Source organism: Ensifer sp. ENS08, assembly GCF_014852195.1.
GTDB lineage: Bacteria > Pseudomonadota > Alphaproteobacteria > Rhizobiales > Rhizobiaceae > Ensifer > Ensifer adhaerens.
Window position 1 is genome coordinate 1 of sequence record NZ_JACVBF010000009.1, and the last position, 57,671, is coordinate 57,671.

The 57,671-nt window shown below is 58.5% G+C and carries 48 protein-coding genes and 1 pseudogene (1 of these 49 running past the window's edge); 25 read left to right on the forward strand and 24 right to left on the reverse strand.

Annotated elements, in window-relative coordinates:
* The 3 genes from IB272_RS19640 to IB272_RS19650 all read left to right on the forward strand — a co-directional run.
* Nucleotides 1–98 (forward strand): integrase core domain-containing protein (locus IB272_RS19640; RefSeq protein ID WP_192444694.1); only part of this gene is annotated, 98 nt, incomplete at its 5' end.
* A gap of 373 nt (nt 99–471) precedes the next feature.
* Entirely contained in the window at nt 472–1,095 is a 624-nt protein-coding gene (locus IB272_RS19645) for a response regulator transcription factor (protein ID WP_210339477.1), read from the forward strand.
* 575 nt (nt 1,096–1,670) lie between these two features.
* Nucleotides 1,671–2,036 (forward strand): response regulator, encoded by a 366-nt coding sequence (locus IB272_RS19650; RefSeq protein ID WP_192444698.1) that lies wholly within the window; start codon nt 1,671–1,673, stop codon nt 2,034–2,036.
* Between the two features lie 17 nt (nt 2,037–2,053).
* Here IB272_RS19650 and IB272_RS19655 read toward each other — a convergent pair whose 3' ends face one another.
* Nucleotides 2,054–2,683, reverse strand: a complete 630-nt coding sequence (locus IB272_RS19655) for a response regulator (protein WP_192444700.1) — start codon at nt 2,681–2,683, stop codon at nt 2,054–2,056.
* A 714-nt stretch (nt 2,684–3,397) separates the two neighbouring features.
* Complete coding sequence (locus IB272_RS19660; RefSeq protein WP_192444702.1) at nt 3,398–3,655, reverse strand: hypothetical protein; 258 nt, start codon at nt 3,653–3,655, stop codon at nt 3,398–3,400.
* 273 nt (nt 3,656–3,928) lie between these two features.
* Here IB272_RS19660 and IB272_RS19665 point away from each other — a divergent pair, with 273 nt between their 5' ends.
* Nucleotides 3,929–4,717, forward strand: coding sequence for a hypothetical protein (locus tag IB272_RS19665; RefSeq protein WP_192444704.1), 789 nt, complete (start codon nt 3,929–3,931; stop codon nt 4,715–4,717).
* Nucleotides 4,718–5,011: 294 nt separating this feature from the next.
* Here the strand turns inward: IB272_RS19665 and IB272_RS19670 are convergent, their stop codons facing one another.
* From IB272_RS19670 to IB272_RS19685, 4 genes are all read right to left on the reverse strand, one after another.
* Nucleotides 5,012–5,278 carry a hypothetical protein gene (locus IB272_RS19670; protein ID WP_192444706.1) on the reverse strand — a complete coding sequence of 89 codons (267 nt, stop codon included), beginning with the start codon at nt 5,276–5,278 and terminating at the stop codon, nt 5,012–5,014.
* A gap of 528 nt (nt 5,279–5,806) precedes the next feature.
* Complete coding sequence (locus IB272_RS19675; RefSeq protein ID WP_192444708.1) at nt 5,807–6,541, reverse strand: response regulator; 735 nt, start codon at nt 6,539–6,541, stop codon at nt 5,807–5,809.
* Between the two features lie 185 nt (nt 6,542–6,726).
* Complete coding sequence (locus tag IB272_RS19680) at nt 6,727–8,043, reverse strand: epoxide hydrolase family protein (protein WP_192444710.1); 1,317 nt, start codon at nt 8,041–8,043, stop codon at nt 6,727–6,729.
* Nucleotides 8,044–8,066: 23 nt separating this feature from the next.
* Nucleotides 8,067–8,465, reverse strand: a complete 399-nt coding sequence (locus tag IB272_RS19685; protein ID WP_192444712.1) for a cupin domain-containing protein — start codon at nt 8,463–8,465, stop codon at nt 8,067–8,069.
* 558 nt (nt 8,466–9,023) lie between these two features.
* Between IB272_RS19685 and IB272_RS19690 the strand changes: the two genes are divergently transcribed.
* Nucleotides 9,024–9,929 (forward strand): alpha/beta hydrolase, encoded by a 906-nt coding sequence (locus tag IB272_RS19690; protein ID WP_246810391.1) that lies wholly within the window; start codon nt 9,024–9,026, stop codon nt 9,927–9,929.
* Between the two features lie 95 nt (nt 9,930–10,024).
* Here the strand turns inward: IB272_RS19690 and IB272_RS19695 are convergent, their stop codons facing one another.
* The 5 genes from IB272_RS19695 to IB272_RS19710 all read right to left on the reverse strand — a co-directional run bounded on the left by IB272_RS19695 (nt 10,025) and on the right by IB272_RS19710 (nt 18,524).
* On the reverse strand, nt 10,025–10,420 hold the full coding sequence (locus IB272_RS19695; RefSeq protein ID WP_192444714.1) for a helix-turn-helix transcriptional regulator: 396 nt from the start codon (nt 10,418–10,420) through the stop codon (nt 10,025–10,027).
* Nucleotides 10,421–10,673: 253 nt separating this feature from the next.
* A complete protein-coding gene (locus IB272_RS34965) occupies nt 10,674–11,528 on the reverse strand; it encodes a DNA cytosine methyltransferase (RefSeq protein ID WP_246810384.1) in 855 nt (284 codons plus the stop codon).
* A gap of 57 nt (nt 11,529–11,585) precedes the next feature.
* Nucleotides 11,586–11,717: a hypothetical protein gene (locus IB272_RS35390; RefSeq protein WP_281436401.1), complete on the reverse strand. Its 132-nt coding sequence runs from the start codon at nt 11,715–11,717 to the stop codon at nt 11,586–11,588.
* 465 nt (nt 11,718–12,182) lie between these two features.
* Nucleotides 12,183–17,468, reverse strand: coding sequence for an AAA family ATPase (locus IB272_RS19705; protein WP_192444716.1), 5,286 nt, complete (start codon nt 17,466–17,468; stop codon nt 12,183–12,185).
* Between the two features lie 588 nt (nt 17,469–18,056).
* Nucleotides 18,057–18,524 carry a MarR family winged helix-turn-helix transcriptional regulator gene (locus IB272_RS19710; RefSeq protein ID WP_348646795.1) on the reverse strand — a complete coding sequence of 156 codons (468 nt, stop codon included), beginning with the start codon at nt 18,522–18,524 and terminating at the stop codon, nt 18,057–18,059.
* Nucleotides 18,525–19,034: 510 nt separating this feature from the next.
* On the opposite strand from IB272_RS19710, the gene IB272_RS19715 reads away from it, so the two are divergent.
* Genes IB272_RS19715 through IB272_RS19730 form a run of 4 tightly spaced genes read left to right on the forward strand, consistent with a single transcriptional unit; the run spans nt 19,035 to nt 22,413 of the window.
* On the forward strand, nt 19,035–19,907 hold the full coding sequence (locus tag IB272_RS19715; RefSeq protein ID WP_192444718.1) for a branched-chain amino acid ABC transporter permease: 873 nt from the start codon (nt 19,035–19,037) through the stop codon (nt 19,905–19,907).
* On the forward strand, nt 19,900–20,964 hold the full coding sequence (locus IB272_RS19720) for a branched-chain amino acid ABC transporter permease (RefSeq protein ID WP_246810385.1): 1,065 nt from the start codon (nt 19,900–19,902) through the stop codon (nt 20,962–20,964). Before IB272_RS19715 ends, IB272_RS19720 begins: the two co-directional genes overlap by 8 nt.
* Nucleotides 20,961–21,719, forward strand: coding sequence for an ABC transporter ATP-binding protein (locus IB272_RS19725; protein ID WP_192444720.1), 759 nt, complete (start codon nt 20,961–20,963; stop codon nt 21,717–21,719). Before IB272_RS19720 ends, IB272_RS19725 begins: the two co-directional genes overlap by 4 nt.
* The gene (locus tag IB272_RS19730; protein WP_192444722.1) at nt 21,712–22,413 is read left to right on the forward strand and encodes an ABC transporter ATP-binding protein; all 702 of its coding nucleotides are present in this window, start codon (nt 21,712–21,714) and stop codon (nt 22,411–22,413) included. The genes IB272_RS19725 and IB272_RS19730 overlap by 8 nt, the downstream gene beginning before the upstream one ends.
* 1,549 nt (nt 22,414–23,962) lie before the next feature.
* Here the strand turns inward: IB272_RS19730 and IB272_RS19735 are convergent.
* Nucleotides 23,963–25,165, reverse strand: coding sequence for an FAD-dependent oxidoreductase (locus IB272_RS19735; protein ID WP_192444724.1), 1,203 nt, complete (start codon nt 25,163–25,165; stop codon nt 23,963–23,965).
* A 413-nt stretch (nt 25,166–25,578) separates the two neighbouring features.
* On the opposite strand from IB272_RS19735, the gene IB272_RS19740 reads away from it, so the two are divergent.
* From IB272_RS19740 to IB272_RS19765, 6 genes are all read left to right on the forward strand, one after another.
* A complete protein-coding gene (locus IB272_RS19740; RefSeq protein WP_192444726.1) occupies nt 25,579–26,745 on the forward strand; it encodes an ABC transporter substrate-binding protein in 1,167 nt (388 codons plus the stop codon).
* 559 nt (nt 26,746–27,304) lie between these two features.
* The gene (locus IB272_RS19745) at nt 27,305–28,570 is read left to right on the forward strand and encodes a 3-hydroxybenzoate 6-monooxygenase (protein WP_246810386.1); all 1,266 of its coding nucleotides are present in this window, start codon (nt 27,305–27,307) and stop codon (nt 28,568–28,570) included.
* A 91-nt stretch (nt 28,571–28,661) separates the two neighbouring features.
* Complete coding sequence (locus tag IB272_RS19750) at nt 28,662–29,348, forward strand: fumarylacetoacetate hydrolase family protein (RefSeq protein WP_192444728.1); 687 nt, start codon at nt 28,662–28,664, stop codon at nt 29,346–29,348.
* A 10-nt stretch (nt 29,349–29,358) separates the two neighbouring features.
* Nucleotides 29,359–30,003 (forward strand): maleylacetoacetate isomerase, encoded by a 645-nt coding sequence (gene maiA, locus IB272_RS19755; protein WP_192444730.1) that lies wholly within the window; start codon nt 29,359–29,361, stop codon nt 30,001–30,003.
* Between the two features lie 21 nt (nt 30,004–30,024).
* Nucleotides 30,025–31,128, forward strand: a complete 1,104-nt coding sequence (locus IB272_RS19760; RefSeq protein ID WP_192444732.1) for a cupin domain-containing protein — start codon at nt 30,025–30,027, stop codon at nt 31,126–31,128.
* Nucleotides 31,125–31,685, forward strand: coding sequence for a maleylpyruvate isomerase N-terminal domain-containing protein (locus IB272_RS19765; RefSeq protein WP_192444734.1), 561 nt, complete (start codon nt 31,125–31,127; stop codon nt 31,683–31,685). The genes IB272_RS19760 and IB272_RS19765 overlap by 4 nt, the downstream gene beginning before the upstream one ends.
* A gap of 384 nt (nt 31,686–32,069) precedes the next feature.
* On the opposite strand, the gene IB272_RS19770 is transcribed toward IB272_RS19765, so the two are convergent.
* The gene (locus IB272_RS19770; RefSeq protein WP_192444736.1) at nt 32,070–33,278 is read right to left on the reverse strand and encodes an NAD(P)/FAD-dependent oxidoreductase; all 1,209 of its coding nucleotides are present in this window, start codon (nt 33,276–33,278) and stop codon (nt 32,070–32,072) included.
* Nucleotides 33,279–33,524: 246 nt separating this feature from the next.
* On the opposite strand from IB272_RS19770, the gene IB272_RS19775 reads away from it, so the two are divergent.
* The gene (locus IB272_RS19775; protein ID WP_246810387.1) at nt 33,525–34,085 is read left to right on the forward strand and encodes an Rrf2 family transcriptional regulator; all 561 of its coding nucleotides are present in this window, start codon (nt 33,525–33,527) and stop codon (nt 34,083–34,085) included.
* A 739-nt stretch (nt 34,086–34,824) separates the two neighbouring features.
* A complete protein-coding gene (locus tag IB272_RS19780) occupies nt 34,825–37,962 on the forward strand; it encodes a PAS domain-containing protein (RefSeq protein ID WP_192444738.1) in 3,138 nt (1,045 codons plus the stop codon).
* Between the two features lie 91 nt (nt 37,963–38,053).
* Here IB272_RS19780 and IB272_RS19785 read toward each other — a convergent pair whose 3' ends face one another.
* Entirely contained in the window at nt 38,054–38,779 is a 726-nt protein-coding gene (locus tag IB272_RS19785; RefSeq protein ID WP_192444740.1) for a HAMP domain-containing histidine kinase, read from the reverse strand.
* Nucleotides 38,780–39,018: 239 nt separating this feature from the next.
* Nucleotides 39,019–39,312: a hypothetical protein gene (locus tag IB272_RS19790; RefSeq protein ID WP_348646796.1), complete on the reverse strand. Its 294-nt coding sequence runs from the start codon at nt 39,310–39,312 to the stop codon at nt 39,019–39,021.
* Nucleotides 39,313–40,178: 866 nt separating this feature from the next.
* Between IB272_RS19790 and IB272_RS19795 the strand changes: the two genes are divergently transcribed.
* Together IB272_RS19795 and IB272_RS19800 are read left to right on the forward strand one after the other, a co-directional pair.
* On the forward strand, nt 40,179–40,481 hold the full coding sequence (locus IB272_RS19795; RefSeq protein WP_192444744.1) for a hypothetical protein: 303 nt from the start codon (nt 40,179–40,181) through the stop codon (nt 40,479–40,481).
* 1,198 nt (nt 40,482–41,679) lie between these two features.
* Nucleotides 41,680–41,946: a helix-turn-helix transcriptional regulator gene (locus tag IB272_RS19800; protein ID WP_246810388.1), complete on the forward strand. Its 267-nt coding sequence runs from the start codon at nt 41,680–41,682 to the stop codon at nt 41,944–41,946.
* 148 nt (nt 41,947–42,094) lie between these two features.
* On the opposite strand, the gene IB272_RS19805 is transcribed toward IB272_RS19800, so the two are convergent.
* The 4 genes and pseudogenes from IB272_RS19805 to IB272_RS19815 form a co-directional block, all read right to left on the reverse strand.
* Nucleotides 42,095–42,292, reverse strand: a complete 198-nt coding sequence (locus IB272_RS19805) for a hypothetical protein (RefSeq protein ID WP_192444748.1) — start codon at nt 42,290–42,292, stop codon at nt 42,095–42,097.
* 111 nt (nt 42,293–42,403) lie between these two features.
* Nucleotides 42,404–43,942 (reverse strand): AAA family ATPase, encoded by a 1,539-nt coding sequence (locus tag IB272_RS35600; protein ID WP_192444751.1) that lies wholly within the window; start codon nt 43,940–43,942, stop codon nt 42,404–42,406.
* Nucleotides 43,943–44,227: 285 nt separating this feature from the next.
* Nucleotides 44,228–44,443: pseudogene (locus IB272_RS35605) on the reverse strand (hypothetical protein); the annotation flags it as partial.
* A gap of 166 nt (nt 44,444–44,609) precedes the next feature.
* Nucleotides 44,610–45,002, reverse strand: coding sequence for a hypothetical protein (locus IB272_RS19815; RefSeq protein WP_192444753.1), 393 nt, complete (start codon nt 45,000–45,002; stop codon nt 44,610–44,612).
* Between the two features lie 973 nt (nt 45,003–45,975).
* Between IB272_RS19815 and IB272_RS19820 the strand changes: the two genes are divergently transcribed.
* A complete protein-coding gene (locus IB272_RS19820; RefSeq protein ID WP_034799339.1) occupies nt 45,976–47,268 on the forward strand; it encodes an NCS2 family permease in 1,293 nt (430 codons plus the stop codon).
* Between the two features lie 155 nt (nt 47,269–47,423).
* Here the strand turns inward: IB272_RS19820 and IB272_RS19825 are convergent, their stop codons facing one another.
* On the reverse strand, nt 47,424–47,744 hold the full coding sequence (locus IB272_RS19825; RefSeq protein WP_043613820.1) for a 2Fe-2S iron-sulfur cluster-binding protein: 321 nt from the start codon (nt 47,742–47,744) through the stop codon (nt 47,424–47,426).
* 41 nt (nt 47,745–47,785) lie between these two features.
* Complete coding sequence (locus IB272_RS19830) at nt 47,786–49,039, reverse strand: cytochrome P450 (RefSeq protein ID WP_110818876.1); 1,254 nt, start codon at nt 49,037–49,039, stop codon at nt 47,786–47,788.
* Between the two features lie 111 nt (nt 49,040–49,150).
* On the opposite strand from IB272_RS19830, the gene IB272_RS19835 reads away from it, so the two are divergent.
* Nucleotides 49,151–49,999 (forward strand): AraC family transcriptional regulator, encoded by an 849-nt coding sequence (locus IB272_RS19835; RefSeq protein ID WP_159416072.1) that lies wholly within the window; start codon nt 49,151–49,153, stop codon nt 49,997–49,999.
* An 84-nt stretch (nt 50,000–50,083) separates the two neighbouring features.
* Here the strand turns inward: IB272_RS19835 and IB272_RS19840 are convergent, their stop codons facing one another.
* The 3 genes from IB272_RS19840 to puuE form a co-directional block, all read right to left on the reverse strand.
* Complete coding sequence (locus IB272_RS19840; protein ID WP_034799348.1) at nt 50,084–50,569, reverse strand: ureidoglycolate lyase; 486 nt, start codon at nt 50,567–50,569, stop codon at nt 50,084–50,086.
* A 71-nt stretch (nt 50,570–50,640) separates the two neighbouring features.
* On the reverse strand, nt 50,641–51,660 hold the full coding sequence (alc, locus tag IB272_RS19845; protein WP_090295956.1) for an allantoicase: 1,020 nt from the start codon (nt 51,658–51,660) through the stop codon (nt 50,641–50,643).
* A 10-nt stretch (nt 51,661–51,670) separates the two neighbouring features.
* Complete coding sequence (gene puuE / locus IB272_RS19850; RefSeq protein ID WP_112983435.1) at nt 51,671–53,086, reverse strand: allantoinase PuuE; 1,416 nt, start codon at nt 53,084–53,086, stop codon at nt 51,671–51,673.
* Between the two features lie 172 nt (nt 53,087–53,258).
* On the opposite strand from puuE, the gene uraH reads away from it, so the two are divergent.
* The 4 genes in view from uraH to xdhC are tightly spaced (at most 18 nt apart) and all read left to right on the forward strand, a layout consistent with a single transcriptional unit that may run on beyond the window.
* The gene (uraH, locus tag IB272_RS19855) at nt 53,259–53,630 is read left to right on the forward strand and encodes a hydroxyisourate hydrolase (protein WP_113186993.1); all 372 of its coding nucleotides are present in this window, start codon (nt 53,259–53,261) and stop codon (nt 53,628–53,630) included.
* Between the two features lie 3 nt (nt 53,631–53,633).
* Nucleotides 53,634–55,115 carry a xanthine dehydrogenase small subunit gene (gene xdhA, locus IB272_RS19860; RefSeq protein WP_192444755.1) on the forward strand — a complete coding sequence of 494 codons (1,482 nt, stop codon included), beginning with the start codon at nt 53,634–53,636 and terminating at the stop codon, nt 55,113–55,115.
* A gap of 11 nt (nt 55,116–55,126) precedes the next feature.
* On the forward strand, nt 55,127–57,466 hold the full coding sequence (gene xdhB / locus IB272_RS19865) for a xanthine dehydrogenase molybdopterin binding subunit (protein ID WP_192444757.1): 2,340 nt from the start codon (nt 55,127–55,129) through the stop codon (nt 57,464–57,466).
* A gap of 18 nt (nt 57,467–57,484) precedes the next feature.
* On the forward strand, nt 57,485–57,671 hold the 5' end (the start) of the coding sequence (gene xdhC, locus IB272_RS19870; RefSeq protein ID WP_192444882.1) for a xanthine dehydrogenase accessory protein XdhC. Its footprint extends 680 nt past the window's final position; the window shows 187 of its 867 coding nt (coding positions 1–187); it begins with the start codon at nt 57,485–57,487; the stop codon falls past the right edge of the window.

The window sequence follows — 57,671 nt, forward strand, 5'->3', positions numbered from 1 at the left end:
TGCCGTTCTGGTTCGAGCATTACAACAATCTTCACCCGCACAGCGCTTTAGGATATCAATCCCCGCGCGAGTTCATCAGCTCGCAATCTCAAGCCTGAGCATGTCCGGTCTTTTGGGGGCAACTCCACTATCGCATCTGTCAGGAGGCCATTAGGAACGCGTTCAGGCACTCGGGAGCAACCAGAATTGACTGCCGGTTGAGTATCACGCCGGGCCGAACGGTCGCGGTCGTACAAGACAACGGACAGGGCTTCGAGCGGGGGGGGGCTGTGAAAAGCCATTTCGGCCTCAAAGGAATGGAGGAGCGAGCCCGTAAAATCGGCGCAACCATTGCCATTGAAACCGCAAGGGGCATCGGTACGCGTGTGAGCGTAACCTTGAAGAGGAACTCCTGGACCATCCACACTTTGCGCAAGCGGCTTCGAGATCTCCATCCGCGGATGGGACCAGCAGATACACTGGGTGGTCCGTATGAGTAAGCCTATCCGGATCGTGACGGTCGATGATCATCTTCTAATCAGAGAGGGGCTGGCCGCCCTGTTATCGTCTCAGACAGACATCGAGCTTGTTGGAGAGGCCTGCAACGGCCAGGAAGCAGTTGAAATTTATGAAAAGCTTAATCCTGACATTATGCTGATGGATCTCCAGATGCCTCTGTTAAGCGGAATTGAGGCTATCACCGCCATAAGGGCGCGGCACCCATTTGCCCGCATCATTGTGCTTACCACGTATGACACCGAGCAACTTGCTGCCAAAGCTATGGCCAGTGGGGCGCAGGCCTACCTCCTGAAGAGCAACGTCAGGCGCGAGCTGGCGGACACGATTAGGGACGTGGCAAGAGGCAAGTTTCGCCTCGACAAGGAGATCATCGAGGCGTTGACGAGCCGCGCTGATGAAGACGAGCTCTCCTTGCGCGAGCGCGAGGTCCTGCAACTCATATCCGAGGGAAATACAAACCGCCAGGTCGGATTTTGTCTTTCGATAAGCGAAGACACAGTCAAAGGTCATGTCAAGAGCATCCTCGCCAAGCTTTCTGCGCGCGACCGAGCGCACGCTGTCGCGTTGGCAATGAGAAAGGGTATTCTTACGCTCTAAGATACGCGCCTGACGGTGCATGTTAGTCCAGTCAGAAGTGCGGGAATTACACCCGGGTATAATTGGCCTGGATGGCAACCGTGAGGTAAGATCAGACTGCGGTGCTTCGAGAAGTTGCCTACTCGGCGGGGAATTTGTCTCCCGGCCGCGCCTTTACTGGCCCCGGCGGCAGATAGGAAGGCTTTTCGTCACAGCTGTTGAAAGCCACTTGTGGCCGATCGGAATTCGGCCGACGATTTAATCAGAGAGAGCATCGAAATTCGCTCTGCCGTTCCGTAGATCTCGCCCCTGCTATGGCGGCGGAGCACCGGCCATGGCAAATTGGCAGAGGATGGACGTTCCATCTGAATGCCGCCTTAGTCGCAACGTCCGGGGCTTGACGTTGCGCCGGAAGCAAAAGCTTCCGAGAATGCGGTCGCCGCGGGCGGTTTCAACCGTCCGTGACGAATAGCCGAATTGCCAGGAACATAATCTCCCTGTTCCTGTTTGTTTGAATGGGTGGCGTGCGCGCCGTGCTTCATTCGGATGGGTTGCCCGCGGTAGGCTGGTGTGTTGGTAAGTAAAGGGGGGCGCCTGTGTCTTCGAAACCGCTGGTCGCTATCGTTGACGACGATACCGCCGTGCGTGAAGCGCTTGTGGACTTCGTTAGGTCCTGTGGTTACTCTGCAGAGAGCTTTGCTTCTGCGGAGGAGTACTTGTTGAGCGGCAAGCATGCCGAAGTAAATTGCATTTTGCTTGATATCATGATGCCCGGGAAATCTGGGCTGGAATTACAGGCCGAGCTGAATCGCACGTCCAGGGACAAACCGATCATTTTTATTAGTTCATTCGACGATGATAGATCGAGATCGATCGCTGAAGATGGCGGGGCGGTTGGCTTCCTAGGGAAGCCAATAGATATCGATGCGTTGCTCCAGTACCTCGAGGCTTTATTTGATTGAGGGTGCCTGCCGGGTTCTCATGCGCCCTGGACGTCCTCAAGATTAAGCTTCGCCGCGATCTTCACAAGCTCTGCGAGGGAACGTGCATTCATTTTGCGCATTACCTGCCCACGGTGAACCTTTACAGTGACTTCGCTGATGCCGAGTTGGTAGCCTATTTGCTTGTTCAACAGGCCCTTAACTACGAGCGCCATGACCTCCTGCTCTCGTTTGCTAAGGCGGCCATGGAGATCCTGTAACACCCGGCATTCTGAGACGAGCGCTAGGATTTGCATGCTTCGTTCGAGCGCCTGGCTTACAGCAGCAAGCAGCGTTTCATCGCTGTACGGCTTCGTAAGGACCTCAACCGCACCAGCTTTCATCGCCTTGACCGTCATCGGCACGTCGCCATACCCAGTGATGAAGATTATTGGCATTTCCCTTCGCTTGGAAGCTACAAGCGTCTGTACCTCGAGCCCGTTGAGGTCCGGTAGGTTCACATCCAGAATGAGGCAATTGGGGGTAGTTGGTGGTGTGCGAAGTAAGAAATCATTAGCCGAGGCAAATGTCTCCGGCTGCCATCCGGCCGAGGCTATTAGATGCTCTAGAGATTCTCGGACTGAAACATCGTCGTCAACTATAAATACGATTGCATCTGTCTGGGTCACTGAATATCAACCTGATTAATGCGGAACGGAAAGACAATGGTAATCGCGAGTTAGCTGAAAATCTTGGCGGTGTGAGCCGGATTTTCGCGGATCGAGACCAATGTTTCAATGGCTATTCGTCCCGAACGGATGAAGCCGCCCGTGCCGACTGCATTTTCGGAAGCGGTTGCTTCCGGCGCAACGTCAAGCCCTGGACGTTGCGACTGAGGCGGCAGTCTCATCAACATCTTCTTCCATAAGCTCCGGGTTAGTTTCGTCGGCCCGACGACAACGACGTTCAACGCGGATAGTACACCATCGTACAATAGAAAATCGAACTTACAAGTTCCATTCTCAGAGGCCGCTAACTTAAACAGCCCGCCGTCATCAGGAGTGGCAACGATGTGGAACGTAAGAAAAAGACTTGTAGTGGTTTTGGTGGCGAGTGCTCTAAGTTATACAGCCCAATCGAACGCGGAGGCTTCGAATTATTATAAAGGAACTTCGAAGTCGAAAGTAAATATCGGGCATCTCAGTAAAAAGTATAGCCCGCCCCATCGAGGGGTTAATCGGCCGCCGCCGCGGCCCGGTGCTTATTATCAAGGTATTTTTCGCGATAGACGGTGAGGTGTCGTTCGAACGCTTTCTCTCAACGAACGCCTCGAAGGCTGCAGTCTGTTCGGACTACCAGAACGGCCGAAAGATCGACCGTTCTGGGGGAGAGGAGCCCATTGGTTAATTTCGCTGGATTCCAGGGTAGTATTCGCCTTCGCCGCCCTTGATGGGCGCCGCTTTCTTGGCGGAGGAGCGCGCGTTCACACTTCCTGTTGCGAAGGGGTCGATCCGGGTCTGACTGCGCAACTCCCCGCGCCCAGCATTGGAATCAACGCCTTCATAATAGTCACCGATGATCGGGTTGCCCGCCATAGCCGCACTGGTCAGAAGCGACGTGGCAATTGCAGCGCCCGCAAGGATCTTTGCTACTTTACGCATGGACTTTTTGCCTTTCTGTTAGACGACGCGGCTCTCTTGAGAGGCCGCCATGGCTGGACAACCCAACCAATGACGCTAACAGTCGCCTTGTCCCGTATCCGTGGGATGTCTGAAATACATTGTGTTCGTATCGCTCTTTGTTCGACTCCAGCGGGGAAACATTCGAGGACAAAAAGCTTCTGAGCGATGGGCTTTCGTGTGGAACCAGTAATCCTTTGACCTCTCGCGGCGAGCGTTCGAGCGTCGACGTAAGGGTCTGATCTCGCCGGACGAATGGCAGCGCAAGAGGCTGCACCCGCTCGTCAGCTTCGGCGACCGGCAGAAGGTGGCGGAAACCAGAACGTCCATCTGCTCGACGACACGACGGTCGTCGTCAAGATCGGCCGCAAGGAGAGCAGCGGCCGCTCCGGCAACACGGTGACGCGCACGGCGGTTCTCCACCTTGCACGCATGAAAGGCAACCGCAGCATCTTCATGCGGCAGGTGGCCGAGATATGCGCGAACAAGGCGGAACCGGACCGCATCAGCGTCAGCTTCTCTATCAACGACACACATGTGAGCGTCACCTTCGATCCAGCCGACCTGCCGCACCACCCGCAGCGGCGACGCCCGGTCGTGCCAATCAAGGACCTCTGCCTTGGCATCGACCTCAATCCCAACTGGAACGGCATCGCTGCTGCCGCGAACTCCAAGGATCCGTCTTCGGTCGCTGATAGCACCTTGCTGGAACACGCCCTGGTGAAGCTCGACATGCCGAAGGATTCGTCATCGGAGCTTGTTCGCGAGGCCTTGGCAGCGGTCTGCGACCACGCCATCTCGATGGCACGCAAGCATCGCTGCGGCACGATCGTCCTGGAGAAGGGCCTTGGCAGACTGCGGTCGAGCGGCAGGAGCCGCACCCTCAACAGGCTGCTGAACCACTGGGCGAGAAGTGTTCGTGCAGATGCTGATACGCCGCGCCCGACTTGCCGGGATCGACGTGCTCGAGGTCTGGGTGGGGTATTCCTCGACCATTGGAAACCTCGCCTTCGGTTCAGAGGTCGCCATCGCCCGCCTGGCTGAAATGAAGGATGGCCTGCCAGCTTTCGAAGAAGGGTGTGTTTCCCGTCTATGGAAGAATGGGAAGGTGCCCGCCGAACTCGGTTCATGGCAGGAGGTCCATCGGACAATCAAAGCGGCGAAGATTTGCTAACGCCGCCCGCACCCCGACGTGCCGCTCGGCGGCCGGGGTTCCGATGTCCACGGGAGGGGTATTTTCTGTGGGCCTGCAGTCGTCCGCCTTGACAGGCGTCGTCGTCCGGGACTCTTGTTCCCACTGGTGCCTGCCAGGCCGGACGCAGCAGTTCGGACTTTTGCTCAACGTGGACGGGTCGCTTGAACACGACGTTCCGCACGAAAATCCGAGTAGCCAATCATTTCTTCACGGAAATCCGAATAGCCGATCTGAGTAAACGAGGTCCCATCGGCTAGCGGCGAGGGCAAATGAATCTTCGGATGGTCATTTGGATAAATTTGGAATTCAACCGATACATATGCAGATATCGCTAGTAAGATCCATATGACGACAAAGAAAGACAGTCCTGGTGGTAGCTTTGTTTTTCCGTCGTGTTCTACATTTGGCATGTGTGTTTCGCAAAAAAATGTTGAATTAACGTATATTATTATGGACTGCATCTCCAGATAATTATACTTTTCGGTATAGCATATGAGTAAATTACGTCGCATTTAGTGATATGTACTATCGTATAATTCAAAATATCGGGAACGCGTGTATGATTATTTTCATGGAGCGGCGGTTTGATGCTCCCTCGGTCTTCCTCCCCCGAAAAACCCCGTTCCCATCCTGGCCGCCTCTCACAGAGGCGGCCCTTTTTTACGAATTTCAAGTATAAGGATGTTGGAACGAGCTGGATTATCACGACTTTTCGTCAGAAACGGTTGGAGGAGCCGCGGGACGAAAACGGGCTGGTCCCTTGATCAAGGAATTTGTCGGCACTTGGCACCGAGACTCGAGCGGCAGAGCGAGGCTCCGTCGCAGAGGCCCATCGTAACCCCATCCGCCACGTCCAAGGCTCAACGTTACGGCGGAAGCAAAAGCTGCCGGAAACGCAGTCACTCGGACGGCTTCAACCGTCCCTGACGAATGGCCGATTAAACTTCCGAGACGATGATTGGAACCGAGAAAACATACCCTTCGCTACGAACCGTCTTTATGTACATTGGTTCGCGGGCATCATCGCGAAGCCGCTGACGAATTCTGCTAACTAGAAGGTCTATCGACCGGTCGAATAGATCAGCCTCCCGACCCTGCGTTAGGTTGAGAAGCTGGTCTCGTGTAAGAACACGCTGAGGATGATCAATAAAAACTCGAAGCAGGCGGTACTCAGCACCGCTAAGGGCTACCGCCGTTCCTTCCTTGTCGACGAGATTACGTCCGATGGTGTCGAGACGCCATTCGCCGAAAGACACTGCATGTTCTGTATCGGCTACGCGGAAGTTGGGGGGGAGCATACGGGCTCTTCGGAGCACCGCTTTGATGCGCGCAAGCAGTTCGCGCGCGGCAAAAGGCTTAAGGACGTAGTCGTCCGCACCCATCTCCAGCCCAAGTATGCGGTCCATCTCATCGCTGCGAGCGGTTAGCATCAAAATAGGCGTGGACTTGTGCTTTCCGCTTCGCAAGTCACGGCAGAGTGCGAGACCATCCTCCCCGGGCATCATTACGTCTAGAATGATCAGGTCGACGTTGTTGGTCTCGAGGAAGCTTCGCATCTGACGACCATCCGAGACGGAAGTTGCGCGCAAGCCGTTTCCCTTGAGGTAGGTTGCGATGAGGTCGCGAATTTCTCGATCGTCATCGACAATCAGAATATGATCAACGTGCTGCACGGCGACATACTTCCCACGCTTGGGTCGGTGAACGCTGGGAGCATTCTGATTGGCGTTCAACCGCATTGGCATAACATACAGGAACTTTCAGGGTCACGCGCCTCATACGAAAGTCGAAATCGTCGGGGGAAGTTCGCTCATCCTCATGTACCTGGGGCCGCCCGTCTAGGCGGCCCCAGCAGAACTCAGCGGAGCGACCTAAACGCTGACCGAACCTCTTCAGCGAACACCTGTGGCTCCTCGAGGGCTGCAAAATGTCCCCCGACAGATACCTTGTTGTAGTAGATTAGGTTGGGGTAGGCTCGCCGGGCCCATTCTTCAGGTGGCTTGTAAACCTCCCCAGGGAAGACGGTCACGCTAGCAGGAACGGTTATGGGCTTTGTCTGTTTCGGGGCAACGTTGTTCTCCCAGTAAATTCGGGAGCTCGACGAGCCAGTGTTGGTAAACCAATACAATGTGATGTTGTCTAGCAGTTCGTCCCGCGTAAATGACGCTTCAGGATCTCCTCGCGTCAATACCCAATCCGCGAACTTGTCGTATGCCCAAGCGGCGAGTCCCATCGGCGAGTCGGAAAGCCCATAACCAACGGTTTGCGGTCGGGTCCCCATAATTGCGGCATAGCCGAAGCCGTTGTTGAGAAAGTCCCTGGCCTGGTTGAAGACTGCCGTCTGCTCCTCATTCAGATGCGCGGGAGCGGGGTCGCCGTTTCGAAGGGCCTTCGATACGTCTGGTGGGAATGTGGTTCCACGTTCTACCCGGTTTACGTGTATTCCGCGCAAACCCTTGGGTGCAATGCGCCCGAGCGCATCGCAGATAATCGCTCCCCAATCTCCGCCTTGGGATACATAGCTGTCATAGCCAAGGCGAGTCATCAGCACGTCCCAAGCGGTGGCAATCCGCGCCGGGTTCCAGCCACCCTCCGTCGGTATACTCGAGAACCCGAACCCTGGGACGGAAGGAATTACCAAATGAAACGCGTCGGCGGCTGAACCGCCGTGGGAGGTGGGATCGGTAAGCGGAGCTATGACATTCAGAAGCTCGAATACAGATCCTGGCCACCCATGCGTAATTACCAAGGGGAGCGCATCGGCATGTTTTGATTTGACGTGAATGAAATGGACATCAACGCCGTCAATCTGGGTCACGAATTGCGGGAAAGCGTTCAGCTTCTCCTCCGCTTTTCGCCAGTCGTATCGATGCGCCCAGTAGTCTGCCAGCTCTTTCATCTTTGCAAGCTGGGAACCTTGCGTTCGATCTGCAACCGTCTCGGCACTGGGCCATCGAGTTGCAATGATGCGGCTCCGAAGATCGTCCAACTCAGCTTGCGGTATCTCGGCACGGAAAGGCCTGACCCCATTGCCAGCCGCGCTCGCCGATCGCATAGAACCCACGGGGGTCGCGTTTGCGATCATCGGCAGCACAGCAGGCGTGATGGCCATTGCACCCGCACCCAAGAGCAAACCTCGCCTCGACAGAGGTTTGAGAGAATTCGACTGTGTCATGAGTGTTCTGCTCCTGCGGAAACTCACTTCACAGGCTCGGCGAGGGGGGTGCCCTTCGTGACGATGTAGGTTGCCAACTCCGAGGCCTCACCCTCGCCGACGTTCTTGGCGATATGCGCCACTCCTGCCGGAATGAAGAGAGCTTCACCGGCCTTGAGTGTCACCGGCTTTTGGCCCTCGAGCGTGTACTCGAGCGTGCCTTGGAGCACGTATGCGATCTCCTCGCCGGGATGCCTGTGATTGATGGAAGCTGCCTTAGGCGGAAAGTCGACACGTACCTGCAGCGTTTCCTTGCCCGGCACGCTGATGTCGCTTTGGACAAGACCCGTCCGCTTGAGTTCTTGTGCCTGGGCAGCGCCGACCAGCGACAAACTTGCTGAAGCTGCGGCCGCCGCGATCACGATGCTACGGATGATTTTCATTTTGTGTTTTTCCTTCGGGTTTCAACAAAGAAGCTGTGCAACAGTGCCGCCGAGAGCTGGGATCGCGAGATCGGTGCCAACTGACTGACGATCGGCGTCTCCCCTGCCAGCGTCGCTAGTCGACACCCTGGATGTGTCTGGATTGTTTCATGCGCGATACGTATTTGTATCTAAGATAAGCGTGCCATTCCGCTGGAACCTTCACTTACAAGAAACCGTGCCCTTGCGCGTACGCTCTCGGGGCGAAAAGCAAAGAGGGGGATGGCGGCGGAGCACTGGGCCATGCACACTGGCAGAATACAGACGTTCCATCCGAAAACCGCCTCAGTCGCAGCGTCAGGGTTTGATGTTGTGCCGGAAGCGAAAGCATTCTGAGATGCAGTTGAGATGTGCAGCTTCCACCGTTCGTGTCGTGTAGCGAAACTGAGAGGGATCCTCTCAAAAACGGCGGCTGCAAGCGCACCGCCAGATACTCGATCTTCGTTTTCTCATTTGGAAAGGTCGCTGTACATGTTTACACCATCGCTCAAGGAATTCCTTATATCTTCTTCCGTATTGATGATGTCGGTTGCGTCGGCTAATGCCGGAGCCAGCTCTCCAGCCGCGCCCGATATCGATCTTATCAAGATCGATGAGACCATAACGCTGCGTCACATGGTTGCTGGTCCGTCCTCCCCAAAAGGCACGGTTCTCTTCCTGCACGGCTTCCCGGAAACTCTGACCGTCTGGAAGACAATCGCGGAAACATTGGGCAAAGACTACGAGGTGCATGCCTTCGACTGGCCCGGCTACGGCCAGTCTTCGCGCCCCTCAGCGGAACAGTTCTCCTATTCGCCGAAGGACTACGCCAAGGTTCTCAAGGCCTATATCGAGAAGACGGAAGTCGACCGATCGAAGCTCGTGATATACGCCTCGGATATCGGAGGCCTGCCCGCACTGCTGCTCGCGCTCGAAGAACCAACTGTGGCAAGGAAAATCATCGTCGGCGACTTCGCGCCGTTCAACAGGCCAGAGTACATGTACGAGAGCCTGCAGAACCTCAAGGCGGAGCCGAAGGCGACGCCGACGCGCGCTTACATGAACAAGACCAGCGACGAGATCCTGCAGAACGTGCATCGCCGCGGCCTTGCACCGGAAGCCCAATACGAATTGTCAGCCAAGGTGCAGGAGGACATGAAGGCATTCTGGGAACGTGACGGCGTAACCAGCGCCGACGCCTTCGCCCTTTACTACTCTCATTTCACCCGGGATGAGGATTATCTGGAAGCCAATATTCAACGGCTGAAAACGCCGGTGAAAATCATCTGGGGCGAACGCGACATCTACATCAAGCCAGAGATGGGCAAGGAGTTCGCCGAGCTTACCGGTGCCGAGTTCGAGCTTCTCACAGGAATCGGCCATTTCCCGCATCTGCAGGATCCGGCCCGGACGATCGAAGAGGTGCGCGAGGCTTTTTCCAAATAGGCCCCGCCATTCAGTTTTCTTCGAGGAAAGGCGGGGCTTTCGCGTCGACGACAGGCACCCCCTGCGCCTGTGCAAGGCGTTTGTGAGGAAAAAGCTCAATCTGCTTCGAGCAAGGAGAGCGTCGGATCTTGACGCGCTAGCGAGGCGACCAGTTTGGCAACTGCTTCGCGCTGCGCGGGCGACGTGATCTTGTCGAACTGGCTGGCAAGCTTAAGTGCCCCGACACTCACAATGGGAACTGGCACGGTGTTTGTGCTGGCATCAACGTCTGCGAAAAGCTGGGATATGCTGCAGTCCAGCGCCTGCGACACGGCGACCAACTTGCTGGCCGAAATTCGATTCGTGCCCTTTTCGTATTTCTGAACCTGTTGGAACGTGAGTCCCAGCTTCTCGCCCAACGTTTCCTGGGACATGCCGATCATGTTGCGGATGCGCCTGACGTTACGCCCGACGGTTACGTCGATTTCGTTCGGGGTCTTTGGGTTGGGCATGACAATCTCCTGGGCATAGTCGCAATCGGTCGCGGAAAATGGGGTGGAGATCGCGGTCTGTCTACCCCCAGAAATGATGGGCCTGACGATGTCTTTGCACTGGTCGCGGTGGCTGTCAGCGAGGGGCTGGCGGGACCATAGCGACGCGCGTGGACTATAATCTGAACTTCATCGATCGGCGGTGACTAAGCCGAATTGCGCAGAATCCACGCTACTTCCGGTCCTCTAGGGTTTAGGGAGCTTCGACAGGGAACTAGCGTTTAGGCTTGAAGTCGATGTTCGGGATGTCGGCTTCGACAACGTTCCAGTCAGGACGGTTCTGCCGCAGCGTGGCGGCCGCATCCGCATCGTACTCAAAGAGTGCCACGTGCTCGAACCCAGCGCACTCCAACCCGATCGACATGCCTCCGGCGCCCGCGCACAGTTCGATTGCTTTCAGCCGATAGCGATGAGGCGGCAGTTCGGTGATCGCGTTTCGACCACGGACCCAGCCGCGCAGCGGCACCCGATGACCAGACAGCAACAGCAGCACATCGATGATTTGCGTGTCGGACACGGGCCATTTCTTCACGCCAGCGTAGTGCGCCGGATTACCAAACCGTCCCTCGCAGATACGCTTCAATGCTTCGGCGGCAGCAACAACGCGAAATGCCGCCGAATTGAGGTTCGCTTTGTCCAGCGATGTGCGTTTGGCGCCGAAGATGTCCATGAACTGGGCTCTCAAGCCCAGAGCATCTTGGCGGACGGTCTCGGACAGGCTGGCCTGGGCCAACTCGGCCGCGTTCATCTTCTTCAGTTCGAGCGCAAAGGATGCCAGTCTGTCTCGGAAGGCTTCGGCCGTATCGGCACTGCGCTTGCGAGCTGCCGCGGCTACGAGCCTGACATTCTTCTGCGCCATGAGGGCTTCGGGAGTAAGCTTGGCTTCCGTAAGGCGCTTGCGGATCGCCGCGATCTCTTTCGTGTCGATCCTCGCGCCGATCTCCATGCGCTCCACAATTTCTTGACGGGTGTCAGCATCGGCAGCGACAAGCGCCTTCAGAACGGGAAATGTGACCCGTGCCTTCCGCAGTGCGGCCTCTTGCCCCTTGAGCGATTGGGCAATTCCCATGTAAGTGCCGAGTTCGCTCGTCGGCAGATTACATGCGACGCGCAGGAAATCGCGAACCTAGCGCTCGGGTGCGACTTCGGTCAGCTTCTCTACCTCGGCCGCGATAGCGAGAATCTTCGCCGTCATCTGCGACTGAAGATCGACAATTCGCTTCTTTGCCGATGCGAGTGCTTCCCACTTCGAATTCATGCGTCCGCCGGTGTTCAATTGCGGACGTCTCTTATCCGGAGATGTGTTGCGGCGTCGATAAGCCTCCTCCTAAAACTTTATGGGAGGCGGGTTCGCGCGGGTGCTGCTGCAGTCTCAGGCTAACAGCGGCGTGGTGCCCGTTCCGACTGCGTGTAGGAAAACATTTGCTCCCGACGATATCGTTCGGCGATTTTTAACAATAGCCCCGCGGCAGGGTGCGGCAGTTCCCTACATATCTCCGCTACTTCACTAATCAATTAGCCTGATTGCCAGGCGATTTCCTTAGTGAACCGGGAAGCCTCTGTCCGTTGCTGATGCGAGGTTTTCGGAGCCAAAAATTGCCTTCCGGTTTCCGCCGACATTTGACAGCGGCAGAGGATGGACGTTCCATCTGGATGCCGCCTCAAACGCAATGTCCAGGGCCTTGATGTTGCGCCCCGGGGAATGCAGTCGTCGCGGGCGGTTTCAACCATTCGTGACGAATTGGCGGGCTGCCGGCAGAGTGATAGTGAAGCGGGCTCCCTGGCCTCCGTTCGGGCTTGCCCAAATGCGACCATCATGTCGCTCAATGATTGAGCGACTAACCGACAGTCCAATTCCCATTCCATGGTCCTTGGTTGTGTAGAAGGCGTTGAAGAGTCGGTCGCTCGTGTTTGGGTCCACGCCAACTCCATTATCTTCAACCGTGAGCCGAATTTCTCCAACTTCATCCAAGTCGGTTTTGATCGTGATCTGCCGCGGCCGATCGTCGATGCTGCTCAGCGCATCGCAGGCATTTAACAGCAAATTAAGGATGACCTGCTGAAGCTGCACACGATCGCCGGCGACGAAGGGCAGGCCGTCGCTCAAGTCAATCGCAAGCGCGACGCGATTTCTTTGCAGTTCGTGAGAGGAAAGTTCGACCACCGCGCGGGCCGCGGTATTGAGGTCGACATCTTCTGTAGCGGCCGGCTTTTTGCTGAAGAGCGCGCGCAGCCGCGCGATGACCTCGGACGCCCGATTGCCGTCCCGCAGAGTGCGTTTTGCCGTTTCGCGTGCGCCCTCTATGTTGGGTGGGTCAGCCGCAAGCATGCGCAGATTGGTGCTGGCGTTTGTGATGATCCCCGAGAGTGGCTGACTGATTTCGTGTGCAATGGAGGCGGTCAGCACCCCGAGACTCATCGTTCGCGCTGCATGCGCCAGCTCGTTACGCGCCGCGTCGAGAGCTTCCTGCGCTTCCTTACGCTCAGTCAAGTCCAGGACGTAGGCCACGCCTTGGTCGCTTCCTCCGAAGGTTGCCACGCCGATTAGAACTGGGACTTGCGTTCCATCCTTGTGAAAGTACTCCGACTCGAATGGCTGCAATGTGCCCTGCGCCCTCAGCTGGATAAGCAAGTGATCGTCCGTTTCATTCCATGCGCGCGGAACGAGGTTACGCCAACTCAGTCGGCCCGCAACTAGATCGTCGTGGTCGTATCCGAGCATCCGCAGGAACGCGTTGTTCGCCTCGAGAATCCTTCCGGTGAACTCCCAAATGAAAATCCCGATGATGTCGGCGTCGACCAATCGGCGGATTCGGGCCTCACGCTCCGCGAGATCGCGGTAGAGATACGAATTTTCAATTGAGATCGCTGCCTGAGACGCCAGCAGCTTGAGGACCGCGGTACGCGCGGGGGTGAACGCGCCAGGTGTTAGATTATTTTCCAGGTAAAGTGCCCCGAGCGGCTTTGCTTGACTCGACACAGGAAGACACAGGATCGATCGAGGTCTCCGTTGGGCCATGTAAGGGTCTGTGCTGAACAGGTTTTGGACAGAAGCGTCGTCTAGAATGACCAATTCCTGCGTATGCTGCGAATATTGCAATACGCTTTCAGGTAAGTCGTGGCTTGTCGGGCGCTTATCGTGCAACTGGACAACGATAGTCTCCCGACCAGTCGTTGCCTCCGCTACGATCCTTGGCTCCGCGTCGCGCATAAGAATGAGCAATGCACGTTCGGCTCCAGCTTGCTCCATCGCAATTCGCATCAATGTGTTGACGAGGCTGTCAAAAACGATCTCGCTGGAGATCGCTTGCGAAACCTTCAGAACAGTTGCGAGGTCGAGCTGATCAACTGGCGACGCGACTGTCGTCGTGGAGGGGGCCTGCTCAGACGCTACCAAATTCAGGTTGGGAAACAGGCCGTCGAGCTGTCGCACCTTGCCGTCAGCGCCCCAACGCAAGTAGCATTGGCGCGCGTTCCGCAAATATGAGTGTGAAATGGTTTCCAGGCCGCATGCATCATGGAACCGGGCAGCGAGCTCACTTGCTATCGCCTCAATGTGGACGAAAGCGTTGCTCCGTGCCGACTTGATGGCCGCCTCATAAAGCCGCTGTGCTGTAAGCTGCTGGCCCTCGAGCCGCGCTATCTCCGCGCCGATGAGAGTGGCACGACAGTCGAAATTCTCCGGGCAGTGCACTGCCCATTCCACGAGCCTGGCGTGATGCTCGACAATCACCTGCAGATAACGCTCGCGCCAGTCTGGCAATGTTTGGTCACACGCGGCAGCCTGGCTAAGGGCGCCATAGAAGTGAGCTTCTGCGGTCTCGATGAACGAAGGCGACGTCCAAAGCAGTCGTTTGGCGTTGAACGATGCGTGGACAGCGGTAGCAAAGTCACCCGCAAAGTATCGGGCCTGCAGCTTCCGTATCCAGTACCAGCACGCGACCAGCGCCACCGTGCTTTCGGCCTGCACCTTCAGCTCATAACTTTCCTCATTAAACTCAGCATGATCAAGAGTGCCGAATGTTGGCGTGAGGCCGCGGAGGGTCTGGACCAACGCAAGTTGAGCTGAAGTGATGTCGACGATCATGTCGAAGCGAACTTGCCGACTGAATTCGAGTGCCCGTACAGCCTCATCCTGTATATCGGCAAGTGGGTCGCCCGCTGCCAGCAGGATTCCGAAAATATCGCTCCCGCAATAGGAGGCAGTTGTGAGATCCCCAACCGATGTGGCAGTATCGAATGCGCTATGCATCAAGTCACGGGCCGTTCTGAGGTGTTTGGTCCATGGTATGATCAGGGTCGCAAAGCTTTCTAGGATATGCGCTCTGAACTGGCCCGGCCCCATTTTTTGTAGAAGCTCGTATCCGAGTTCGCCAAACCGGAGTCCCTCACGATAGTCACCGAAGTGCGGGCCTGCGATCATCCCGAGCCAAACGTATGCGTCGCATGAGAGACCGGCGTGGCCGTGCTCGAGACCTAGGTTGGTCATTTGGCACACCAAGACCGAGAGCAGATTGGCATCCGTAAAAAGAGCAGGACTCAGGCTTCGGCCCAGAACCCGCATTGTCGCTACGACCTCCGAATCCTGAGTCTGAGGCAGGGCGGCGAGGTCCTCGATTTCGCGACTACCAATCAGCGACCAGGTGCGTTGATACTCACGTTTTGCCGCATCGGCGGTTGGATGTGCCGGGATCTCTGACCCAAGCTTTCCAAGATATGCCAGGCAAACTTCAATCGCGCGATCGTTGCGGCTGAGCGCAGTATAGAGGTCGATACGCAGGCTAGCGATGCTCGCGCGGTCGGCCACATTTGACGCCAGCGTAGAGAGTGATGCCAGCCTTTCTTCTGCGGTGGCCAGGCGCCCAGTTAGAAATTCGCATTCAGCTTGAAGCGAGGCGAGCGCAAACATCAACTCTGGCCTGCGTTGCCATCCATCGTCGGATAGAAGTGCCAGTCCACGTTCCAGATAGCCCAGCGCTGACAAATATACGGTTGATGACTTGGCCCGCCTGGCCGCCATGAGGTTGAATTCCGCGAGTTGGTGTCTCTCCGTATCCGATACGATCAGGTGTCCACCTTGGTTGAACTGCGCGACAATCTCGAAGATGTTCTCGCCCAGCTGTTCCGGCGGAGTTCCCGCCGCCAGCCGGCGTCCTATTCGCAGATGCAATTCAGCACGCTCTGCCTCTGGAATAAGCGAGTACGCAGCCTCCTGAATCCTGTCGTGCACGAAACGGCAGCGGCCGTCGGAGACAAACACCAGTTCGGTGCGCAGAGCGTACTGAAGGTCTTCCTCTACGTTTTCGTTGACCATTTCCAGCTGCACCAGATCAACGTTGTTCCCGAAACAAGCCAGCTGTTGCAATACTTGCAAGGTGCGATGCGGCAAGCGACCGAGCTTGCTCGTCATAAGAGCAACAACGTTCTCGCTATACTCTTTGGTACCGATGCGGTCCGGGTACCATTGCCAGATGAGATCTGGCGAGAGCACAAGCAGCTTCTCCTCGGTCAGAGCTGAAAGGAATTGGATCACGAAAAACGGGTTACCGCCGGCCTTCTCATGCACCAGTTCGGAAAGTGAGTGGGTGTGGTCGACATCGGAGCGGAGGGCATCTGCGATGAGGCTATTGGTATGTTGGAAAGTTAACGGTGCGAGGCCGATGTCCTTTACGATGACGCCAGAGCGCATAAGCCGAGTTAGTGTAGCCATTAGCGGGTGTGAGGCGGTTACTTCGTTGTCACGGTAGGCACCAACAAACAGAATGTACTTGGTGTCTTGCTGGGTTAGCAAATCTTCCAGCAACGCAAGCGTCGCAATGTCGAGCCACTGTAGATCATCAAGAAAGAGAACGAGCGGATGTTCTTTACGAGCAAACACGGCAAGGAAACGTCGGAAAGCGAGATGGAGTTGCCGCTGTCCGTCTTGAGCCGAGAATTCAGGTGCCGTCGGCGGCTCCCCGATGACAAATTTCAACTCTGGGACTAGGTCAACAACGATCGCCCCGTTTTGTCCCAATGCAGTCCGAATTTCGGCGGACCAGATCCCGAGGTCGGAGTCACTCTTTGCAAGGAGCATCCGAACTAGGCCTTGAAACGCCTGCGCCAAGGTAGCGTACGGTACATCGCGTTTAACCTGGTCGAACTTGCCCCCGGCAAAAAGGCCATTGTTGGCAACGAGAACCGGATGCAGTTCGTTGACAACCGACGACTTGCCGATGCCCGAGTAACCTGACAGTACAACGAACTCTGGAGGGGCTCCGTCGGCGATACGTTCAAAAGCGTGGAGCAGCGCTTCGGCCTCCCGCTCGCGACCGTAGAGCTTCTCGGGAACAAGCAAGCGATCTGGGACGTCGTGCTCGCCCAACACGAATTCGTCGATCCGCCCATGCGCGCCAAGTTGATGCAGACAGCGCCGGAGATCATGCTCCAGCCCAGCCGCAGTCTGATAACGTTCTCCTGCCGTCTTCGCGAGCAGCTTCATAACAATGGCTGAAATCGGTACGGGCAGTCCGCTCACTCGATCAGCGGGAGGAACGGGTTGTCGTGCTATGTGGCAATGAACCAACTCCATGGGGTCAGCTGCAGTGAATGGCAAGGAGCCAGTGACGATTTCGTAGAGGGTAACACCCAGCGCATAGAGATCGCTCCTGGAGTCCACGGATCGGTTCATCCGCCCGGTCTGTTCAGGCGCCATGTATGCCAGGGTACCGGCGAGCGCCTCCGGCGGCTTCTGCGACTGCCGTTCGCGCGTCGTCCGGGATGCGATGCCGAAGCCGGTGAGCCAAACCTGATCGGTTGTTTCATTTACGAATATGTGTGCTGTTTTGATGTCCTTGTGGATGATGCCCGTCTGATGCATCTGTCTCACAGCGGCCGCAACGTTCGACGCGATTTTTAGGTACCGCCCCACCTCCATCGACGGAACCGGCTTGGTTGCGCCAAAGCCGGTGTCTGTTTGGAATGCCCCGAGGAGGCGCGGTAGTGGTTCGGCCAGCGGATCACCATACACCAGGCTGATCCGACCTTCGTGCTGCACAAGGTCGATGGGACAAAGGGCCCAGCTTGAGCCAAGCTCACCTCGCAGCCCAAATTCACATTCAAGCAAGCGGAGTTGGCTTGGCGAGGGCCGATCTGAAATGTGGCTTAAGACGAGTAGCGAACAATGGTCTCGCGCTTGCCCTGTAGGCCGAGCGCGGCTGATTACGAACTCGCCGTTCTGCAGCAAGGGCTCAAGTGCGTAAGACGAGAGATCAAATGGTTTGTCTCTCAGCCCTTGATCATCGATACTGTTCCCCTTGCCGATATGTCGCATCGGCCAAGAACCCTCAACTCTAAGTTAGTCGACGAGACGCTGGGACGCGCATTCGTTGGCCACGGTACACCTCCATTTCTCAGACGTCCATCAGACTTTGGTGTCGGTTTAATGGGAGCCGATGGGTTGCCAAGGCGCACGATACTCGCGTTTCTCAAGTGAGTTGGTAGTTCGCCCTACGACCAACTGTCGTCGGCGGATGCTGTTCACCCGCTTCGCCATACACCGTCCGCCGCCGCGCTTCTTCGGGCGACCGGACTCACGTCGAGCGGTTGTTACGCCCCCCTACGGTGACGGCCTTACCGTTAAGGGGGCGCGGCTGTTCTGGTTGCCAGCGTTCGTCGCTTTCTCCAGCAGGCTTATCAGAGCTTCCTTCTCAGACTTGTCGAGGCCGGTAAGGATGTCATCTTGCAAGTCGCGAACGACAGGCATGAGCTGTGCCAGGACGCGGTTTCCGTCTGCGCTTAACTTAAGAAGTCGAGACCGACGGTCCCGCGAATTCACCGTCCGCTCGATTAGACCCTTCTGTTCAAGCCTTTCGACCACGCCAGCGATCGTCACGCGATCATAGGCAATCATTCCGGCGAGCGTGGCTTGGTCAATCCCCGGGCTGGCTTCTAGTGCGGTGAGTGCAGCAAACTGGACTGAGGTGAGGTCGTAGCCTTGACTTGCCATGCGCTCCGCAAAGACCGACATCGATATCTGATTCATCCGGCGTATGAGATGCCCTGGCAGCTTGTAGATCTCGAGCACGTGCTCTCCGTCATGTGTGTTTGTTTCAAGTCAATAGAGAGAATAGGCGCTTCCAGATGCGTTGACAAGCATACGAATGGTTCGTATACTTCCTAAAATCAGCAACTACTGGCACGCGCTGAGGAGGCGCGTGCTAGTCGGGAAAACCGACAGGTGCGCAGCGGACAAAGCAGCGCAACCTTGGGCGCAGACGGTCTCAAGGAGTTCCGAATCGCCCGGCGGTCGCCGAGCTATTGGAATGGGAGGTTCCTATGATCGATGAGATTGCCCAGGATGTGTTTGCCGATCAACGCATTTCGGGTGGTGAAAGCGCTTACGTCCATCCTGCGCGCTCAACTGTACTGCTGAACTGAAGGCGATATTACCGCCAATGAGCCGGTTTCGCCCACGATGCCAGTGACGCAACTTGCCTTAGGCATGCGGAACTGAGCCGCTGATAGCTGCGCACCTTCATTCTAAATCGCTGGCGGGCCTCTCGCCAGTATACCGAGTTGCGCTCCGGAGGAGAATATGGATCGAATTCTGCTAATCGAGCAAACGCTGAACGCCCTTCAATTGGGCGTCATGCTCTTTCTGATGGCGGCCGGGCTCACGCTCGTCCTTGGTATTATGAACTTTATCAACCTGGCGCACGGTGTGTTCTACATGCTCGGTGCGTACTTCGCTGCAACGATCTACCATATGACTGGATCGTTCGTGATCGCAGCCTTAGGCGCACCTCTCGCCACGGCGTTGATCGGAGTGGCCGCCGAGTTGTTGGTACTGCGTCACGTCATCGCAAGACCCCCGCTCGACCAGGTTCTTTGTACGGTGGGATTGATCCTTTTCTTCAACAATCTCGTCCGGATAATTTGGGGGCCGCTACCGCTCTTCTTGCCCGTGCCCGACGCATTGAAAGAAGGCATCGAGCTTCTTCCTGGCTTGTCTTATCCGGCCATACGATTGGCGATTATTGTTGCGGGTCTCGCAGTGGCGGTGATGCTTTATGTCCTCATCCATAAGACCCGGACAGGTATGTTGATCCGAGCCGGGGCATCAAACCGCATGATGGTGAGCACGATGGGTGTGAACATCTCGCTGCTCTTCACCGCAGTCTTTGGATTAGGTTGCGCAATGGCCGGGTTCGCCGGAACGATGGCAGGTCCGATCATGGCCGTCCGTTCAGGGATGGGCGACGAGATTCTTATTCTTACGCTCGTGGTGATCGTCATCGGCGGCATCGGCTCGATCCGTGGCGCCTTTGTTGCGGCGCTCCTGGTTGGGGCTATCGACACGTTTGGCCGCATCACACTCCCTGCCTCCATGGGTGACATTGGCATTTATGTGCTGATGGCACTCGTTCTTTTCTGGCGCCCGAAAGGATTGTTCCCCGCTCATGGATAAGTTGCTAGTTTACCCCCTCGACCAGAATGCCACCCCCGCGTCAGGTGCACCTATGTCGCGTCAACGTCTGGCGTCCCCTTTGTGCTTGGTCATCGCAGGCTTTCTGTTGCTTGCGCTGGTACCAGCTGTCGCGAGTTACCTCGAAGAGCCGTTCTACATCCGGTTCGCGACTCGTGTGATGATAATGGCGCTTGCGGCTGTGAGCCTCGACCTGATTTTGGGCTTTGGCGGCATGGTTTGCTTCGGTCACGCCGCTTTCATGGGCGTCGGAGCCTATGCAATCGGGATCATGGCTTGGCACGTCGAAAACGGTGAGCCGATTATGAGCTGGCCATTTGTTCTGCAGCCCTTCGACCAACTTTACTTCACGTGGCCCGCTGCCGTGGCAGCGGCCGCACTGGTCGCCCTGGTGATCGGGCTGATCTCCCTCAGGACGAGCGGCTTGTACTTTATCATGATCACGTTGGCGTTCGCGCAGATGCTCTATTACTTCTTCATCTCGCTGGAGACCTATGGGGGAGAAGACGGCCTTCAATTCACGCCGCCGACAGAGCTTGGTTTCATAGATCTCGATGACCGGATCACGTTCTACTACGTAACGCTCGCTGTCCTCGCTGGCTGCTCATACCTGGTTTGGAGGATTGTGAACTCCCGGTTCGGGATGGTCATCCGAGGTGCACAGCAAAACGACCGGCGTATGCGTGCGATCGGTTTTTCAACATACCAATACAAGCTTGCATGCTTTGTAATCTCTGGCGCTATCGCGGGATTGGCGGGTGTCATGCTCGCACAAAGCCAGCAGTTCGTCAGCCCTGCCGACATGGCCTGGGTGCGCTCTAGCGAGTTGATCACGATGGTCATAGTGGGCGGTATTGGGACGGTGTTCGGTCCTATCGTCGGCGCCGCAACGTATCTGCTGCTCGAGCTTGTGATTGGAAGCTACACCACTCATTGGCAGGTCATTCTCGGGCCGATCCTAATCTTCGTAGTCCTCTTCGCAAAAGGCGGTCTAGCCAGTGCATTTGGAGCATTGGGCGGCAGAAAGGTGCGTCAATGACTGAACTTCTTCTCAAGACTGAGGGGCTGGTGAAGCGGTTCGGTGGCTTGGTGGCCACGGACAACTTGTCCCTCGAGGTCGCCGAGGGTGAACTTCACGCGATCATCGGGCCCAACGGTGCCGGCAAGACGACTCTGATTTCGCAGCTTGCGGGTGAGGTTCCGCCAACGGGAGGCCGAATCCTGTTTCAAGGTCGTGACATCACCCGCATGAGCACGCCCCAGCGCTGCCGACAGGGTTTGGTACGTTCATTTCAGATTACTTCGCTTTGCAAGGATATGACTGCATTGCAGAACGTCGCTCTAGCGGTTCAGGCGCGCCAAGGCCACAGTTTCCGACCCTGGCGGTCTGCGAGTGATGATTCCTCGCTCGTCGAACCGGCGCGCGCGCTGCTCCAGCTGGTCGGCCTGCTACGGCGAGGGGACAATTTGGCCGGTGAGCTCGCCCACGGCGAGCAGCGCCAGCTTGAACTGGCGGTTGCCCTTGCAACCGAACCGAAATTGATACTCCTCGATGAACCAATGGCAGGAATGGGTCAGGAGGAATCCGCCGCTATGGTCCAGCTTCTCTCCCGCATCAAGTCTCGGTACACGATTGTACTAATAGAGCACGACATGGAGGCGGTCTTCGCACTCGCTGACAGAATTAGCGTCCTGGTTTACGGCCGTTGTCTTGCCACCGGAACACCTGCTGAAATCCGTTCAAACCCGGACGTGCAAAAGGCATATCTCGGGGAGGAGGGCCCCCATGCTTGAAGTTGATGACATCAAGGCATTCTATGGCTCCAGCCAAGCACTTTTTGGCATGACGCTAAAAGTGGACACAGGCGAGATCGTGAGCCTTCTCGGGCGAAACGGCATGGGCAAAACCACGACCGTCAAGGCTATAGTGGGGCAGGTGGGAGTAAAGGGCGGCTCTATCCGCTTCAGCGGACGAAAGATCGCCGGGCTCCCTGCGCATCGTGTGGCTCGCGTCGGGATTGGTCTAGTGCCTGAGGGGCGGCATATCTTTCCCAATCTCACTGTTCGAGAAAACTTGATTGCCACAGCACGGCCGGGCGCAGACGGCTCATCACCCTGGACATTTGCAGCCATCATGCGACTTTTCCCCCGCCTGGGCGAAAGGCTTGAGAACATGGGGGATCAACTGTCTGGAGGGGAGCAGCAAATGCTTGCGATTGGACGTGCTCTCATGATCAACCCGCGCTTGCTTATCCTCGACGAGGCAACGGAGGGTCTCGCACCCTTAATCCGTGAAGAGATATGGAACTGCTTGAAATTGTTAAAGAGCATGGGGCAATCAATTCTTGTCATCGATAAGAACCTGAGCCACTTGTTGCCGCTTGCCGACCGCCATTACGTCGTCGACAAGGGGCAGGTCGTCTGGGAAGGCTCCTCAGAGCAACTCAAGTGCGATGAATCCGTGCGCAATCAGTACTTGGGCGTCTGACGCACTGTTGACTTGCCGACGTTGGAAGGCCTCGCCGCAGTCGTAGCCCGCCCCTGCGGGCATCGCTCCAAACCATTCATGGAGAAGCACGTACTCGTCTTGGGAGATGAAGCACGTTGCTTGGATTTCTGAGCGAACGTCCCTGCAAATTCGCCCGCTCAGAAGCGGAGAGGCGATGAGCGATCATCGCCTCTCTTGTTTTCAAACGCAGGTAGATACTGGGGTAACGCCTGGTGTCCAGTGCCGTTTCTTCACGCTATCGAATCCTCTTGCGGCGAACGGTATGCTCTACCACTGACGTTGCTGAGCGCATAATTGAAGGTCTATTCGGATTTTGGTGTAGTTCGCGAACCCTCTGGCCGCTACGGGCCAGTCGTCACGAACGGTTGAAACCGCCCGCCCCGACGGCATCTCGCAATGCGTTCGCTTCCGGCGCAACGTCAACCGCTGGACGCTGCAACCGAGGCGCCCTCGTATGGAGCGTCCACCGTCTGCCGATGTGCGATGACCTGGTGCTTCACCGCCCTCCCAATCCTCGTTGAGGAAACGATCGGGGCGCTTCGCCTGACAGCACAGCTCTACAAGCGCCCTCTGCGATCAAGCCTGGCTGGGTGCCCGATGACTTCCTTGCAGGTATTGAAGGGGCGACATCTACGAAAGGGCAGGGCGAGTTTCGATGCTCCCTCTCACTGGATCGACGGGCCGAAATCCCGCCGGCCACAAGTGACTTTCAACGGTTTGTGACGAAAGCCGTAGTTCCCACCCGTCTGTTCAGACAAGGCTCGTTCGTTCGTCGACGTCTGCTGCCTTTGCAGTCGGCAGTCATCGGGACACCGAATGCAAAGGCAGTTCACGCCGACGGTTCAGGGCCTGCTCGACAGCTCGGCGATGGAATGCGCAACGAAGGTCGGCATCTTGAAGTTGGCTCCCTATGGCATGGCGATCTTCGGCAGGCGGGCAATTCGAGCCAGGTGCCTGATCTCAGGGGGAGGGTGGATCGCGAGAGTCTCCAAAGGCTTCGGCGAGCTTGGGCGCGAGTCCTCGGCGACAGGCTGCGACCGCGCCATCTCGATGGGCGCAAGCGTCGCCGCGGCGTCGCGCCCGTCTTGCCGGGGGCGAACTGCTTGAGGTCCCGGCGGGGCATTCCTCGACCGTCGCCAACCTTTAACGCCCTTTGCGCATCGGCGGCAGAGATCGCCAGGCGCGGCATCGCCCGCTCGGCTGGTGAAAGACGTCTGCCACTCTCGAGGAGGGGTGCGTTTCCTGTCCGCGCCGTTTGGCGCTCGGGTTGCGAGGTCCACGGCACAGATATGTTCTGTGAACATGCTGCCGCCCGTCTTGGCGGAATTCTCGTCTCCTGTTCCAGCTCGCACCTTCCAGGTTGGACGCAGCAGCTCGGACTTTTGATCAACGTGAACATGGCACCTCGAACACGCATTCCCACACGATAATCCAGTAGCCGATCGTGTCTCGATGGTATTTGCGCCCGGACTCGTGCCGGGCGCCCATGAGGAGCGTGCAGGAGCGAGTGCAGCCCACCCGGCGAAGATTAGCCTTCGGCGAGATACATCAAAGCCTGCTGCGAAGTGGCGGCCACTGGCGGAGTGTCTGGAGCTTCCAGATCTTCGGCCATGCCAACACCCGCCACCGTGCGACGGCAGACATATTCTTTCCAGCGGGCAGCTCTCTCGCCCGTCCAAATCTCCTTCATCGGGCGGTCGGTCAAGTCGACAAACTGGATCAATCCGTCCTTGCGACCGAGACTTACGCAACGAAAAACGTACCCGAATTTGAATGCTGCGGGGGCCTCATTTCGAAGCACGTTGATGACGCTCGCCGCTGCTGCCTCACCCATGGGACGGCCCGCCGCGCAGCTCATTCGGCACAACCCGCCCGGTTCGGCATGCACTTCGGCGATGTCGCCAGCCGCGAAGATGTTCCGATGCGAAACGGATTGAAGGGTCGGGTTGCAGACGATCCGGCCCGACGCAGTCGTCGCTATACCAGATCGCTGCGCCAGGTCTGGTACTACGAAGCCCGCGGCCCAGATGCAGCGGTCGAATGTTATGGTTTCTCTGTCTTGCAGTTTCACTTGCTGCGGATGGATCGCTGATACGAGCGCTTTCTCGATGAACCGGACGCCCAGTCGGTCAAAAGTACCTCTGAGATGTCTCACCGCTGCCGGGTCATATCCGCCGGGCAGGCTCGAGGGGCGAAGTTCGTCTGCTCCGATCATGACGACCTCGATCTCGGGATATTGTTCGGCGAACTCGCAAGCCACCTCGATGGCAGTTAAGCCACCCCCGACAATGACGAGCCGACCTCGCGACGTGCTGGCCCATTCGGACAGTCCGCGTACCTCGGCTACACTGTCGAGGCAAATGGCGTTTTGCTTGATCCCGGGTACCATGTGGCGATTGCTACGACTTCCGATAGCGACGATGAGGGAGCCATAGGTAATTTCAGCTTGCTGGCCATCCCAAGCCGCAACCAGCAGCGTCGATCGATCGGGATCGATAGCCGCCACCTCGCCCTGAAGAAACGAGCCACCAAGCATTTCCATTCGGCTGGCGTAGGGGTAGTGCCCCTCGGACGCGCCCGCGGCGATTTCGTGAAGCCTGATACGCTCAACAAATTCAGCCTTTGCATCCACGAGCAGCACACTTGCGCCTGTCTCGGCCTTAAGGATGCGATCCGCCGCCGTCATTCCGGCGTATCCACCTCCCAGCACAACAACATCAAAATGGTTCATTTCCCACCTCTACCTTGAAAACGATTGACCACCTTCGAGTGGTTCTTATCAGGTCGTACATACGAAAAACGCGGCCGTTGATTTTAAGAGCTTGGAACGGCCGCTCTCAGCGAGCTTCCGCTTTCGCCGTTCGTTCATGAATGCGACGTATACTAATAATTCGCATACGTATCGTGATTGCGCAAGTGCAAAATGGGGCTGGGGCATGGGGTCCAATAACAACAGCTTCGCCGTCTCAGGGCCAGCGAAGACAATTGACAAGCATACGAACCATTCGTATACTGCCTAAAATCAGGCGATGGCATATTGGTCTTTTTCGGCCTGCGTTGGTCGGCGTTTCGTGCCGCAACGGCTGTAACTCTAGTGGAATGCGTAGTCATCAACGGCCGATCAAGGCCAAATGGGAGGAAACCATGATCCGCGAAGCATTACTTGCAACAACCTTCGTTGCTGGCATTACTCCGGTGCACGCAGCTGAAGAGGTCCGGATCGGCTTCGTTGCTACGTTCACCGGAGCAAACGCAATGCTGGGGTCGGAATTGCTCGACGGCTTCAAGCTGGGGCTTCAAAAGTCCGGCGGCAAACTCGGCGGCCTCCCCGTCAACCTGATCATAGGCGACGACCAGGCCAAGCCGGACGTGGGGCGACAGCTGGCCGACAAGATTGTGGAGCAGGACAAGGTCGATATCGTTGTCGGAATGAACTTCTCGAATGTTCTCCTCGCGGCGGCTAAGCCGATATTGAAGTCTGAGACGTTCCTGTTCAGCGTGGGCACAGGCCCCTCACAGTTGGCGGGCAAGCAATGTGATCCCTATTTTTTCGTGCCGTCCTATCAGAACGACGGGCCCGCCGAGGCCATGGGCGCGTATATGACGCGGCAAAACATTTCCGGCGTCTACCTGATGGCTCCGAATTATCCTGCGGGGAAGGATCTCATCGCGGGCTTCAAGCGGTTCTATAAAGGAGAGATCGTCAAAGAGGTCTATACAAAGCTTGATCAGCTTGACTTCGCTGCCGAGCTTGCAGCGTTGCGGAGCGCAAAGCCGAAGGCCGTGTTCTTCTTCTATCCGGGAAGCCTGGGAATTAGCTTCATAAAGCAATACGACGATGCTGGCCTCAAGAAGTCTATCCCGCTCTACGGTCCATCCTTTTCCTTCGATCAGACAATCTTTCCTGCCGTGGGCGACGCGCCAATCGGCGCAACGGCGGCAGCGGCTTGGACCGAGAAGATCGATAATCCGGAGAACAAGGAATTCGTAGCAAGCTTCGAAAAGGCATACGGACGCCTACCTTCCGGATACGCCGCACAGGCATACGACACGGCAAGACTGTTTGATGCTGCGATTGGGCAGGTTGGAGGCAAGATCGAGGACAAGGCTGCGCTGCGTGAAGCGTTCCGGAAGGCCGATTTCAAATCAATCCGAGGCCCATTCAAGTTCAACAACAACCAGTATCCGATCGAGAACTACTACATTGCAAACGTTGAGAAAGACGAGCAAGGCCGAACGATCATGAAGCCTTTTGAGACCGCACTTGTTGGTCATACCGATTCCTATGCATCGGAATGCACGATGGATTAGCGAAACCGGGTGGACTTCGCTCAACCGCTCCAGGCGGTAGCGAAGATCAGCCGATCGCTCTGCGCCGGCAATTACCCGTCGGCACTATGAGCGGGAATACCGGAAGACGGAGCGTGTGGTGCGCTCTGTTGTCCTGGCAATTGGGCAGGGTACCCAAATTCTCGTTTGCTAATGTGGGCAAACGATCTTGTGCTTTTGGCTTCTTCAGGTTGCGACCCCGCTGGTTGCGAGGTTGCGCGCGCATGCGATTTTAAGCCGAAGAGGAAAGCGTTCGCAACAGCCGCCGCAAGTGGGAAGGAGGTGATAGTGCCAAATGAGACGTATACTGATCGATAAGGCGTGAAAAAGACGCTGAACGAGTCCCTGGCACAGCACCAGCAGGCTGCGTCGCGGTGTGTAACTCACCGTATGCAAAGCCGTGCGGACCTGCGTTAGACGCCGCACATGGCACCGCCTACTGGGTGCCTGTCTCCTTCCAAAATAGCCCGGAAAGCTCTTGGGCCCTCGCGCGGTAGCGAAAGCCACACCCGATCGAACCCATCGATCGGAACGGGAAAGCATGAGCCGCGGTCAACCGCAGTACCTCGAACCCGTAAAGGAGGAAATGATGCAAAAAGCTAAATCAATTATCATCGCAGGTGGTGGGATCGGCGGCCTATCTGCGGCCGTCGGCCTTTCGAAGCACGGCTTCAAAGTTACGGTCCTTGAGCGAGCTCCGGTCCTTGGCGAGATCGGCGCTGGCTTGCAGCTCGGACCGAACGCATTTCATGCGTTCGATTACTTGGGCATTGGAGACGACGCCCGGAGAATGGCGGTCTATGTTGACAAACTCCGGCTAATCGATGCGACGACCGCCGAGGATGTTGCTGAGATAGATCTTGGCGAGGCGTTCAGAAATCGGTTTCGTAATCCCTACGCTGTGGCTCACCGTGGCGACCTCCACGGTGTCTACGTCCGCGCATGCAGGTCGAACCCGTCGATCGATCTCCGAACCGGCTGCAATGTGATTGGCTACGAGCAGGACGGATCAAGTGTCCGAGCGATCTTGGAGACGGGCGAGTCCGTTGAGGGGGCGATCCTGATCGGCGCGGACGGTCTCTGGTCGAACATCCGAAACAAAGTGGTGGGCGACGGCGCGCCGCGAGTCACGGGACATACCACCTACCGTAGCGTTATTCCCACAGACCAAATGCCAGAGGACCTGCGTTGGAATGCAGCTACTCTATGGGCAGGCCCTAAATGCCACATCGTCCACTACCCGCTGTCGGGCTGGAAGACCTTCAATCTCGTGGTGACCTGCCACAACGACGCATCGGCGCCTGTTTCGGGACTTCCCGTCGCCGATAGAGAAGTGCTTGAGGCTTTCAGTCACGTCCATCCTCGTGCTCAAAGCATTATTCGCCACGGGCAGAATTGGAAACTTTGGGTTCTTTGCGATCGCGATCCAGTGGACACCTGGATTGATGGTCGTGTGGCATTGCTCGGTGACGCTGCACACCCCACGCTGCAATACCTCGCCCAGGGAGCATGCATGGCGATGGAGGATGGCGTAGCACTTTCTCTCGAGGTGGCGGCACGGCCAGAGGATCCGGAGTCAGCTCTGTTGGCGTACCAGAACCGGCGCCGGGTTCGAACTGCGCGTATCCAATTAACGTCCAGGGCGATTGGCGACCATATTTATCACCCGGCCGGCGTCCATGCGGCCCTGCGAAATTCGATCATGTCAGCGAAGTCGCAAGAGGAATGGTATGACGCGCTCGACTGGCTGTACGGTGCACAGCACAGCGATGCCGCAGCTGCAGCTAGTTTTCTTGAGCCCGTCTAGTCAGGATTCTCAGGTGTCCAGATGCGACAGTAAGACATGTTGCCGCTTGATCGAGCTCGCCCGCCTAAACCCATCACAAAGGATAAAATTGATGTCGTACGTCTTTCAACCACCGAGCACGCCAAGCGTCGCCGTAGCGGGAACGAACGACCGCTTTCCGGTTAGACGCGTCCTCTGCATAGGACGCAACTATGCTGCCCATGCTCGCGAGATGGGTAAGGATCCGGACAGGGAGCCGCCCTTTTTCTTTACGAAGCCCGCGGACGCCGTGGTGGATGACAATGCGAAGATCGTATATCCGCCTTTGACCAAGGACTTCCACTACGAGGCCGAACTCGTCGTTGCCATTGGCAGGCGAGCAAAGAATGTCGCCATTGGCGACGCGCTCGCCTACGTGTGGGGCTATGCGGTAGGAAACGATCTAACCCGTCGGGACCTGCAGCTTGCGGCGCGTGACAAAGGCCGTCCTTGGGATGAAGGAAAAGCTTTCGATCATTCCGCTGTGGTGGGGCCCATCCATCGAGTTGCAGAGGTCGGCCACTTCTCATCAGGCTCCATCCGCCTAACGGTAAATGGGACCGTGAAGCAGGACGCTGACCTTAGCGAACTTATTTGGTCCGTTCCGGAAATCATATCGATCCTGTCGCACTCGCAGACCTTGGAGGCTGGCGACTTGATCATGACAGGGACTCCTGCGGGCGTGGGCCCGCTTGTCAGAGGTGATGTGTGTGTCGTCGATATCGACGGGCTCGGCACAATCACCACCACAGTTGAGTGAGCGCTTCGCCATGTTCAAACTCCACAATTTCTTTCGATCGTCCGCCTCGACGCGGCTGAGGGCGGCACTCAACTACAAGGACATTCCCTACGACTACGTGTCCTATGTTCTCCGCAGCGGTGAGACTCGCCAGCCGAACTTCTTGAAGATGAACCCAGCGGGACTCGTCCCGGTGCTGGAGCGCAAGGATGGCGTCTTCATGTCCCAGTCCCTCGCGATTGTGGAGTGGCTCGAGGAGACTCACCCGACGCCTCCACTTCTTCCTGCTGATAGTGACGGACGCGCTCGAGCCCGCTCGCTTGCCTACATGATCGCCTGCGAAGTTCATCCGCTTAACAATCTGCGTGTCCTCAAGCATTTGACATCGGCCTTCGGCGCTGACGAAGAATCTCAGAAAGAGTGGTTTACACACTGGGTGGCCACGACTTTCGATGCCCTCGAAGAAACCCTGTCTGCTGATGAGAGCACTGGGGTTTACTGCCACGGCGACACACCGACCGTCGCTGACATCTGCCTGTATGCGCAGGTTTGGAATAACGCTCGCTTCCAGATCGACACCGAATCCTGGCCCACCGTAGCAAGGATTTTCAAGGCATTGAACGAAATACCAGCATTCCGCAACGCTGCGCCGCAATCGCAGCCGGACGCATCCTAATCGGTTCGAGGAGGAACAATCATGGGATCGGTTGTAGAGAAAGTTGAACCCCATTCCGGGCAGCCCGAGGATACTCAAGAGCTGCGCAACCTTTACGCTGGTTTTGAGCGTGAACACATTGCGCCGCTGTGGACGCAGCTGGGGAACCTTATGCCGCGGCAACCGAATCCTCAGGCGGTGCCGCATATCTGGAAATGGGCAAACTTGCTTCCGTTGGCGGAAAAGTCTGGAGAACTCGTCCCCGTCGGGCGCGGTGGCGAGCGGCGTGCGCTCGGGTTGGCAAACCCCGGCCTGGGCGGCAATGCCTACATCAGTCCTACACTCTGGTGTGCTATCCAATACCTTGGTCCGAGAGAAACAGCGCCGGAGCACCGGCACGCCCAAAACGCGTTTCGCTTTGTCGTTGAGGGCGCCGGGGTCTGGACTGTTGTGAACGGTGACCCGGTCCGAATGAGCCGCGGCGACTTGCTCCTTACACCCGGTTGGTTTTTTCACGGCCACCATAATGACAGCGATCATCCGATGGCTTGGATCGATGGCTTGGACATTCCGTTCTCGTTTCAGAACGACGTCGGGTTCTTCGAATTCGGCGCAGAACGCGTCACCGATTACGCCACGCCTCAATTCTCGCGGGCGGAGCGATTGTGGGCACATCCAGGGCTACGGCCGTTATCCGGACTGCAAGACACTGCGAACTCACCGATGGCGGCGTACCGCTGGGAGCATACCGATCGCGCCCTAACCGAGCAGCTTCTGCTGGAAGAGGAAGGATATCCAGCGACGGTTGCACAGGGCCACGCTGCTATACGCTACGTCAACCCGACCACCGGGGGTGACGTGATGTCAACGATCCGCTGCGAGTTTCATCGGCTGCGCGCAGGCATTTCGACTGCGCCACGCCACGAAGTTGGATCAACCGTTTTCCAGGTATTCAACGGGCGGGGGACCGTAGTGATCAATGGCGATGAGCGGGCGCTGGATGTGGGCGACATTTTTGTCATTCCATCATGGGTTCAATGGTCGCTCCACGCGGAAACCCAGTTCGACCTCTTCCGGTTCTCCGATGCGCCCATTATGGAGCGCCTAAATTTCGCCCGAACACTGGTTGTGGGAGATGACAGATGAGCGACCGAGAAGAAGCTGCGCGCGCGCAATTGCGCGCGCGCCAGGGCGCAGGCGCCCGCTATGATCATTTTTCTGCCCCCCATGTCGACTTGAGCCTGGCGAGGCAAGGGACCGCGTACTTCGCGCGGCTCCTGATGAATATGACCGATGAACAGCTCTCCGCGCCCTCCCGTGCGCCCGGCATCAGTCGTCGCGAGATTGTTGCACGAGTCGGATTGGAAGCAAGGTTCCTAGCGGAAACCGTCGCCTGGGTGCGCGTCAGATCGGATCAACCACTGCCGATCGATCAAAGTGTCGTACCGAGTGAGGTTGATTTTATCTCAACGCTGCCCTCTCAAGCCCTTCGGAACCTGTTTTCACACTCCGAAGTGCATTTGAATGTGGAATGGAGGGACTTGGATGCGGAGGGCTGGAACACAATAATTACAGACCGCAGCGGGAGGCCGTTTCCAATCGACACAACGCCGCGATTGCGCGCACACTCCATCTGGCATAATGCGTGCCAACTAGGGCTGAGCAGTAGAGTTGCTGACATTCCGAAAGAACTTCGTGACTAGGAAACAAGGGACGGCGCGTTTATTTGCTGCACGAACCCCCGATCTCAGAAGAATGGCCGATTGGTTCAACCTGGCCATCACTTTCTCATTGCAGATGCATATCTTGTCCTCGTTTTAAGGGCTATGCTTGGCCCTTCCTTTTCGAAAGCCAGCACCGGTTGTTTCGCTCTAAGTTGGTAGACCGCGCACGCGAGAGGAACCCTCTCACATCTGGCAAGTAGGAACTTGATCACCTCGGAAGCGGAAGCGGCATGTTCCTCCAAATGACTTCGAGTGATCGGTCAGGTAGGTCCGATCACTCGTGCCGGTCCGGCTGCGATGATGCCACGAGGAACTCTAGACACCATGTCATACCGGACCAGGTAGGGGCGTTTCCCCTTATCTTCAGGCCACAACGACGCGAAGCGGATCGGCAGCCTCCAAAGCTGCTGCACGATCGGCGCTCGGCGGATAGATCCATGTCGTGTTGATGGTCGTCTTGAGTTTCTTCGCTTCTGCGCCGGTGAGTTTCACCTGACGATCCCACCCTTCGGTATAAACCGCACCCCACGGACCTAAATCGAGGCAGGTCACGTACTTTTCCTGGCTGTAGGGGATGGGGGGAACGCCCAGAAGGTCGGCGGCGACGTTGTACCCGGAAGAGCGGCCTAGATTCTGTGCATGTTGGCAGCTCATCATGGTTCGATTGCCGTTATCGTCGGTTGCGGCGCAGGCGACATCGCCCGTGGCGAAGACGTTCTCGTGTCCGATCACCTTGAGGTTTCTATCGACATGAAGGCGCCCGAAGGAATCCTTATCTGCGTCAATCTGGCTCGTGATTGGGTTCGCGCGGGCACCGGCCGTCCAAATCACAGTGGCCGCGTCGATGCGTTCGCCGGACGTAAGTGTGACGCCTTTGGGATCAATCTCCGTAATTGGGGACAGTAGAAGCGTCTCGACGCCCAATTCCGAGAGGGCTCGCTCGATGATCGGACGCGGACCGGGGCCAAGGTCCGGTCCGATCGCAGGTGCGCGCTCGACAATTACGACGCGGATGTCAGCGTTATCACCGAGTGCTGCACGCATGCGGTGGGGCATTTCGGCCGCCGTTTCGATGCCAGTGAAGCCGCCCCCGGCAACGACGACGGTATTGCGTGCGCGCGTTTCCGGCAGTCGTGCCAATCGGGAAATGTGATCCTCCAGTTCCGCGGCATCGGCAAGCTGATCAACGTTGAAAGCGTGGACTAGACCTTGAATGTCAGGACGGTGCAGAACGCTGCCCGTCGCAAGGACAAGCTTGCTGTAGCTGATCGATAGTACCAGGCCGTCCTCATCCGCATACGTGACGGTGTTGGTCTCCGTAGAAATAGACATCGCATGGCCGCGGATGAAGCGCACGCCAACGTTTGCGAAGATTTCCGACAGCGGGGCCTTCATCTGAGCGGCATGCTTCTCGTAGAGGCGGGGGCGAATGTGCAACTCAGGCTGGGGGGCTATCACCGCGACCTCCACAGACCCGTCAGCCCTTCCTTGCTGATCCAACAGCCGCATGGCACCGAGAGCAGTCCACATTCCGGCAAAACCGGCTCCAACAATCAGAATTCGTTCACGCATTCTCTATTCCTCAGGCAAGTCGTCGCCAGTGGCTGGACGAGGTAAGGCACCGGACAAATGACAGTTTCATTAGTCCCCATGGGGACGGTTCGGCGATGATTTGAAATGGTCGCCTAACTCCGATTAACTTGATCGTAGTAATCGGGCAAACGAAAATCGTGCCTGGATTTGGAAACGCACTGTCAACGCAGCAGCGACGCCTATTGGCTTGCGGGAAACCGCAAATGAGGTTATCTACGACGGTATTTGTCGTTGTTTTGGTGCACTATGGCCCACGTAAGCGCAGGCGTAGAATACGCTCTCCATTGCCTACTGACCCTGGTCGAAGCTGAGGAAATCGGCCAGCCAGCCAGTGCTCGCGATCTCGCAGAGCTACAGAAGATTTCCACCGACTTCGTCGCAAAGCTCTTCACCAAGCTCCAAAAGGCGGGCATCGTTGCCGCCCGAGAGGGAATTGGAGGTGGGTTTGCGCTTGCCCGTCCCGCCACCAACATCACTGTGCTGGAGGTCACCGAAGCGATCGACGGACGCAAGGCACTCTTCGAATGCAAGCAGATTCGTGGTCAGTGCGCGGTGTTCGGCGACCAAATCCCCGCCTGGGCGGAGGACGGTGTTTGCTCCATCCACGCGGTGATGATCGAGGCGGAAAAACGGGCGAGGGAAGTCATGGGCGGCCACACCTTGGCAAACCTAGCGGCACGAGCAGCCTCCAAAGCCCCGAAAGAACATGCCGAACGCGTAAAGGACTGGCTGTCCGGGCGGACGCCACAGCGTCGCCGTCGTGGCCTTCTCGCAAACGCCGAGTGAGAGTGGGCAATTTTGCCGGGCGCGTCGCTAAAGTCGCATCGACAGCCGGGGCAGTTCAGCGCGATGGGATGATCTTGCTTCCCGATTCCACACGAAAATCCGAATAGCCTCGGATTGTTGCAGTACTCGTGACAAACGGTTTGGCTGCCGCGCTCCGGTCTGGAGCCTCTTGGCCGATGGCTTTTGTTGCGGCACTGACTACTTATGGAGCAGCCAGTGTCCCAAGCTGCCCCGACAACTCAAGACTAGGTCTTGTGGTTGATCGATAGCTGGAACACTGGCACTCCCTGCCAACGTTTCTCAAGACCTCCCGAGAAGGATCGTCGGCAACGCTCTTATACTCCGCTCCCCATGTATCCCCATAATGTCGACTAGGGGGGAGTAATGTAACTACATGTAATGTCGACAGCATGTTTTACGTCCAATGCTTCCTTGGTAACATAACGTTAAATGCATGGGCCGGAACTAGCGATGTCGTCGGCTAAAGGTTTCCGTATTGGTTCTTGCCTAATTGATCGAGAATGCCCCTCGTAAGCCTGCCACCTGCGAGAGCAGGGGCATTCTTCCAGGTTGCGAGAGAGGCGTTTCTTGAGTCGCACTGGGTTGTCTTGGTGAAAGCCGCGCGGCTCCAATCCGCGGATAGCGTTTACCAGGGTTGCGACTTCCCTACACCAAGGAACAATGGACAGTTTCGCCTTGGTTGCTCATACTCCGAGCGACGAACGCGAGTGAGTTGATCATGCAAATCGATCTGGACCGCGTCCTGAGGTCGTTGCCGTCTATCCTTTGGACGGCGGGGTGCAACGGGGAGGTGGATTTCGCGAGCCAACGTTGGTCCAATTACACGGGCCAGCGCCACGAGGATGCGCTGGGGTCCGCTTGGCAGCAAGCTTTTCATCCACGCGACCTGCAGGCATTGCAGGAACGTTGGCAAGTCCTGTTGGATTCTCGTAGCTCCGGCGAATTTACAGCCCGTGTGGGATCCGCCGATGGCGGTTTCCGTCTCCTTTCGGTTCAGTTTGGTCCGATCCGGGATGACGGGGGCAAAGTTGTGAAATGGTGCGCCTTCGGCAGTGACGCCCCCAATTCACTCTGCAGCGGAGAGCATAGCAAGCGCCTGGTCGACCTCTCTGTGCTGGTCGCAAACATGCCGGTGCCTGCAATTGTTACTTTACCGTCTGGAGAGATCGAGACGGCAAATCAGCTGGCTCATGACGACTTGGGTGACCGGTTCGGAGGGTTCAGTCGCTGGGACGCTCCCGCCGCACGTTCTGGTGAACCAGAACATACGCTCGTTGGGTCGGGCGATGGCTGGCAGAATAGGGCCCCCTACAACAGTGAAAGTCGGCATCGTCGGAGAGATGGAACCTATCGATGGTTCAATACTCTCGGACTGCCCGTGACAGACGATGAGGGACATGCATCACGATGGCTGCATTTGCTCGTTGATATAAACGAGGGAAAGCTGGCCGAAGGCTCGCTTGGTGATTGCCAGCGCGAAGCACGACAGCTTGTGGACTGCATTCCGGTCGGGATCGAGGTTCTCTCACCCGACGGCAAACCCGAGTTCGTTAACGCCTTTGCCGCGAGATATTTCGGCAAGTCGGTTGCGGAGCTGAGAGAAGCGGGACTCTCCCCCTTCATACACCCCCAAGACCTGCCCCTGGTACTTGAAGCGTCCGCCTCGTCCACGCAAACAGGCGCTCCATTCGACATGGAGTTTCGATTCCTGCATAGTTCGGGAAACTACCGCTGGTTCCACGTTCGCGGATCGCCACTCCGGGACTCAACTGGAAAAATCGTTCGTTGGTATGCCGTACACATTGATATCGACGATCAGAAGCGTGCTGAGTACGCATTGCTCCAAAGTGATTTCAACTCCAAGCTTACGGTCAACAACATACCTGCGATGGCTTGGTCTTCACGCCCTGACGGTGCTGCCGACTTCTTGAGCCAGTACTATCTTGATTATATCGGCAGTTCGGCGCCGGCGGCCGAGGGGTGGCAGTGGACCTCGGCAGTTCATCCCGACGATCTCCCCGGGCTGATCGACAAATGGCAAGTCATTATGGCTTCGGGCAAGTCCGGAGAAGCGGAGGCCCGTATTCGCCGATTCGACGGCGAATACCGCTGGTTTCTCTTCCGCGGATATCCGCTGCGGGACAGCTCGAGCAACATCGTAAAATGGTATGGCGTCAACACCGACATTGATGATCTCAAGCGGGCTGAAGCCAACCTTTCGCGTGAAAAGCACTTGCTCGAGATCATCGCATCCGGTTCCCCAGTGCGCGAGGTTTTGTCGGCTCTGTGCGCGTTCGTCGAAGAGAGCACGACACATTGCTACTGCGATATTCATCCGATCGACTGGAGTGTTCCCGCCATCGAGTACAGCGTAGCACCGTCATTGCCCGCCGAGTACACGGAACCGATTGCCGGGGTTTCACTCAGCGGTGACGGCATACCGTGCGCCATCGCAGCGCGCGAAAAAATCCAGGTCGTTGCTGAGGACATCGATTCAGATCCGCGCTGGCAAAACACGCCCGTTCGCATTCACGTTCTGAAGCATGGGCTGAGGTCCGTGTGGAGCACGCCTATTTGTACCAAGGATGGTCACGTCCTCGGCACGCTTTGCCTCTATCAGCGGCAACCTGCGGTTCCGTCCGCCAAGCACCAGAACATCATCGCGCACGCGACGCACATCGCGAGCATTGCGATTGAACGGTCCCGGACGGAAGCCGCCCTGCGGCGCAGTGAGACTGTGCTGACCGAGGCACAACAACTGAGTTCTACGGGCAGCTTCTCTTGGCTCGTCGACACGGAGAAAGTGTTTTTTTCCAGGGAGCTGTATCGAATTTTCGAATACGAACATACCGAGCCAATGACGGTAGCTAAAGTCCGCTCGCGAGTACATCCCGAAGACCTACCGCTCCTTTCGGCACAGATGGCTCGAGTGCGTGATGGACAAAGCTACATCGGATACGAGATCCGGCTGCGCATGCCTGACGAGCGCGTGAAAAATGTAAGGACGTTCGGACGCGTGATTACCCATCAGGACGGACAACTTGAATGTTTGGCCGCTGTGCAGGATACGACAGAGCTTCGTGCTGCGGATGAGGCACTTGGTAAGGCCCGCGCAGAACTGGCGCATGTCTCACGAGTGAGCAGTCTTGCAGTATTGACGGCGTCGATAGCTCACGAGGTGAACCAACCACTCGCGGGCATCATAACGAATGCCAATACCTGTCTCCGGTTCCTGGCTAACGATCCTCCCAATATAGATAGCGCCCGCGAAACCGCGCGCCGTACGATTCGGGACGGTAGCCGAGCTGCCGACGTGATTGCGAGGTTGCGAGCACTGTTTAGCAACAGGGAAACAGAATTTGAAGCCGTCGACCTTAATGCGGCGGTCCATGAGGTGTTGGCACTGCTGCGCGGCGAATTGCAGCGGGGACGCGTGATGGTTTCGACCGATTTGGACAGTGGATTGCATCGCGTCCTTGGAGATCGCATTCAGTTGCAGCAGGTGATCATGAACCTAGTGCGAAACGCACTCGATGCGATGGTGAGCGTCTGTGATCGTCCCAGGACACTCGCGATTGCGACGACGCACCTTTCTGACGGCCAGGTGCAGCTTTCCGTCCGAGATTCGGGAGGCGGTTTTGGCCCAGAGGGAAGTGGGAGGATTTTCGATCCATTCTACACTACGAAGAATGACGGCATGGGCATTGGCCTTTCCGTCTGCCGTTCCATCGTTCAGAGGCATAATGGGTTCCTCTGGGCAAAGGAGAATAGCGAGCATGGCGTGACGCTAGCGTTTTCGATGCCGCCATATTTTAGACAAGCGTTGCTTGAAGAAGTTGATGTCCAGACGGGGTGACTTGCCCCCGATGCCAGTAGACGAAGTGTGAATGCTCGATCGGATCGCTGTGGAGCCGCTCAGCTAATCTAATGCCGGGCGGCTGCGCCACTCACTTAGTAGCTGACCCGATCGGTAGCCACATGTGAACGCCTGGAGGGGTATGAAACGATCCGCCGACAGCAAGTTTCCCGCCTTGATTTTCCACTATCTGTCGTACAACTGCCATTCCCCGCATCTCAGTTTCGAATGGGCAGTTTTCATTGCCACCCGCGTGTGATGAATACTCGCACCCATTCCTTTTTGAAACTGATAAACGGATCATGGGGCGTAGCGGTTCGGTTAGCAGGTCGACCCCCGCCGAAATCAAGACTTCTCCTCCGTTTGGCATCCCGGTCCGCGCGTCAAGAACGAGACTAAGCAGGGCCCGTACCATCAATTGCTGATCGCAATATATGGGGGGAAGGTTACGGGGCACGTCGAAACATGGGCGGACATCCCTTGAAAGCGCGCTTCTAAGGGCTGGCTCCAGAGAGGACAGAAACTGGCCGACATCGATATTCACAGGCCTGAGCTGTCGGGGATTGGCGCAATCCAGAAGCTGGCGTACCAACAGTCGTGACAGAAGCATACACGAGATACCTAGATCGTAACGTCTTCGCTGCTCGGGAGAAGCGAACTTCTCTTCCTGAAGGTCAGCAAACACTCCCATGACAGGAGCAAGGAGGGCGTTCAGATCGTCCGCCACTGACTCGATGACGCGCTGCGCAGCGTGACCTTCTCTCTTGGCTGGCTTCTTTAGTCGATAGCGTATTTTTAATGCAAGTTTCTCAGCCATATCGGTTCTCCTCAATAGAGGGTTCGCCTCATAAAAAAGCTGGTCTGTTGTTTCTAGCAGGGAGGTAGTTCAGCTTCGCTAATATTCCTGTATTACAATTAATTTATCTATTGTTCATTCGTATTAATCTGTGTCGGGTTGCTCATTTGCTTGGCTATCAAAAAAACGATCCGCTTGTTAGGGCGGTAATAGGGACAAATACGCGCGCTCGGGATGGCACCATAGATCGCTTCAGCGCCCTAAAATTGTCTTTGCGGTACGAACAGGCAGATGGTCCGGCCATCATGCGCACCTGCAGCCGAGCACCAGTGATATAACCCGTCCGGGCTCTGCTTGATGCGGCCGTCTTCGTAGCCAATCGTCTCGCCGGTCTGCACGATCACGTATCCCTGGGGCTGCTCGGAAACCGCGTGCCCGGTTACCATCCGGCAATCGTAGTCGGAACAGCAAGCCGATGGGTATGACCAGCCGTAAGGTTGCCCAGGGGAGGGCTCGGCATCGTGGGCATTGGCTGCTGCTGAGATGGCCGACACGATAGATACTCCTGCAGCAAAGGTGCGCAGTGCGCGCTTTGTGCGCGGCGCAGGCGGGATCCCTGAAGGCAAGTGCATCGCTGGACTCCTTCGATATTTGCATTGCAAGAATCGGGTAAGAGAGCGAGTTTGACTATTATCCGATGGTATAGTCTTGCAGAATAGCGGCGTTGATATCCAAGTATGAGTTGATTATACCAACGTGCAATTTACTAAATACTTCATTCTGTTTTATATGGCCTAATTGGTGGACTTTGCCGCCCAGCATTCAGCAATGCTGGGGGAAAGACGCAACCCTCGCTACCCCCTAAGGCAGAGCTTCGCGAGGCGGCAATCGCACAATCGCTCGGAAGTCGACTCGCGCCCACAGTCACAGCCTTGAGCGAGAGGACGCAGGCGGGCCTCTCCTACCCACGGCCTGCGTCCTCACCCATTCCGACAAAGGCCCTGATGGCGCGCCAAAAGCCGAAGGCAAAGGCCTAATCTCGTCACAGTGTCCGCTGCCCAGGCGATGTGTCCACCGAGATGACAGGCTTCGTCAAAACGCGCGGACGATCTACGGATATGCTGATTGCAACGCTGTCAGATCAGCGGCCAACGTGACGCGTGGCCCCTGGGCGTCGACGCCTTCAATGCATGTTCCGTCGGGTGATACTCCTATAAAGGCCGACGCGGTCTGGCGACTCAGTCCGGACAATCCAACTGTGCGGACCACGACATCTGTTTCCTGACTAGGTTGAAGTCGTCAGAGTGTTAACCTTAGTAAGACGAAGGCTCAGGCGCAGCCCTCATGCTGCCATCGTTTGCCGCGAACAACTTGGCGGCCGACATCCGGCCCGATTCGAAATCACATGAGGACTTTCCCGATGCTGAAGACCACCCTTGCCGCAGCCGTTGGCCTGCTTTCCTTCGCGCCGTTGGCCAATGCTTCAAGCGATGCAGCGTGGAATGCCCTCTTCGCCAAGGCGAACGGAACCTGCATCGGGCAGTCTCGCATGGTGTCGCCCGAAGCCACCGCGCCAGTTGTCTTCGATGATGCCACCGGGAAGATCGCCGTGCTGCTCCGCGAAAAGAGCCCTAGGACGAAGAGGATGGTCAATGTGGTTTGTCTCTACGATAAGAGGTCTGGCAAAGCTTCGATCGCCGAGTATCAATGGCTGGGGCAGTAACCCGCCGACTTCCAAACCGTAGAATGAAGTCGCGTACTCGACATTTCTCTCACGTGCTGGAAGTGAACGGATGGGTGGCGTTAACTCGTCGTTGTGCGAGTCCTATAATTGTTGACAAATTTGGCGGAGTGCCAGCCCGCTCACCGACTGGATTGGATGTCGGAACTCATGCGAGTCCTTCGGGCGGGACGCGCGCCAGACGGCTGGCTCTATATCCCCGTCTATGGCGGCGCGAAAGCGGCTGCACGTATATCGGTCGTGGGTACTATCCGGAGCGCACGTCGAGGGGATGGAGGTCGAGATCGGGCCAGCATGGCTGAACGTCGACGACGCTGATGGAGCAGAGGTGAATCGCCGGCTCGTCGAGAACGGCCTGGCAGTTGACTGGTCGCGATACAGTGGTGGAAAGTACCTTGATGCTTAGGACAAAGCGCGAGCCCAGGCGCGGGGGATCTGGCGAGGCGCGTTTCAGTTGCCATGCGAAGCGCGGCACAGCGAGCGAAACAATTGTCTTCTTGTTGACTGGCACACTGCTGCCTACGGGCAGCAGCCCGCCTTTGAGCAAGCGAAGGTGTAGAATCTCTCGTCGACATCCCAAATCCAGCCGATCAACTCCAACGCAACGCGGATACCACTAAGGAGACCGGTCTGGCTAAGTAACTCGGCGACTGCGTGATGTGCGGCTGCCTGAGGAAGGTGATCTTGGTGCGTTCGGCCACGGCAGGGCGTCGGCAACACGGGCCGACCTTAGGAGCACCTGGCCCAAGCGGCCTGATGTAAGTGGCCTTGAGGCGCTCATTTCAGCCGCAGGGCAGCCTGATCAAGGACACGCGTATAGCGCGGCCGGCAACGATGACGGATCATGCGTCGGGTTCCCTCCAGTTGATACTGCTACGGCCGCAAGCCGATGCTCCCGATGCACCCAAGCGGCCCAGGAGAGGTCGCTAACCGTCCTTTGGACGGTGTTCCCTTTGCGCCCAGCATACCTCCTTCTCTTGAAGGAGGGTTCTGAATCCGAGGCCGTGCTGCTGGCCGATGGTCTCCTTCGTCGAGAGCTAGAAAAACTGATCATTCCAAGGGCAGCTTCGGCGGGCGCGGGTTCGGTACCTCGAGGCCCCACTAACGCGTCACGCCGAAGCCGAATCCTATAATTGTTGACAAATTTGTGGAAGTGCCGCCTGTTCAGCGCATGGATTCGATGTCGGAAATCATGCGAGTCCTTCGGGCCGCACGCGCGCTCGTCGGACTCAGCCAGGCGGAACTGGCCGAACTCTCTGGAGTCAGCCGGCAGATCGTCGTGAGGATCGAGAATGGCGAGAACAACGTCCTCGTCGACGCGGTCGAGAAGGTGCGCCGCGCTTTGGAGCAGAAGGGGGCGGCGTTCACGGACGCGACGCCACAGCACGGCCCCGGCGTCGCCCTCGCCAGGCCGGGCGGCGCCACAGACACCGAGACAAAAATCTGAGTTGAGACGGCACTTCCCACGCGCTTCAAAACGGAAGGGGGCCCGGTTATCCCCTAGTCTTCGATCTGGTCGAGTTTTCACATCGAGTAAAACGGGCAGCTCGTACGGGCTTTAGCTAAGGTTTTGGAAGGCTGGTCGCGCTCATACGCTACTTGTCTGCGTTCCCTGAAGGCCGCTTCTTCAGCGTCTCCCTGCGTTTCCCCGGGGACATGACCCGGTGCCCGACGTTGGCCGGCTTGAAGCCCGCCTTTGCCAGCGCCTGGGCAAACGTTTCGTTGTCGTCCGGCGTTTCCCCGAGCGGCTCAACGTCTGCGTTGGTCGTCTCGTCCTTGCCACCGCGAGGCATGCCGGCCTCCTTTTCAAACATTCGCCGCCAAGTCGCCGATCTAGGACGGTACTTCCACGAGGCGTTGCTCCGATTCGAGACGACCCATGTCGCCTACGGTTTACCGACGGTTCATTGTTGCCGCCTCGCGCGTTCGCGCGCCTCTCGCAATCTCTCGACGAGACGTTCGAGCTTTCGGAGCGAACCACCTGTCCAAACGCTCGCCAATGCGTTCAGCTCGAATCCCTCAAGCGGCGTCGCCCAGCGGGGATCGTGACCCGCGTCGATGTACAGCCGCTCAAGGATTCGCGTTGCAAAGACGGGCAAATGGTCAGCTTCCGGATCCGGAAAAGAAAGAATTCGACACCTGTCCCGCAAAGCCGCCGGGATCGGCTCCACCGAGTTTGCGGTCATCAGCCAGGATACGTGTGACAGATCGCAGTGGGCCTGAAGGTAAGGGTCATGCCAGCGTCTCGACGTCTCGGGCTCGAACAATCCGATCAGCACGTCGTGCACGTTGCCATTATGGCGGCCGGTCCCAATCTTCTCAATCTCATCAAGAATAACAACCGGTCCGGCGCATTCGTGCATCCGCACGACCATGACCGGAAGGCTCGGTTCGCCCGACGACCACCTCCGGGCGGTACCGCCGATGGCACTGTCACTAAGGCCGCCGCACGAAATTAGCTCATAGGGAGTACCGAGCTCCTCAGACAATCGCCTGGCGAAGCGTGTCTTCCCACCTCCGGGCGACCCGTGAAAAATGATTGGCCTTATACGGACAGTCGGCCGGCCCATGAGTCCTTCGAGCACATTGTCAACAACCGCTCCAGCATGGGGAAACTCCGCGACGAGCCGCGAACGAATTCCGGCCAGCGCGGGCATGGTGGACAGCGGCAACGGACGTTGCTTGAACTTCGCGAACTCCCTTTCCACTCGTTTACCCTCGGCCGTGGTGTCGTTTCCGATGCCACTGATAACGACTACTCCGTCGGCAGGTCGCCCATGGTGTTCCGAGGAATCGTCGTTCCAGCTTGATGTCGCAGGACCGTCGCGTGCTGAATCCTGCGGTTCCTGATAATCGACCGTCCCTGACTTGATCGCATTTCTGAAGTGGACAGAGTACGTTTCGACCTCGGGGCCGAACCAATCAGAATACCTTTGAACGACGACGCCCGCTCGTTGGCGCCGGTTGAGTTCGCGGGACTGCATCGCCCAACCGAGCGAACGTGAAAGAAGGTCAAGACCCCTCGCGTGACCTAGCTCCCCAGAAGCTAGATGCGCGATTTCACCAGCGATCAGGGCCGTTGCCTGGCCGTTCCCAAAGAAGGCCCGGTAGAAGCGGCACCGCAAACGGCATTCATCGATGGGCAATCCCTGAGCATCATCGATGAGATCAAGAGCAGCCTCCACCGCAAGCACGCCATCCTCGCTCTGCTCGACGCCGAGCTCGTCCAGGCTTGTAGCGAGAAGTTCGAGTCCAGTCCGCTTGCGCTTCTTAACGCGCCCGGACAATCGGCTGGAGTATTCGCGGATGTCGTCAGCCAGGTCTTCGCGGAAGAAGGCCATCCCCCGGAGCAGTTCCTCGGCCGTGGGCAAATGCAGCCCGGCGATTGCCGCCTTTTGTCGGCGTTGAAAGTGGCGGTCATGTGATGGCGGGTTGTCTGTCACAGGTCACCCTCTTGAATCCTAAGTCGAGCACTACCGCGAGGCGCGGCCGCTGCGGGACATGCCGTGCGAGCGGATGTCAAATCGCGAGAACGCCGCTTGCACAACTGCGAGCCGTTCCTTCTTCAAAGGACGGTTCATCCGTGCCGGGAACGTCGATGACGACTTCGCAAGTTCCGAAGTCGCGCTTCCTGCAGGCCAGCATCATGCTCTTCCAGTCCCAGCCGGATGCCCGAGCCGGTACCAACGGTTGACCGTGCGTGCGATCCCGGCCTCTGTGTCCATGTAGATAAGTTGGCTGGTCATGATTTCACGGCCGTCGCCCAGAGACGGATGACCAAAGACGTACCCCGAGAGGCAGGCGGTCCTACGTGAATACATCTGGTGGGCCTCAAGGATGGGGGCGGTGTCGAATGACATTGGCAGGACTAGACCACCCTCAACCGCACGCAAGTCAGTGGACAGTCTCTGTGCATCTTGTGCACTCAAGTAGGCGAACTTCATCGGAGTGAACCTCTTCTGGCAATTTGGGCACGGCCTGCCAAGGATTGGCGATCCAGTCGGGATAGGTTGGTGCCTCGTGGGCTTGTCTAGGAAGTGCACCAGCGACTGCCTGACCTTTCGAAACTGCTCGGAGTGAGCCCTGCCCAACGACGAGCTCTTTCCCTTCTCAGATTTCCCCCTCTAAGCTCCATCGCCGCAGCGAGTCCTCGGCCACCGGAGAGGGCTGGCCGATGCGGTACCAGCGCTGGGACGAGCGCGCGACTCCTTGGTGAAGGGAAAAGAGGTGAAGTGGGGCGGTGAAGCCCATGGAAGTGCTCTGCTCGCGCTGCTCGCCGGGATACGTAATATATCCGACCAGCGTTGGGACGATGAACTTCTCGATGAACCATTGTTCGACGACCGGCGCGTCGCTGACCTCGAACTGGGGGAGTGACCTGCTGTCGATCACGCGGCGCAGGTCGGCAGCCAGATGCTCGACGGCATTGGCATGCCGGGCGATTGACGCCCATGAGGAATTCATCCGGTTTTCTCCGACTCTGAGCATCGTGGTCTCCATCATTATCACGAATCATGAGCAATAGGCTCACCGTATGAGCAAAATGACTCCTTCAGGTGGCGCTGTCAACACTTCGAACTGATGCATGTACTGCGTGGCCTCTCACTTTGCTGCCCGCTCAGCGTCAAGACTCGAGTGTTTGGAGGGCAATTCGCAGTCGAAAAACGGTTGCTTCGAGGTGCCGGCGGCACCGACGAAGCGCCGTGCGCCGAAGGACGAGGCCGCGACGCTAGGAGAAGCGCAAGACCGGCGATCACCCGGAGAGTAGGTGTGCGGTGCGCAGGTCTGACCCACCGCGGCGTGCGGACTGCGGCGCAAGACGGAAGCGACCGCAGAGAGCCGTCGAAGTCGATCGGTCCCGCTGAGTTCGGGGTGATAGCGCTCGGGGGCTCTGCATTCTATCAGAGGTTGCGGGTGTGAGGCGCCGACGCGGCCGCCTCGAAGGTATGGCGCGGAGACGCATCGTCGTTTATTTTGTCAACATATGCGGGCCTGACGAGGAAGAAGCGAGGCGCGCCAAAAATGGCCTTGGCAACACGCCAATAGCAGTCTGCCCATCTTTTTTTGGAAAAGCGCCCCAACATTTTTTGGCGTCTTCAGGGATTTCAGTCACTTAGCCGCGCCAACTTAGTTTTGGCCCAACATCCAGTCGCGCGAACGGTGGAAAATACCCCCGCAAGTGTAGTCCAGCGGCCCCTCAAATTCTCCGAAAAATTTGAAAGTCTTTCATCATCGATCCCGGGAATGGACGGCTAGCGGTCTGCGTCCGGAAGTCGCACAATCCAAAGGCTGTGCAAGAGGCATTCGCGTCGTCCGAAAGAGGGCGGACGATCGCCAGCCGGCACGAAGCCTAAAGCGAAGCGATCGTTCCGGGAACATCCGGGCGTTCGAAATGCACTGGTCGGGAACTGGAGGAGACGGTTTCCCGCTCACTGTCGTTCGGCTGCGTCGTGGTGACGCCGCCAAGGGAGGAAAGATGTTTGAACGACTATTCAAGCTGAAAGAGCATCAGACGACGGCGCGCACCGAGGTGATCGCCGGTATCACGACATTCCTGACGATGTCCTACATCATCTTCGTCAACCCCGACATCCTGTCGAGCACGGGCATGGATAGGGATGCCGTCTTCGTCGCAACCTGTATTGCCGCGGCACTCGGCTCTGCGGTCATGGCGCTCGTCGCCAACTGGCCAATCGGCATGGCGCCGGGCATGGGCCTCAACGCCTTCTTCGCCTTCACCGTCGTTGCGGCGCTTGGCTTCACCTGGCAGCAGGCGCTGGGTGCTGTCTTCATCTCGGGCGTGATCTTCCTGATCCTGACCGTGACGGGGGTCCGAAGCTGGCTGATCGCCGGCATTCCGCATTCGCTTCGAAGCGCGATCGCCACCGGTATCGGCCTCTTCCTTGGCATCATCGCCCTGAAGAACGCCGGCATCGTCGTCGACAACCCGGCAACGCTCGTCGGTCTCGGCGACCTCAAGCAGACTGGCCCGCTGCTCGCGATCCTCGGCTTCTTCGTGATTGCCGTTCTGGACTCGCTAAAAGTTCGCGGCTCGATCCTGATCGGCATCCTGGTCGTCACCGTCCTGTCGATGATCCTCGGCGTCAGCGAGTTCAAGGGCATCGTCTCGGCACCGCCGAGCATCGCGCCGACCTTCCTGCAACTCGACATCATGGGCGCCCTGCACGGCGGCCTGCTGCATGTCATCCTCGTCTTCGTGCTCGTCGAAGTCTTCGACGCCACCGGCACGCTGATCGGTGTCGCCAAGCGCGCCAAACTGGTGGAAGAAGGCAAGCCGAACCGTCTGGGCCGCGCGCTTCTCGCCGACAGCACCGCGATCGTCGCCGGCTCGCTGATCGGTACCAGCAGCACGACCGCCTATGTCGAAAGCGCCTCGGGCGTCCAGGCCGGCGGCCGCACGGGCCTGACCGCGCTCACCGTCTGCGTGCTCTTCCTGGCCGCGCTGTTCTTCTCGCCGCTGGCAGCTGCCGTTCCGTCCTATGCGACGGCCCCGGCTCTGCTCTACGTTGCCGGCCTGATGATGCGCGAACTGACGGAAGTCGAGTGGGACGACCTGACGGAAGCGGCTCCGGCAGCGCTTACAGCACTCGCCATGCCCTTCACCTACTCGATCGCCAACGGCCTCGCCTTCGGCTTCGTCAGCTATGTCGTCTTGAAGGTCTTCACCGGTAAGTGGAGCGTCATCCACCCGGCAACCCAGCTCGTGGCAGCGCTCTTCATCGTGCGCTTCGCGTTCTTCGCCGAATAACGAAAATCGGCCGGGGCATGCCGCCTCGGCCGATCAGAACTTCCCCGTAAGTGCTGGCCGGAGCAACGAAATGTTGCTTCGGCCTTTTTGCCTCGATCTGGCTTAAAGAGCGCAAATCCGAACGGAAAGCCGCTTCACACTTTTCCTGGATTTGCTCAGTATTGCCCGGCGGGCAGATGCACCACAAGGCCGTCGAGTTCAGCCGACACCGTGATTTGACAACTCAGGCGGCTGCGCTCGTTCGGATTGACGACGCACTCGATCATGTCCTGTTCCTGGAACTCGGGCGCCGGCAGGCGGTCGCTCCATTCGCCGTCGATGTAACAGTGACAGGTGCCGCAGGCGCAGGAGCCGCCGCATTCGGCAGCAATGGCGTCGATGCCGTTCTGCACGGCGGCTGACATCAGCGATTGGCCGATCTCCGCCTGAATTTCTTTCGTCGTGCCGTCCGCGTCGATGAAGACGATCTTGGGCATGGGTATTCTCCGATTGCGTATGTTGGTGTCGAGATATGGGATCAGGCCGGCCGGATGGCGATCTTCAGCCGCTTGGGTCCACGGACCGAAAGACCGCGCTTGTATTCCGGCTCCCGGTCGACGAGTTCGATGGTTGGGAAACGGCGAAGCAGGGTGCTGAAGATGATATCCATGTCGAGGCGCGCGAGGTGGTTGCCGAGACAGAAATGCACGCCGCCGCCAAAGGCGAGATGACGGTTGGGCGTCCGGCCGATGTCGAACGTGTCGGCATTCTCGAACTGCTTGGGGTCGCGGTTGGCGGCGCCATAGAGCAGGCCGAACTTGGTGCCGCGCTCGAAGCGACGGCCGAAGATCTCGATGTCCTCGACGCAATGGCGGTGGAAGAACGGAAGCGGCGACTCGTAGCGGAACATCTCCTGCACGCCGGTCTGGATCAGGCCGGGTTCGCTCCGCAGCCGCGCCATCTGCTCGGGGAAGCGCAAGAGTGAATGCATGCCGCTGCCAAGCACATCGATCGTGGAACCGTGGCCGGCCATCAGGATCAGCATGCAGGTGGAGATGAATTCGTCGAAGTTCATGGCGCCGGAGCGCTCCGCCTCGATCAGCACCGAGATGAGGTCATCCTTCGGCGCCCGCTCACGTTCGGCCTTCAACGCTGTCAGGTATTCGTAGAACTCGGTCGTATTGCGCTCGGCGAGCTCCTTGCGCGCGTCGGATCGGTCGACGTCGAAGAACTGCACGATGTTTTCCGACCAGATCCGCAGCTGCGGACAGTCCTCGTCCGGCACGCCGAGCAGGCGGCCGATGATATGGCCGGGAACATGGGCGGCCAGATCATCGACAAAGTCGATCTCGCCGCGATCGGCGAGGCTATCGATCAGCCGGTCGACATAGGCCTGGATCTGGTCGCGGAGCTTCGCAATCATAGCCGGTGTGAATAGTTTGAAGACCTGCTTGCGCAAGCGGTCATGCACGGCACCATCGCTGTCGAGCAGGCTGAACTGCACGAAACGCTCGTGGTGTGGCATGTCGTGCCAATTGGCGGCGCGCTGCAGTTTTGAGAGCTCTTCCTTGGTCGCGAGGTCTTCGAGCGAGCGCACCATGCGCTTGTCCATGACGATCGCCGAGACGTCCTCGAAGCGCGAGGCAAGCCAGATGTCGAAATCCGCAAAGTAGTGCAGCCCCTCTTTTTCGCGCAGCGCGCGATAGGTCGGATAGGGATCGCGAGCAAAATCCGGGGACAGCGGCGCGAAGGTGAAATTCGCGGCATCGCCATTCGGCGCGGCTTCGGTCATGGGCAATTCTCCGTGCATAAAGCTGCATGATAACGTCACTGCCGTAGCTCTGTGAATGGCGCCCTGTCGCAAGATGATGGACAAAACTCGCGTCGGATGCCAGAAAATGGCATGCTGACCGAAAGCGAAGAGATCCATTTCCACACCCCGGCAAAATTCGCAGGTGCGTTTCCCTATCTGGCGCTGGTGGCCGGAAGCCGGACGGCGCGCCCTGACGAGGCGCCGATCCGCAAACGGTTCCACCAGCACGTCTTCGTCTACACAACAGGCGGACGCGGGTTGATCGAGGTGCACGGTCAACGTTTCCCTGCCGAAACCGGCAGTGTTGCCTGGCTCGATACCTCTCAGGCCTATGCGCATAGCTGCGCTGCCGACAGCGAAAGCTGGCGTTATCTCTGGATGGGGATCGAGGGACACGGGCTTGATGCGCTCTACCAGTTTCTCGGCGTGCAGCAGTCGCCATTGTTCGTGCCGAGAGACCCGCGGAGGGCACAGGCGGCGTTCGAAAGTGTGAGCGGATTTCTTGCCGAACGCTCGCCGGCGACGGACGCCCTGTCGAGCGCCGCGATCGCGGGGCTGATGGCGGACATGATCGCGCCACGGCTGATCGGAGCCGAACCGGCCGAGGACAGGTCCGGTGAAGACCGTTTGCTTCAGGTGCTGTCAGTGATGCGCGGCGATCTCGCCAGGCCCTGGACGATCGACGATCTTGCGGCGCTTGCGCGGCTGAGCCCGTCGCAACTCTTTCGTCGCTTTCGCGATATGGTGGGAACGACGCCGATGGACTGGCTGCGCCACGAGCGGATCAACCAAGCGAAACGCCTGCTGGTTGGACCCGATGCCAAGGTCTCGGCGGTGGCCGCCGTCTGCGGCTATCCGGATCCCTATCATTTCTCGCGCGATTTCCGCCGCGTGACCGGATACACGCCGACGAAATTCCGGCGGGATGGCGGCTATTGAGGTCGCAGTCTTCGTCCGATTTCGGCGGCCAGCGAGGCCCTGGCGCACCGATAACCCGACCGGACGACCGGGTCATGCATTGATTCACACGATCAGGAACGGCTCCTTGAAGAAATGTTCCTCGAGATTGACGCCTTCGCCGCCGCGATCGACCACCGCGAAATCCGAGACGTCATCGAGCGGCGTCAGGATGCCGTGCCAGACATTGCGGGCGATGTTGACGCCCTGGCCCGGGGTGGTCTTGAAGGCGATCGGTTCACTCGGGCCTTCGTCGGTTTCCCGGGAGACGACGATCAGAAACGGGTTGTCGCTCAAGGGGATGAAGGCCTGGCTGCCGAGCGGATGGCGCTCGACCATGGTGAGTTTCAGCGGCAGCGGATAGGGTACGCCGCGCACCAGGCTGATCATGGGCCGGGCCTTTTCGCCTGTTGTATCGATCTTGGCGAGGTCGTGGTAGCGGGTTGCATTGCCCCCGTTGATGGGGAAGTTGTTGGCATTCTCCGTTTCGATCACGTCGCCGAAAGGCGCAAAGGCCTCCCGGGTCAACGGCTGTATGACGATCTCCTTCATGTGACGCTCCTCCGTCCAATGTTGATGGGTTGCCTGGAAGTTTGATCGCTTCGCCTCCTCGGCGAAACGATCTAGATGCCGGCTTTCGCAATACGCCCGAAGACACGCAGCCGGCTGACGCCGCCGTCGGGGAAGATGTTGAAGCGCACGTGGGTTACCGGACCCGCGATCGCGAGTGCGCTTGCTTCATAGGTGTGGATGCTGTCGGCGGCGAGTTTCTGCGGCGGCAGGACCTCGCGCCAGAACATCGACGATGCCGTAACGGCTGCGGCCACTTCGCAAGCGGTCGCTCCAAGGTCTGCAGCCTGCAGCGAACAGGCGTCCGGGTAGTTGCCCTTGAAGTGGGCGGTATCGACCACGATCCGGTCGATCTCGCCGCGCGCGGCGAGTTTCACCACGATCCAGTCGTTGCCGGGCTCGCGCCGCCGGCGGGTCTCCCAACCGTCGCCCATGTTGATGCCGCGTCCGGGCGCAAGCAGCCGCTGGTGGCCGTAGTGTCCGTTGGAATAGGCGATGATGCGCCCGCCGAGCAATGATGAGGCCAGATCGACCACCGCGTCGCCGATCGCTGCTCGGTCTAGCGCAGGCGCGCCGTAAACCCGAAGGCGGGCGACGCCGCCGTCGGGATAGATGCGCAAGCGCACATGGCTCCAGACAGAATCCGACCGCGCTTCGAAGTGATGCAGCGCGCTCGGGCCAAGCGGCCGAGGGCAGACCAGCTCCGTCCAGACCGTCCGATCGTCGGGGCCATCCGGTGCCAGGCAGGCGTCGATGGCGCAAGCGCTCGGGTAGTTGCCGGTGAAATGAGTGGTATCAACCTCGAAGCCCCGGATGAGGCCGTTCGTCGCGAGTGCCACGATGGCGTGGTCGTTGCCGGGGCCGCGGCGTCGCCGCGTCTCCCAGCCGTCCATCCACTTGCCGTTCTCGTCATAGACACCGGGATGATAGACCGGCGGCGCGTCCTGCAGCATGCGTTCGAGCGGCGCGAAGAACTCGTCGGTTGCAAAGACCGGCCGCGCGCCGAGACCGGCGGAGGCAAGGTTGATCGCGTTCAGCGCGAATTCGGGCGGGTTCACGCCGTCGATCGTCATCGCGAGACCCTCAGCTCGGCAGCATGTCCTTGAGGCGCAGATAGGCGATCCGCTCCACCTGCCGGCACGCGGTCTCGAACTCCGTATCGCGATCGTTGCCGATCCGGCTTTCGAAGGCGGCGAGGATCTCGTCCTTGCTGCGCCCCTTGACCGCCATGATGAACGGGAACTTGAACTTCTCGACATAGGCGGCGTTGAGCGTGGTGAAGCGTTCACGCTCGGCATCGGTCAACGCATCGAGGCCGGCACCGGCCTGCTCGTTGGTCGAGCTTTCGGTCAGGCGCTTGGCCTGTGCCAGCTTGCCGGCGAGATCGGGGTGGGCGATCAGCACGGCAAGCCGCTCCTCGGCCGAAGCTTCGCGGAAGACTGCGGAAAGGGCGGCGGCAAGGCCGATCGCGGTGTCGTTGGCCGGCGAAAGTTCGCCCTGGAAGGCGCGCTTCGCGATCCACTTCGAATGTTCGAAGACGCCGCCGAACCTGGCGACGAACGCCTCTTCGCCAAGCCGCGACGGACGATCGTCCCAGGCCTTGTACGGGTAGTTTTCGGCCCAGTGGCGGGCGATATCGACGCGTTTTGCGAGCCACACCTTCTCGTGGCCCTGCACATAATCGAGGAAGCGGGCGAGTGCCGCGGCGCGGCCGGGCCGGCCGACGAGGCGGCAGTGCAGCCCGATGCTCAGCATCTTCGGCGCACCGGCCGTACCTTCGGCGTAGAGCACGTCGAAGCTGTCCTTGAGGTAGCTGAAGAACTGGTCGCCGCTGTTGAAACCCTGCGGCGTGGCAAAACGCATGTCGTTGCTGTCGAGCGTGTAGGGGATGACCAGCTGATGGCGCCCCGCATGCTCATGCCAATAGGGCAGGTCGTCGGCATAGGCGTCCGATACGTAGTCGAAGCCGCCGGCTTCCGTCACGAGGTCGAGCGTGTTGTCGGAACAGCGCCCCGTGTACCAGCCGCGCGGGCGCTCTCCGGTGACGATGGTGTGCAGCCGGACCGCTTCGGCGATCTCCTGGCGCTCGCGCTCCGGCGAAAAGTCCTTGTGTTCGATCCATTTCAGGCCGTGCGAGGCGATTTCCCAGCCGGCGTCCTGCATGGCGGCGACCTGTTCCGGCGAGCGCTTCAGCGCGGTTGCGACGCCATAGACGGTCGCCGGCACGCCGCGCTCGGTGAACATGCGATGCAGCCGCCAGAAGCCGGCGCGCGCGCCATATTCGTAGATCGATTCCATGTTCCAGTGGCGCTGGCCCTGCCAGGCCTGCGCACCGACGATTTCCGACAGGAATGCTTCGGAGGCTGCGTCGCCGTGCAGCACGCAGTTCTCGCCGCCTTCCTCGTAATTGATGACGAATTGCACGGCGATCCGCGCGCCGTCGGGCCATGTGATCTTGAAGTTCGGGCCGTGGCCGTGAAGATCGCGGGGGTATCTCATCTAAGCAGCTCCTCCAGACATTTTCGTCTCTGCATCCAATTTCTAGCGGCATTTGTTTCGAGCCATTCCCCCCAAAAAATTTGAAAGTCTCGAATGATCCGGTCGCTACCAAGCGGGTGGGAATGCCGGAATACTGCGAGGTGGAAAGCTGACTTCGGGAGGAGCGAAAACTATGCAATCTCAGGGTGGAAACGCCGGCCGTTTGACGACGCACGTGCTGGATACGGCCAGCGGCAAACCGGCCGAAGGGCTGCGCATCGAGCTCTACCGGGTCGATGGCGATCGCCAGACGCATATCAAGTCCGTCAAGACCAATGACGACGGCCGCTGTGACGAGCCGCTTTTGAGCGGCGAGTGCATGCAGACCGGCACCTACGAGCTGCAGTTCCATGCGGGCGATTATCTCGGCGGCGCAGCCAAGCGCGGTGACAACCCGTTCCTCGACGTGATCCCAATCCGCTTCGGCATCGATAACCAGGGCGCGCACTATCACGTGCCGCTGCTGCTTTCGCCCTATAGCTACTCCACCTATCGCGGGAGCTGAGCAATGACGATCCAGATCCGCAACACCATCCGCTTCATCCTGAACCACCGCCTCGTCGAACTTGCCGATGTTTCGCCGGTTCAGACTCTGCTCGATTTTCTGCGCATCGACCGCAATCTGAAGGGCACGAAAGAAGGCTGCGCCGAGGGCGACTGCGGTGCCTGCACCGTGCTTATCGGCCGCCTGCTCGACGGCAAGCTCAAGTATGAATCCGTCAATGCCTGCATCCGTTTCGTCGGCTCGCTCGACGGCTGTCATATCGTGACGGTGGATAGTTTGGCGCAGCCGGCTGGCCCGTTGCATCCGGTGCAGCAGGCAATGGTCGACACGCATGCCTCGCAGTGCGGTTTCTGCACGCCGGGCTTCGTGATGTCGCTCTATGGCCTCTGGATGGAGAACTCGAAGCCGTCGATCGCCGAAATCGAAAAGGCGCTGCAGGGCAATCTGTGTCGCTGCACCGGCTATGCCGCGATCATCCGCGCCGCCGAGGCGATCTCGACGATTGGCGACATCGGCAAGGATCCGCTGGTTGCCGAACGCGACCGGATCGCAGGCGAACTGGCAGCACTTCAGGATGGCCGTCGCGTGGAAATCGGCTCGGAGACGGAACGCTTCATTCTTCCGGGCTCGGTCGATGATTTCGCGGCCGTGCTCGAAGCCAACCCGAAGGCGACGATCGTTGCCGGTTCGACCGATGTCGGCCTCTGGGTCACCAAATTCATGCGCGACATCTCACCGGTCATTCACCTGACCCATCTTGAAGAACTGCGCCGCATCACGGTCGATGCCGACGGCGTGACGCTCGGCGCCGGCGTCAGCTACGCCGAAGGCTACCCTGTTATCGTCGCGCACTTCCCTGCACTGACCGAGCTTTGGGACCGCATCGGCGGCCAGCAGGTCCGCAACATGGGCACCGTGGGTGGCAACATTGCCAACGGCTCGCCGATCGGCGACACCCCGCCGGCGCTGATCGCGCTTGGCGCTGCGATCACGCTGCGCAAGGGCGATCGCCGCCGCACGGTCGTCCTCGAGAACTTCTTCATCGCCTACGGCAAGCAGGACCGCGAGCCGGGCGAGTTCGTGGAAAGCGTGCGCATTCCTTTCGTTTCCGATAACGCGCGCGTGGCCGTCTACAAGGTGACGAAGCGTCTGGATGAGGACATTACCGCCGTCTGCGGCGGCTTCAACATCGCCTTCGAGGCAGGTCGGGTCAGCGACGCCATCATCGCCTTCGGCGGCATGGCCGCTACGCCGAAGCGAGCCGCTCATGTGGAGGCGGTGCTAAAAGGCGCCGAGTGGAACGAGGAGACGGTCGAGCGCGCTGTCGCAGCCTTCGATCAGGACTTCACGCCGCTCACCGATTGGCGCGCTTCGGCGGAGTACCGCCAACTGGTGGCGAAGAACCTGCTTCGCCGCTTCTATCTCGAAACGCAGTCGAGTGGCGGCCAGCTCCGTCTCGATCGCACCATTGCTGTCGCGGTTTAAGGGAGGAAGCCATGAACGTGATGCAGCCCATCGACCGCATCCGCGGCGGCGTACACGAAAACGAACGGCACGAGTCCGGCCACAAGCATGTGTCCGGAACGGCCGAATATATCGACGACATTCCTGAACCCCAGGGCACCCTGCACGGCTATCTCGGCCTCTCGCAGCGGGCGCACGCCGACATCCTGTCGATTGACTTTGAGGCCGTGAACGCCAGCGAAGGCGTGATCGGCGTTCTGACGGCCGCCGACATTCCCGGTGAAAACGACATCAGCCCGGCGCACAAGCACGACGAACCGATCTTCGTCACCGACAAGGTGGAGTTCCACGGCCAGCCGATCTTCGCGGTTGTCGCCACGTCGCGCGAAGCGGCGCGGCGCGCGGCCGCCAAGGTCAAGATCGAGTATCGCGACCTGCCGCATGTGACCGACGTGCTCGAAGCGGCTGCCGCCAACTATCCGCTGGCCATCGATCCCTTGAAGCTCGAGCGTGGCGACATCGACGCCGGCTTTGCCAAGGCGAAGAACATTCTCGAAGGCGAGATGCGCATCGGCGGCCAGGACCACTTCTATCTGGAAGGCCAGATCTCGTTTGCCATTCCCGGTGAGGACGACGAGGTGCTCGTCTATTCCTCGACCCAGCACCCGGCCGAGACGCAGCACATGGTCGCGACCGTGCTTGGCGTGCCGTCGAACGCGGTCACCGTGAATGTGCGCCGCATGGGCGGCGGTTTCGGCGGCAAGGAAACCCAGGCCAACATTTTCGCCGCCGTCGCGGCCGTCGCGGCCAAGAAATACCGCTGCCCGGTCAAGGTTCGGCCGGACCGCGACGACGACATGAGCGCCACCGGCAAGCGTCACGACTTCCACGTAGACTACAAGCTCGGCTTCGACGACGAGGGGCACATCGAGGCGGTGGACGCTGTCTTTTCGGCACGCTGCGGTTACTCGGCCGATCTCTCCGGTCCAGTCACCGACCGTGCGCTCTTCCATGCCGACAACTGCTATTTCTATCCGAACGTGCGCCTGCGCTCGCGTCCGCTGAAGACCAACACCGTTTCCAACACCGCGTTCCGCGGTTTTGGCGGCCCTCAAGGGATGGTCGGTGGCGAACGAATGATCGAGGACATCGCCTATGCCGTCGGCAAGGATCCGCTGGAAATCCGCAAGCTGAACTTCTACGGCGGCGAGGGACGAAACCTCACGCCCTATCACCAGACCGTGGAAGACAACATCATCGGCCGCATTATCGAGGAACTGGAAACCTCGGCGGATTATGCCAAGCGTCGCGAAGCGGTGATCGCGTTTAACCGCGAGAGCAATGTGGTGAAGCGCGGCATCGCGCTGACGCCGGTAAAGTTCGGCATCTCCTTCACCAAGACCGAGTACAACCAGGCCGGCGCGCTTGTGCATGTCTATACGGATGGTTCGATCCATCTGAACCATGGCGGCACCGAGATGGGGCAGGGGCTCTATACCAAGGTCGCCCAAGTGGTGGCCGACGAGTTCCAGGTCGATCTCGACCGGATCAAGGTGACGGCGACGACGACCGGCAAGGTGCCGAACACGTCTGCAACCGCGGCGTCCTCCGGCTCCGATCTCAACGGCATGGCCGCTGCCAATGCCGCCCAACAGATCAAGGAACGGCTGGTCAAGTTTGCTGCCGAGCGCTGGAACGTCGCCGAGGCCGATGTCGCCTTCGAACCGAACGTGGTGCGGATCGGAGCGGAACGTTTGAGCTTCAACGAGTTCATCAAGATCGCCTATGGCGCCCGCATCCAGCTTTCGGCCGCCGGTTTCTACAAGACGCCGAAGATCCACTGGAACCGCGCCGAAGGCCGGGGCCGGCCGTTCTTCTACTACGCCTATGGCGCCTCGTGCTCCGAGGTCAGCGTCGATACGCTGACCGGTGAATATCAGGTCGACCGCACCGACATCCTGCACGATGTCGGCCGCTCGCTGAACCCGGCGCTCGATCTTGGTCAGGTCGAAGGCGCCTTCGTTCAGGGCATGGGCTGGCTGACGACGGAAGAGCTCTGGTGGGATGCCAAGGGCCGGCTGCGCACGCACGCGCCCTCGACCTACAAGATCCCGCTGGCTTCGGATCGGCCACGCGTCTTCAACACCCGGCTTGCCGAGTGGTCGGTCAACCGCGAAGAAACGATTCGCCGCTCGAAGGCTGTCGGCGAACCGCCTTTCATGCTCGGCATCTCCGTGCTGGAAGCCTTGTCGATGGCGGCCGCGAGCGTTGCGGAGTATCGTATAGCACCGCGCCTTGATGCGCCGGCAACGCCGGAAAGGGTGCTGATGGCGATCGAGCGGCTGCGGGCGGCCGCACGGCAGAAAGGGTAACAGGGGCTGATTGTCATGGTGGCGAGCCGCGAGGATATCAGGGACTTTCTCCGACGCGAGCGCGCCTGCGTGCTTGTGGAGGTGACCGCTGCCGCCGGTTCGACGCCACGCGATACCGACGCCTGGATGCTCGTCGCCGCCGATAGCCTGTTCGGCACGATCGGCGGCGGGCAACTCGAATACATGGCGATCGACCATGGCCGGC

Bases quoted from the DNA above. Each gene is read 5' to 3' on its own strand.
- IB272_RS19645 (WP_210339477.1), top strand. From the start codon at position 472: ATGAGTAAGCCTATCCGGATCGTGACGGTCGATGATCATCTTCTAATC.
- IB272_RS19660 (WP_192444702.1), bottom strand. From the start codon at position 3,655: ATGCGTAAAGTAGCAAAGATCCTTGCGGGCGCTGCAATTGCCACGTCG.
- IB272_RS19665 (WP_192444704.1), top strand. From the start codon at position 3,929: ATGGCAGCGCAAGAGGCTGCACCCGCTCGTCAGCTTCGGCGACCGGCA.
- IB272_RS19670 (WP_192444706.1), bottom strand. From the start codon at position 5,278: ATGCCAAATGTAGAACACGACGGAAAAACAAAGCTACCACCAGGACTG.
- IB272_RS19680 (WP_192444710.1), bottom strand. From the start codon at position 8,043: ATGACACAGTCGAATTCTCTCAAACCTCTGTCGAGGCGAGGTTTGCTC.
- IB272_RS19685 (WP_192444712.1), bottom strand. From the start codon at position 8,465: ATGAAAATCATCCGTAGCATCGTGATCGCGGCGGCCGCAGCTTCAGCA.
- IB272_RS19690 (WP_246810391.1), top strand. From the start codon at position 9,024: ATGATGTCGGTTGCGTCGGCTAATGCCGGAGCCAGCTCTCCAGCCGCG.
- IB272_RS19695 (WP_192444714.1), bottom strand. From the start codon at position 10,420: ATGCCCAACCCAAAGACCCCGAACGAAATCGACGTAACCGTCGGGCGT.
- IB272_RS34965 (WP_246810384.1), bottom strand. From the start codon at position 11,528: ATGGGAATTGCCCAATCGCTCAAGGGGCAAGAGGCCGCACTGCGGAAG.
- IB272_RS35390 (WP_281436401.1), bottom strand. From the start codon at position 11,717: ATGAATTCGAAGTGGGAAGCACTCGCATCGGCAAAGAAGCGAATTGTC.
- IB272_RS19715 (WP_192444718.1), top strand. From the start codon at position 19,035: ATGGATCGAATTCTGCTAATCGAGCAAACGCTGAACGCCCTTCAATTG.
- IB272_RS19720 (WP_246810385.1), top strand. From the start codon at position 19,900: ATGGATAAGTTGCTAGTTTACCCCCTCGACCAGAATGCCACCCCCGCG.
- IB272_RS19725 (WP_192444720.1), top strand. From the start codon at position 20,961: ATGACTGAACTTCTTCTCAAGACTGAGGGGCTGGTGAAGCGGTTCGGT.
- IB272_RS19730 (WP_192444722.1), top strand. From the start codon at position 21,712: ATGCTTGAAGTTGATGACATCAAGGCATTCTATGGCTCCAGCCAAGCA.
- IB272_RS19735 (WP_192444724.1), bottom strand. From the start codon at position 25,165: ATGAACCATTTTGATGTTGTTGTGCTGGGAGGTGGATACGCCGGAATG.
- IB272_RS19740 (WP_192444726.1), top strand. From the start codon at position 25,579: ATGATCCGCGAAGCATTACTTGCAACAACCTTCGTTGCTGGCATTACT.
- IB272_RS19745 (WP_246810386.1), top strand. From the start codon at position 27,305: ATGAGCCGCGGTCAACCGCAGTACCTCGAACCCGTAAAGGAGGAAATG.
- IB272_RS19750 (WP_192444728.1), top strand. From the start codon at position 28,662: ATGTCGTACGTCTTTCAACCACCGAGCACGCCAAGCGTCGCCGTAGCG.
- maiA (WP_192444730.1), top strand. From the start codon at position 29,359: ATGTTCAAACTCCACAATTTCTTTCGATCGTCCGCCTCGACGCGGCTG.
- IB272_RS19760 (WP_192444732.1), top strand. From the start codon at position 30,025: ATGGGATCGGTTGTAGAGAAAGTTGAACCCCATTCCGGGCAGCCCGAG.
- IB272_RS19765 (WP_192444734.1), top strand. From the start codon at position 31,125: ATGAGCGACCGAGAAGAAGCTGCGCGCGCGCAATTGCGCGCGCGCCAG.
- IB272_RS19770 (WP_192444736.1), bottom strand. From the start codon at position 33,278: ATGCGTGAACGAATTCTGATTGTTGGAGCCGGTTTTGCCGGAATGTGG.
- IB272_RS19780 (WP_192444738.1), top strand. From the start codon at position 34,825: ATGCAAATCGATCTGGACCGCGTCCTGAGGTCGTTGCCGTCTATCCTT.
- IB272_RS19785 (WP_192444740.1), bottom strand. From the start codon at position 38,779: ATGGCTGAGAAACTTGCATTAAAAATACGCTATCGACTAAAGAAGCCA.
- IB272_RS19795 (WP_192444744.1), top strand. From the start codon at position 40,179: ATGCTGAAGACCACCCTTGCCGCAGCCGTTGGCCTGCTTTCCTTCGCG.
- IB272_RS19800 (WP_246810388.1), top strand. From the start codon at position 41,680: ATGTCGGAAATCATGCGAGTCCTTCGGGCCGCACGCGCGCTCGTCGGA.
- IB272_RS19805 (WP_192444748.1), bottom strand. From the start codon at position 42,292: ATGCCTCGCGGTGGCAAGGACGAGACGACCAACGCAGACGTTGAGCCG.
- IB272_RS19815 (WP_192444753.1), bottom strand. From the start codon at position 45,002: ATGATGGAGACCACGATGCTCAGAGTCGGAGAAAACCGGATGAATTCC.
- IB272_RS19820 (WP_034799339.1), top strand. From the start codon at position 45,976: ATGTTTGAACGACTATTCAAGCTGAAAGAGCATCAGACGACGGCGCGC.
- IB272_RS19825 (WP_043613820.1), bottom strand. From the start codon at position 47,744: ATGCCCAAGATCGTCTTCATCGACGCGGACGGCACGACGAAAGAAATT.
- IB272_RS19830 (WP_110818876.1), bottom strand. From the start codon at position 49,039: ATGACCGAAGCCGCGCCGAATGGCGATGCCGCGAATTTCACCTTCGCG.
- IB272_RS19835 (WP_159416072.1), top strand. From the start codon at position 49,151: ATGCTGACCGAAAGCGAAGAGATCCATTTCCACACCCCGGCAAAATTC.
- IB272_RS19840 (WP_034799348.1), bottom strand. From the start codon at position 50,569: ATGAAGGAGATCGTCATACAGCCGTTGACCCGGGAGGCCTTTGCGCCT.
- alc (WP_090295956.1), bottom strand. From the start codon at position 51,660: ATGACGATCGACGGCGTGAACCCGCCCGAATTCGCGCTGAACGCGATC.
- puuE (WP_112983435.1), bottom strand. From the start codon at position 53,086: ATGAGATACCCCCGCGATCTTCACGGCCACGGCCCGAACTTCAAGATC.
- uraH (WP_113186993.1), top strand. From the start codon at position 53,259: ATGCAATCTCAGGGTGGAAACGCCGGCCGTTTGACGACGCACGTGCTG.
- xdhA (WP_192444755.1), top strand. From the start codon at position 53,634: ATGACGATCCAGATCCGCAACACCATCCGCTTCATCCTGAACCACCGC.
- xdhB (WP_192444757.1), top strand. From the start codon at position 55,127: ATGAACGTGATGCAGCCCATCGACCGCATCCGCGGCGGCGTACACGAA.